This window comes from Mesorhizobium sp. M0052, from assembly GCF_040323255.1.
In the GTDB taxonomy this organism is placed as follows: domain Bacteria; phylum Pseudomonadota; class Alphaproteobacteria; order Rhizobiales; family Rhizobiaceae; genus Mesorhizobium.
The window spans coordinates 177501-235171 of sequence record NZ_JAMYUS010000001.1 but is presented as its reverse complement, the minus strand read 5'-3'; the positions used below and the strand labels follow the sequence as shown (position 1 = coordinate 235171).

48 protein-coding genes, 1 tRNA gene and 2 rRNA genes (2 of these 51 cut by a window edge) are annotated in these 57671 nt (G+C 63.4%); 29 read left to right on the top strand and 22 right to left on the bottom strand.

Translation table 11 applies throughout. The annotated features are described in order from the left end of the window. The 3 genes from NKJ77_RS01115 to NKJ77_RS01105 all read right to left on the bottom strand — a co-directional run. Window positions 1-1242, bottom strand: partial view of an ABC transporter substrate-binding protein gene (locus tag NKJ77_RS01115; RefSeq protein ID WP_023728574.1) — the 5' portion only. 192 nt of this gene lie to the left of the window's left edge; the window shows 1242 of its 1434 coding nt (coding positions 1-1242); it begins with the start codon at window positions 1240-1242; its stop codon lies beyond the left edge, outside the window. A gap of 46 nt (window positions 1243-1288) precedes the next feature. Beyond that, entirely contained in the window at window positions 1289-2401 is a 1113-nt protein-coding gene (locus NKJ77_RS01110; protein ID WP_031195479.1) for an ABC transporter ATP-binding protein, read from the bottom strand. A gap of 302 nt (window positions 2402-2703) precedes the next feature. Beyond that, window positions 2704-3387 (bottom strand): TetR/AcrR family transcriptional regulator, encoded by a 684-nt coding sequence (locus NKJ77_RS01105; RefSeq protein WP_023828301.1) that lies wholly within the window; start codon window positions 3385-3387, stop codon window positions 2704-2706. 111 nt (window positions 3388-3498) lie between these two features. On the opposite strand from NKJ77_RS01105, the gene NKJ77_RS01100 reads away from it, so the two are divergent. Genes NKJ77_RS01100 through NKJ77_RS01090 form a run of 3 tightly spaced genes read left to right on the top strand, consistent with a single transcriptional unit; the run spans window position 3499 to window position 5981 of the window. After that, on the top strand, window positions 3499-4692 hold the full coding sequence (locus NKJ77_RS01100) for a Tm-1-like ATP-binding domain-containing protein (RefSeq protein ID WP_023831609.1): 1194 nt from the start codon (window positions 3499-3501) through the stop codon (window positions 4690-4692). 13 nt (window positions 4693-4705) lie between these two features. Continuing rightward, window positions 4706-5560, top strand: a complete 855-nt coding sequence (locus NKJ77_RS01095; RefSeq protein WP_023698984.1) for a phosphoenolpyruvate hydrolase family protein — start codon at window positions 4706-4708, stop codon at window positions 5558-5560. A gap of 4 nt (window positions 5561-5564) precedes the next feature. Further along, a complete protein-coding gene (locus NKJ77_RS01090; protein WP_023753232.1) occupies window positions 5565-5981 on the top strand; it encodes a cupin domain-containing protein in 417 nt (138 codons plus the stop codon). Window positions 5982-6151: 170 nt separating this feature from the next. Here NKJ77_RS01090 and NKJ77_RS01085 read toward each other — a convergent pair whose 3' ends face one another. Beyond that, window positions 6152-7342 carry a M24 family metallopeptidase gene (locus NKJ77_RS01085; RefSeq protein ID WP_023831608.1) on the bottom strand — a complete coding sequence of 397 codons (1191 nt, stop codon included), beginning with the start codon at window positions 7340-7342 and terminating at the stop codon, window positions 6152-6154. 363 nt (window positions 7343-7705) lie between these two features. Between NKJ77_RS01085 and NKJ77_RS01080 the strand changes: the two genes are divergently transcribed. The 6 genes from NKJ77_RS01080 (at window position 7706) to NKJ77_RS01055 (ending at window position 13674) form a co-directional block, all read left to right on the top strand. After that, window positions 7706-9310, top strand: a complete 1605-nt coding sequence (locus NKJ77_RS01080) for an ABC transporter substrate-binding protein (RefSeq protein ID WP_081732412.1) — start codon at window positions 7706-7708, stop codon at window positions 9308-9310. Window positions 9311-9580: 270 nt separating this feature from the next. Beyond that, window positions 9581-10567 (top strand): ABC transporter permease, encoded by a 987-nt coding sequence (locus NKJ77_RS01075; RefSeq protein ID WP_023726422.1) that lies wholly within the window; start codon window positions 9581-9583, stop codon window positions 10565-10567. Beyond that, window positions 10564-11394, top strand: coding sequence for an ABC transporter permease (locus tag NKJ77_RS01070; RefSeq protein WP_023832982.1), 831 nt, complete (start codon window positions 10564-10566; stop codon window positions 11392-11394). Before NKJ77_RS01075 ends, NKJ77_RS01070 begins: the two co-directional genes overlap by 4 nt. Then, complete coding sequence (locus NKJ77_RS01065; RefSeq protein ID WP_031196036.1) at window positions 11391-12386, top strand: ABC transporter ATP-binding protein; 996 nt, start codon at window positions 11391-11393, stop codon at window positions 12384-12386. The genes NKJ77_RS01070 and NKJ77_RS01065 overlap by 4 nt, the downstream gene beginning before the upstream one ends. Continuing rightward, complete coding sequence (locus NKJ77_RS01060) at window positions 12383-13168, top strand: ATP-binding cassette domain-containing protein (RefSeq protein WP_023832985.1); 786 nt, start codon at window positions 12383-12385, stop codon at window positions 13166-13168. Before NKJ77_RS01065 ends, NKJ77_RS01060 begins: the two co-directional genes overlap by 4 nt. Beyond that, complete coding sequence (locus NKJ77_RS01055; protein WP_023832986.1) at window positions 13165-13674, top strand: L-2-amino-thiazoline-4-carboxylic acid hydrolase; 510 nt, start codon at window positions 13165-13167, stop codon at window positions 13672-13674. The genes NKJ77_RS01060 and NKJ77_RS01055 overlap by 4 nt, the downstream gene beginning before the upstream one ends. Window positions 13675-13684: 10 nt before the next feature. On the opposite strand, the gene NKJ77_RS01050 is transcribed toward NKJ77_RS01055, so the two are convergent. Genes NKJ77_RS01050 through NKJ77_RS01025 form a run of 6 tightly spaced genes read right to left on the bottom strand, consistent with a single transcriptional unit; the run spans window position 13685 to window position 18721 of the window. After that, entirely contained in the window at window positions 13685-14467 is a 783-nt protein-coding gene (locus NKJ77_RS01050; protein WP_023832987.1) for a DeoR/GlpR family DNA-binding transcription regulator, read from the bottom strand. A gap of 2 nt (window positions 14468-14469) precedes the next feature. Further along, window positions 14470-14625, bottom strand: a complete 156-nt coding sequence (locus tag NKJ77_RS01045) for a hypothetical protein (protein ID WP_352533960.1) — start codon at window positions 14623-14625, stop codon at window positions 14470-14472. A gap of 59 nt (window positions 14626-14684) precedes the next feature. Further along, window positions 14685-15275 (bottom strand): HAD family hydrolase, encoded by a 591-nt coding sequence (locus NKJ77_RS01040; RefSeq protein ID WP_352533958.1) that lies wholly within the window; start codon window positions 15273-15275, stop codon window positions 14685-14687. A gap of 4 nt (window positions 15276-15279) precedes the next feature. Then, complete coding sequence (locus NKJ77_RS01035) at window positions 15280-16572, bottom strand: iron-containing alcohol dehydrogenase (protein WP_081732506.1); 1293 nt, start codon at window positions 16570-16572, stop codon at window positions 15280-15282. 14 nt (window positions 16573-16586) lie between these two features. Continuing rightward, a complete protein-coding gene (locus tag NKJ77_RS01030) occupies window positions 16587-18044 on the bottom strand; it encodes a xylulokinase (protein WP_023832990.1) in 1458 nt (485 codons plus the stop codon). Further along, complete coding sequence (locus NKJ77_RS01025) at window positions 18044-18721, bottom strand: beta/alpha barrel domain-containing protein (protein ID WP_023832991.1); 678 nt, start codon at window positions 18719-18721, stop codon at window positions 18044-18046. The genes NKJ77_RS01030 and NKJ77_RS01025 overlap by 1 nt, the downstream gene beginning before the upstream one ends. Before the next feature lie 237 nt (window positions 18722-18958). On the opposite strand from NKJ77_RS01025, the gene NKJ77_RS01020 reads away from it, so the two are divergent. From NKJ77_RS01020 to NKJ77_RS01000, 5 genes are all read left to right on the top strand, one after another. Further along, window positions 18959-20272 carry an ABC transporter substrate-binding protein gene (locus NKJ77_RS01020; protein ID WP_023672935.1) on the top strand — a complete coding sequence of 438 codons (1314 nt, stop codon included), beginning with the start codon at window positions 18959-18961 and terminating at the stop codon, window positions 20270-20272. A gap of 67 nt (window positions 20273-20339) precedes the next feature. After that, on the top strand, window positions 20340-21269 hold the full coding sequence (locus NKJ77_RS01015; protein WP_155923309.1) for a carbohydrate ABC transporter permease: 930 nt from the start codon (window positions 20340-20342) through the stop codon (window positions 21267-21269). A 10-nt stretch (window positions 21270-21279) separates the two neighbouring features. Beyond that, window positions 21280-22113 carry a carbohydrate ABC transporter permease gene (locus NKJ77_RS01010; protein WP_023686650.1) on the top strand — a complete coding sequence of 278 codons (834 nt, stop codon included), beginning with the start codon at window positions 21280-21282 and terminating at the stop codon, window positions 22111-22113. Window positions 22114-22124: 11 nt separating this feature from the next. Then, complete coding sequence (locus NKJ77_RS01005; protein ID WP_023685718.1) at window positions 22125-23180, top strand: ABC transporter ATP-binding protein; 1056 nt, start codon at window positions 22125-22127, stop codon at window positions 23178-23180. Then, complete coding sequence (locus NKJ77_RS01000; protein ID WP_023701459.1) at window positions 23177-23341, top strand: hypothetical protein; 165 nt, start codon at window positions 23177-23179, stop codon at window positions 23339-23341. The genes NKJ77_RS01005 and NKJ77_RS01000 overlap by 4 nt, the downstream gene beginning before the upstream one ends. Window positions 23342-23363: 22 nt before the next feature. Here NKJ77_RS01000 and ggt read toward each other — a convergent pair whose 3' ends face one another. The 5 genes from ggt to NKJ77_RS00975 are packed head-to-tail and all read right to left on the bottom strand — an operon-like array spanning window position 23364 to window position 29913. Next, the gene (ggt, locus tag NKJ77_RS00995; protein ID WP_023819654.1) at window positions 23364-24950 is read right to left on the bottom strand and encodes a gamma-glutamyltransferase; all 1587 of its coding nucleotides are present in this window, start codon (window positions 24948-24950) and stop codon (window positions 23364-23366) included. A 35-nt stretch (window positions 24951-24985) separates the two neighbouring features. After that, complete coding sequence (locus NKJ77_RS00990; RefSeq protein WP_031196044.1) at window positions 24986-26287, bottom strand: NAD(P)/FAD-dependent oxidoreductase; 1302 nt, start codon at window positions 26285-26287, stop codon at window positions 24986-24988. Between the two features lie 2 nt (window positions 26288-26289). Next, a complete protein-coding gene (locus NKJ77_RS00985) occupies window positions 26290-27672 on the bottom strand; it encodes a glutamine synthetase family protein (protein WP_023832994.1) in 1383 nt (460 codons plus the stop codon). 14 nt (window positions 27673-27686) lie between these two features. After that, window positions 27687-28964 (bottom strand): glycosyltransferase, encoded by a 1278-nt coding sequence (locus NKJ77_RS00980; protein ID WP_023826301.1) that lies wholly within the window; start codon window positions 28962-28964, stop codon window positions 27687-27689. A 10-nt stretch (window positions 28965-28974) separates the two neighbouring features. Further along, window positions 28975-29913, bottom strand: a complete 939-nt coding sequence (locus NKJ77_RS00975) for a GntR family transcriptional regulator (RefSeq protein WP_023832995.1) — start codon at window positions 29911-29913, stop codon at window positions 28975-28977. Window positions 29914-30147: 234 nt separating this feature from the next. Between NKJ77_RS00975 and NKJ77_RS00970 the strand changes: the two genes are divergently transcribed. The 9 genes from NKJ77_RS00970 to NKJ77_RS00930 all read left to right on the top strand — a co-directional run bounded on the left by NKJ77_RS00970 (window position 30148) and on the right by NKJ77_RS00930 (window position 38088). Beyond that, window positions 30148-31212, top strand: coding sequence for a polyamine ABC transporter substrate-binding protein (locus NKJ77_RS00970; RefSeq protein ID WP_023685711.1), 1065 nt, complete (start codon window positions 30148-30150; stop codon window positions 31210-31212). Window positions 31213-31306: 94 nt separating this feature from the next. After that, window positions 31307-32149: an ABC transporter permease gene (locus tag NKJ77_RS00965; RefSeq protein WP_023672945.1), complete on the top strand. Its 843-nt coding sequence runs from the start codon at window positions 31307-31309 to the stop codon at window positions 32147-32149. 186 nt (window positions 32150-32335) lie between these two features. Beyond that, window positions 32336-33127, top strand: a complete 792-nt coding sequence (locus NKJ77_RS00960; protein ID WP_023672946.1) for an ABC transporter permease — start codon at window positions 32336-32338, stop codon at window positions 33125-33127. Continuing rightward, window positions 33124-34197 carry an ABC transporter ATP-binding protein gene (locus NKJ77_RS00955; protein WP_023692047.1) on the top strand — a complete coding sequence of 358 codons (1074 nt, stop codon included), beginning with the start codon at window positions 33124-33126 and terminating at the stop codon, window positions 34195-34197. Before NKJ77_RS00960 ends, NKJ77_RS00955 begins: the two co-directional genes overlap by 4 nt. Window positions 34198-34206: 9 nt before the next feature. After that, window positions 34207-35481, top strand: coding sequence for a glycosyltransferase (locus NKJ77_RS00950; RefSeq protein WP_023672948.1), 1275 nt, complete (start codon window positions 34207-34209; stop codon window positions 35479-35481). Next, window positions 35478-35828, top strand: coding sequence for a cupin domain-containing protein (locus tag NKJ77_RS00945; protein ID WP_023672949.1), 351 nt, complete (start codon window positions 35478-35480; stop codon window positions 35826-35828). The genes NKJ77_RS00950 and NKJ77_RS00945 overlap by 4 nt, the downstream gene beginning before the upstream one ends. 21 nt (window positions 35829-35849) lie before the next feature. Next, window positions 35850-36191: a cupin domain-containing protein gene (locus tag NKJ77_RS00940; protein ID WP_023672950.1), complete on the top strand. Its 342-nt coding sequence runs from the start codon at window positions 35850-35852 to the stop codon at window positions 36189-36191. Window positions 36192-36214: 23 nt separating this feature from the next. Continuing rightward, a complete protein-coding gene (locus NKJ77_RS00935; RefSeq protein ID WP_023672951.1) occupies window positions 36215-36559 on the top strand; it encodes a cupin domain-containing protein in 345 nt (114 codons plus the stop codon). Between the two features lie 20 nt (window positions 36560-36579). Beyond that, window positions 36580-38088 (top strand): aldehyde dehydrogenase family protein, encoded by a 1509-nt coding sequence (locus tag NKJ77_RS00930; protein ID WP_023733647.1) that lies wholly within the window; start codon window positions 36580-36582, stop codon window positions 38086-38088. Between the two features lie 55 nt (window positions 38089-38143). Here the strand turns inward: NKJ77_RS00930 and NKJ77_RS00925 are convergent, their stop codons facing one another. After that, entirely contained in the window at window positions 38144-38683 is a 540-nt protein-coding gene (locus tag NKJ77_RS00925) for an invasion associated locus B family protein (protein WP_023832996.1), read from the bottom strand. A 270-nt stretch (window positions 38684-38953) separates the two neighbouring features. Here NKJ77_RS00925 and NKJ77_RS00920 point away from each other — a divergent pair, with 270 nt between their 5' ends. From NKJ77_RS00920 to NKJ77_RS00900, 5 genes are all read left to right on the top strand, one after another. Beyond that, the gene (locus NKJ77_RS00920) at window positions 38954-51175 is read left to right on the top strand and encodes a beta strand repeat-containing protein (RefSeq protein WP_352533952.1); all 12222 of its coding nucleotides are present in this window, start codon (window positions 38954-38956) and stop codon (window positions 51173-51175) included. 118 nt (window positions 51176-51293) lie between these two features. Beyond that, entirely contained in the window at window positions 51294-51800 is a 507-nt protein-coding gene (locus NKJ77_RS00915) for a phage tail protein (RefSeq protein ID WP_031196049.1), read from the top strand. Window positions 51801-51812: 12 nt separating this feature from the next. Further along, the gene (locus NKJ77_RS00910) at window positions 51813-52334 is read left to right on the top strand and encodes a phage tail protein (RefSeq protein ID WP_023832999.1); all 522 of its coding nucleotides are present in this window, start codon (window positions 51813-51815) and stop codon (window positions 52332-52334) included. 9 nt (window positions 52335-52343) lie between these two features. Then, entirely contained in the window at window positions 52344-52871 is a 528-nt protein-coding gene (locus NKJ77_RS00905; protein WP_023686661.1) for a phage tail protein, read from the top strand. A gap of 10 nt (window positions 52872-52881) precedes the next feature. Then, complete coding sequence (locus NKJ77_RS00900; protein ID WP_023833000.1) at window positions 52882-53409, top strand: GNAT family N-acetyltransferase; 528 nt, start codon at window positions 52882-52884, stop codon at window positions 53407-53409. 15 nt (window positions 53410-53424) lie between these two features. Here the strand turns inward: NKJ77_RS00900 and NKJ77_RS00895 are convergent, their stop codons facing one another. Next, window positions 53425-54003, bottom strand: a complete 579-nt coding sequence (locus NKJ77_RS00895; protein WP_023733650.1) for a 2OG-Fe(II) oxygenase — start codon at window positions 54001-54003, stop codon at window positions 53425-53427. 72 nt (window positions 54004-54075) lie between these two features. Further along, complete coding sequence (locus tag NKJ77_RS00890) at window positions 54076-54345, bottom strand: DUF6916 family protein (RefSeq protein WP_023833001.1); 270 nt, start codon at window positions 54343-54345, stop codon at window positions 54076-54078. A gap of 238 nt (window positions 54346-54583) precedes the next feature. Between NKJ77_RS00890 and NKJ77_RS00885 the strand changes: the two genes are divergently transcribed. Continuing rightward, window positions 54584-55372, top strand: a complete 789-nt coding sequence (locus tag NKJ77_RS00885; protein ID WP_023833002.1) for a SapC family protein — start codon at window positions 54584-54586, stop codon at window positions 55370-55372. Window positions 55373-55417: 45 nt separating this feature from the next. Here NKJ77_RS00885 and NKJ77_RS00880 read toward each other — a convergent pair whose 3' ends face one another. The 4 genes from NKJ77_RS00880 to NKJ77_RS00865 form a co-directional block, all read right to left on the bottom strand. Beyond that, window positions 55418-55642: a hypothetical protein gene (locus NKJ77_RS00880; RefSeq protein ID WP_023833003.1), complete on the bottom strand. Its 225-nt coding sequence runs from the start codon at window positions 55640-55642 to the stop codon at window positions 55418-55420. 49 nt (window positions 55643-55691) lie between these two features. Further along, window positions 55692-55768 (bottom strand) — tRNA-Met (locus NKJ77_RS00875). A 289-nt stretch (window positions 55769-56057) separates the two neighbouring features. Further along, window positions 56058-56172: ribosomal RNA gene (gene rrf, locus NKJ77_RS00870) — 5S ribosomal RNA — on the bottom strand. Between the two features lie 201 nt (window positions 56173-56373). After that, a 23S ribosomal RNA gene (locus NKJ77_RS00865) occupies window positions 56374-57671 on the bottom strand; it runs 1504 nt beyond the window's last position.

The following is a 57671-nucleotide window of genomic DNA, read 5'->3' as shown; positions in this document are numbered from 1 at the left end:
CCACGGACGATAGGTCACATACTTCGGATCGCTGTAGACCGACTTGATCGCGGACTGGCCGCCGCCGGCGGCGAACTGGTGCTGGATATCAGGCGAGAGCCACCACTTCACGAAGCCAACCGCTTCCTTGATTTGCTCAGGCGTCGTCCAGGTGGTGAGAACGAAAGGCTGTCCGCCGATCTGTGACGTACGATTCACCTTGCCGTCGGCACCGCGCAGGCCTGGCGCCAATCCGAACACCAGCTTGTCGGCAACCTTCGACGTCTTGGGATCGAGCGAGGCTTCGGCGAGACCGATCCAGTCGATGTTCATGGCCACCTTGCCTTCACGGAACAACTGGTCCGAGACGAAGATGTCCATGGTGCCGGTCTTGACCACCGGCGGCATGAACTTCAGCAATTTGAGGAAATGCTCCATGCCCTCAATGGACTTCGGGGAGTTTACGACGCCTTCGGCATGTCCGGTCGGGGCCTTGGTTTCATCCCAGATGCCGCCGCCATGCTCCCAGACGAACGTGTGGACCGAGCTCGTCGAGAAGTCGTAGCCTTTGCCTGCCTGATAGGCGATGCCATAGAAATCGTCATCCAGCACCTGGCCGGCGAGCTTGTCGCCCTTCTTGCGCTGGAAGAATTCGCCAACATGCTCGAACGTGTTCCAGTCCATGGCGTCGATTTCTTCGCCGGTGCAGGGCAGCTTCTCATTGTACTTCGCCTTGTAGGCGGCCTGCTCGTCGTTGTTGCAGAGCACGTCCTTGCGGCCGTAGGTGACCAGCACGTCCGGGAACTGCGGGAAGCCGTAGTAGTTCGGCGTGCTGTTGGGATAGGTCGAGTAGGCGTTGAGCACGGCGGGATGCATCGACTCCATCGTCGCCTTGAGTTCCGGGTCGGCATCGATGAGATCGTTGATCTTGCGGAAGTAGCCGCCTTCGACGAAGGCGCCCAGCCACTGCGAGTCCGACACGATGAAGTTGTACTTCTTTTCGCCCGAGGTCAACGAGGCGTTGACCCGGGTGTAGAAATCCGGCCACGGAATGAAGTCCACATCGAGCTTCACAGTATTGCCAGACTTCGGCTTGTACTGCTCGTCGAAGAACTTCTTCATAATGCGGGTCGGGGGCCAATCCGGCACCGCCATCGTCAACGTCACTTCTTCGGCAGAGGCATAGGTCACGCCTCCCACCAGTAGTGTGGCAGCGAAGCTTGCGGCTGTCGCTAGCCCTTTCAGTTTGGTCATCGCCGTCATTCGCGTTTCCTCCCTTGGTTAACCGGATTGCTTCTCGCCGTTCGAGTCAGGTCATTGCCTGGCCGCTCGCGGCGCGGAAGACGTGGATTTTCCTGTTATCGATGGCGATCGATGCCGAATCGCCGGTCCTGATGCTGGCGGCGATCGCTTCCGGCAGCACCATGCGCAACATCTCGCCGCCGGCCTCGACCGAGACGATCGTTATGTCGCCGAGCGGTTCGACCAGATGCACCTTCGAGGCAACCCCGGCTTCGCCCTTGGCGGCGAGCCGAATGTCGCTCGGGCGAATGCCGATCAGCGCGGCCTCGTTGGCATCGGCAGTCTTTGGCGCCGTCGCCGGAACCAGAGTCCCGAGCGGCGTGTCGAAAGATCTGGTGTCGGCGCGCACCGAGGCCGTGAACAGATTCATGTGCGGCGAGCCGATCTTGCTGGCGACGTAGGTATTGATCGGCTGCTCGTAAAGCTCATCTGGCGTGCCGATCTGGACGATGCCCCCATCGCGCATGACGGCGATCGTCTCGCCCATCGAGAGAGCCTCGAGCTCGTCGGGCGTGGCATAGATCACGGTCATGCCGAACTGGCGGTGCAGCCGCTTCAGCTCGGCGCGCGTCTCGTGCCGAAGCTTGGCGTCGAGATTGGTGAGCGGCTCATCGAGCAGAAGAATCTTTGGCCGGCGGATCAGGGAGCGGCCGAGCGCGACGCGCTGCTGCTCTCCGCCGGACAGGGTTGCCGGCTTGGCCTTCAGGCGGTGTGTCAGCTTCAGGATCTCGGCGGTCTCTTTCACCCGCTTGTCAATCTCGGCGCGCGCGGCTTTCTCCTCGCGCAGCGGATAGGCGAGATTGTCATAGACCGTGAGGTGGGGGTAAAGCGCGAAAGACTGGAAGACCATCGAGATGCCTCGGCCGGCGATCGGCGCATGGGTCATGTCGCGGCCGCCGATCTCAAGCGTGCCGGAGTCGGCCTGGACGAGGCCGGCGATAGTGCGCAGCGTCGTCGTCTTGCCAACGGAGCTCGGCCCGAAGAGTACGAAGAAGCGGCCTTCGTCGACGGCGAAGCTCAGGTCGGTGATGGCGCGCACGGATCCATAGGCCTTGCTGAGCCCATCGAGGCGCAGCGCAATCCCCTTGCCGGCACTGGCGCGAGGCGACGTCTGCGTCACGATGCGCCACCTCGTGCGGACGGAACACGCGCCATCCGTATGATTCTCCTCGCCCTGCCGAAATGGACTGCGGCTGTCATTCTCGATCCGCCTTTTCTTTCCTAATCTGGTATTACCAATTTTAGATAGCCGTCAAGCTCTTTCTTGGACCACCACCGGACCTTGCATAACCGGATTCTTCATGTATCCGACTGTTTTCCCTGAATTTTCCTACTCGTTGATATAGGAGAGCCTTGTTTCGGCACTGCCATCCCGGTTAACATCAATAGTGGGCATCCAAATCTGGTCGAACCAGATTGGCGCTATTTCGCCAATGCCGCTGTCGGGGCCGCATCGATTTCAGCCGTTGATTCCGCCACCGCGGCGCGCACAAGGGCGCCCGCCGCCCATTGCGCGACCGACCGCATGCCGCGGCTATCGAGCCCCCATATATCCTTCAGCACGATCAGCACTTCGACGCCGAACATCATCGACAGCGCCTGGGCCAGGCGCTTGAACTCGCGCGGCGGCAGCCGGCCCTTGAGCGGTGCGATGGCATCCTTCAGCAGCTGGACGCGATGTCCGCGCGTGAATTGCGGCTCGCCGCCCAGCGTGCCCGCCTGCCGCTGCGCCCATTGGTCGAGCGACAGTTTCAGCGCTGCCTTGAAAGTTGCCTCGAAAGCTTCGATGCGCGGCATGGCGGTATCGAACAATTCGGCAACGCGCCGCCCGGCATCGGTGGACGTCGATTGCCAGGTCAGGATCGGCCCAAGCCCCTCGTCAACCACCGCCTGCACCAGGGCTGCCTGGCTGGGGAAATAGCGATAGGCGGTGGCGCGCGACACTTGCGCCGCCTCCGCGACTTCGCTGACCGACGGGGTGACGCCCGCCTGCATCAGCCGCGTCGCCGTCTTCAGCATCAGCCGTTTTGTGCGGGCCCGTGGGCCGCGTTCGGCAGCCTCGTTGGCGTCGTCGCTCCCAGCGGCTTGTTGACGTGAGACATCCATGTCAATACGATACGCGCGTCTCAAAAAATTGCAATGACCTTTGCCCACCGAAAGGCCGGCAAAGGGCGACAGGCGGTCCGGCGCCGGTCGGCCGGTGACGGGAGAAACGCGATGGAGCGCATCTACGTGGTGGGCACAGCCGACACCAAGGGCGAGGAACTTGCCTTCCTGGCCGATGCTATTGCCGCCACCGGCAGTTCGGTTGCCCGCGTCGACATCGGAACGCGCGGTGCCACGGTGCCGGTCGATATCCCGGCCAGCGAGGTCGCGGCGCATCATCCGGGTGGAGCCAGTGGCGTGCTCGGCATCGATGATCGCGGCACGGCAGTGGCCGGCATGGGCGCCGCCTTCACCGGTTTCATTCAGTCGCGCGACGACATATCAGGCGTGATCGGCATTGGGGGCGGCGGCGGCACGTCGATCATCACTGCTGGCATGCGCGCCCTGCCGCTTGGGCTGCCCAAGATCATGGTCTCGACGCTCGCCTCCGGCGACACCGCGCCCTATGTCGACGTCTCCGACATCATCATGATGCCATCGGTAACCGATATGGCGGGACTGAACCGGCTCTCCCGCACGGTGCTGCACAACGCGGCGCAAGCGATCGCCGGCATGGCCACAAAGCCGGCGCCGACTGCCACCGGCAAGCCGGCACTCGGGCTCACCATGTTCGGCGTCACCACGCCTTGCGTGACCGCCATCGCGGATCAGTTGCGCGCCAACTATGACTGCATGGTTTTCCACGCCACCGGCACCGGCGGCCGCTCGATGGAGAAGCTCGCGGACTCGGGCCTGCTCGCCGGCGTCATCGACATCACCACGACGGAAGTCTGCGACCTGCTGTTCGGCGGCGTGCTGCCTGCGACGGAGGACCGCTTCGGCGCCATCGCCCGCACCAAGCTGCCCTATGTAGGCTCGGTCGGCGCGCTGGACATGGTCAATTTCTGGGCGCCGCCGACCATTCCCGAGAAGTTTAGGGGCCGGCTGTTCTACGAACACAATCCCAACGTCACACTGATGCGCACCACGGTGGACGAATGCCGCGGTATAGGCGAGTGGATCGGCACCAGGCTCGCTCGCTGCGAGGGCCCTGTGCATTTCCTGATCCCCGAAAAAGGCGTCTCGGCACTCGACATCGAGGGCGGCGCCTTCTTCGACCCCGAAGCCGACGCCGTGCTGTTCGATGCCGTCGAGCGCACCATCAAGCCGAACGCCGCGCGCCGCGTCACACGCCTGCCGTTGCACATCAACGATCCGGAATTTGCCAAAGCCGCAACCGCGGCCTTCCTCGACATCGCCAGATAGTGAGAGCCAACAAATGCCCGCAATACCGCGCAAAGACATATTGAAGAAGTTCAAGGCGATGATCGCCGACGGCGTGCCCATCGTCGGGGGCGGCGCCGGCACCGGCCTGTCGGCCAAGGCCGAGGAAGCCGGCGGCATCGACCTCATCATCATCTACAATTCCGGCCGCTACCGCATGGCCGGGCGCGGCTCGGCTGCCGGCCTGCTCGCCTATGGCAACGCCAACGAGATCGTCAAGGAAATGGCCTATGAGGTGCTGCCGGTGGTCAAAAAGACGCCGGTGCTGGCCGGCGTCAACGGCACCGATCCCTTCGTCATCATGCCGCTGCTGCTTGCCGAGCTGAAGACGATGGGCTTTTCCGGCGTGCAGAATTTCCCGACCATCGGTCTGTTCGATGGCAGCATGCGCCAGAGTTTTGAGGAAACCGGCATGGACTTCGGGCTGGAGGTCGACATGATCGCCGAGGCGCACAAGCTCGATCTTCTGACCACGCCCTATGTCTTCAACCCCGACGAGGCGCGCGCCATGACAAAAGCCGGCGCCGACATCGTCGTTGCCCATATGGGGGTGACGACCGGCGGCTCGATCGGAGCCACGTCGGCCAAGTCGCTCGACGACTGCGTGGTCGAGATCGACGCCATCGCCAACGCGGCGCGATCGGTGCGCAAGGATGTCATCCTGCTTTGCCATGGCGGACCGATCTCCATGCCGGACGACGCGAGATACATCCTCGACCGCTGCAAGGGCCTGCATGGCTTTTATGGCGCGAGTTCGATGGAACGGCTGCCGGCTGAAGCCGCGATCGCCAGGCAGACGGCGGATTTCAAGGCCGTCACGCTGCACGACCAGAAGAAAAAGAAGGGATGAGATCATGACCGACAAGAGCAAGGTGTTCGTATACCCGAAGGACGTGAGCGCCTTCGGCTTTGACTGGGGCAAGCTGTCGCTGACGGTCGCGCCTGAAGTGAATGGCGCTGAGCGCTTTTCCGGCGGCGTCGTCGACCTGCCCTCAGGCAAGGGCCACACCCGCCACAACCACCCCGGCGCGGAAGAAATCATCTTCGTCATCTCAGGCAATGGCGAACAAATGGTCGAGGACGAGAACGGCAATCCGGTCGTCGCCAAGGTCGGCCCCGGCTGCACCATCTATGTGCCGGAAAGCCGTTTCCATTCGACACTGAACACGGGCGATGGGCCGATGCAGCTCTTCGTGGTCTATTCGCCGGCCGGACCCGAACTGGTGCTGCGGGAGCTGCCGGATTTCAGGCTGATCCCGGCGGGGAAGTAATCGCGAAAGGCCCCCTTCATCCGGCCGCTTCGCGGCCACCTTCTCCCCGAGGGGAGAAGAGGCAGAAGCCAGCGCCGGCGCAAACTCCTCTCCCCTCGGGGAGAGGTCGGATAGCCCCGAATTGCCCTTCGCAATTCGGATGGCAATCCGGGTGAGGGGGTAGCGCCGAGCTAGGCTATCCCACCTCTATTCCACCCCCGCGCCCGATCCCCAAACATCACATATCCCGTATCCGTCACCGCCAACGTGTCCTCCAACTTGATGAACCCCCGCGTGGGGTGAAGCATGGTCGTCTCCACCGACAGCACCATGTTTGTCTCCAGCGGCTTGGCGGCATAGGTGCCTTCATAGGTCACCGGATGGTTGGTCATCAGGAACGGAGCCTCATGCGTGATCAGCCCCATGCCGTGGGCGAAGAAATCCGTGTAGGGCGCGACCTCGGAGGCCTTCAGCACGCCCTCGGCATGCGAAATCATATCGCCGCCGACGGTGCCTGCCCTCACCTTCGAGAACGCCGCCTGCTGCACCGTCTCGACCTCGGCCAACAGATCTTCCAGTTCGGCATCCGGTTCGCCCAGAATGCCCATGCGGCAGAGGTCGCCAATATAGCCGTGATAATTGCCGCCGGAATCGATCGACAGCACGTCGCCCTTTTTCCAAGCCTGCGGTGACGCCGCGCGGTTGTGGCTGGCGCCCAACGTCAGCAGGCAATATTCGAAATGCGCGCCGCGATTGGTCTCCTCGCGCCGCAGATGCTCGATGATCTCGGCCTTGGTCTTGCCTTCGTGCGCCCACTGGATGGTCGCCAACATGGAATCGGTGATCAGCTCGGAGGCGATGCGCAGCTTTTCCAGCTCGGCGTCCGTCTTGATGGCGCGCATGCGCTCCAGCATATCGGTCGCGTCGATCAGCTTCGCGTCCGGCAGCGCCTTGCGGATCAGTGCATAAGCATCGGACGGCAGGAAGGCCGGCTCGATGCCGAGGCGGGCGCCGGCCTTGCCGATCTTGCTGATGTGCTCGACCGCAAGATTGGCAGCATCGAGCGTGCCCCAGCAGGCGGGATGCAGCGTCGGCGTCCAGAACGGGTTGTTCTGGTGCTCGGCGCCTTCCATGCGGTTGCCGATATAGGCGGCATGATCGGGCCCACCCTTTTCATAGACGACGACAGGCAGGTAACGGCTATGGCCGATCGCATCCATGGCGGCAAAGAAGATGAACTTGTAGCCGCCGAGCAGATACTGCGTGTTGTGCTTGGACGTCGCGAGCAGAACATCGATGCCGGCCTCTTCCATCAGCCGGTCGACCCTCGCCTGGTCGAACGGGATATTGCTGACGGCGCTCTTGCCCGGGGCAATGTTCATCTTTCTCTCCCTGATATCAGTGGGATCGCCGGCCGTACTGCGCCCAATCCCTTGGCTTCGATCAAATCTGCACCATTTCGTTAACTCTGGTCCAGCCAGAAACAGGTTAGATTGCTTCGGCAGGCTGTCACCACTCGTCATTGCTGCACACTAAGGCAATCTGGTCCTACCAGAATTCCAGAATGAAAGGGCCACCTCTAAAACTGGTCCAGAGGACGAAAATTTCAAAGCCAAGCAAAGATGCGCCAATTCCGTCTCTGGCGAAACCCTTGGCAAGGGCCATAATCGCCGCGAGGATGCTGGCGGGTGCCGCCAGCTTCGAGGGGTGCGCCCATCTGGTCGCGGAGAGGACGGAGGTTGATCATGTCGGATATTTCCAGACGCACGCTGCTTGGCGGCTCAGTTTTACTGCTGGCCTCCACCGCCATGCCCACATTCAGCTGGGCGCAGACGCCGAAGAAGGGCGGCCGCCTCGTGCTTGCCGCCGATTCCGAGCCGCGCAACCTCAATCCGGCCATCGTCGCCTCCAACGGCGTCTTCTTCATCTCCAGCAAGATCGTCGAAACGCTGGCCGAGGCCTCCTTCGACGGCAAGGACGGGCTCCAGCCGCGGCTGGCACTCAGCTGGGAGGGCGCGGCCGACGGCCTGTCGGTGACGTTCAAACTACGCGAGGGCGTCAAATGGCATGACGGCAAGCCGTTCACCTCGGCCGACGTCGCCTTCTCCGCGCTGCAGATCTGGAAGCCGCTGCAAAATCTCGGCCGCACCGTGTTCAAGGATCTGGCCAGCGTCGACACCCCTGACGATCTGACCGCCGTCTTCAAATTCGCCAAGCCAACGCCGTTCCAGCTGATCCGCAACGCGCTGCCGGCGCTGTCAAGCGTGGTGCCGAAGCACATCTACGAGGTCGGCAAGATCGAGGACAACCCGGCCAACAATGCACCCATCGGCACCGGGCCGTTCAAGTTCGGCGAATACAAGGCCGGCCAGTATTACAAGCTGACCAGGAATGCCGATTACTGGGCCAAGGACGAGCCGTATCTCGACGAGATCATCTACCAGGTGCTACCCGACCGCACGTCGGCTGCAGCGGCGCTCGAGGCCGAAGAGATCCAGCTCGCCGCCTTCTCCGCCGTGCCCCTGGCCGACCTCGACCGCATCTCCAAGGTGCCGGGCCTGAAGGTGATCTCCAAGGGCTATGAGGGGCTGACCTATCAGCTCGTCGTCGAGATCAACCATCGCCGCAAGGAACTGGCCGACGTGAAGGTCCGCCAGGCGATCGCGCATGCCATCGACAAGGACTTCGTCGTCAAGACGGTGTTCCTCGGCTATGCCGCTGCCGCCACCGGCCCGGTGCCGAAGAACGATCCGCAATTCTACACTGCCGACGTGCCGATCTATCCATTCGACGTCGCCAAGGCCAACGCCTTGCTCGACGACGCGGGGTACAAGCGCGCCGATGACGGCAAGCGTTTTGCGCTGAAACTCCTGCCGGCACCCTATTTCAACGAGACCAAGCAGTTCGGCGACTATCTGCGCCAGGCGCTGGCGGCAATCGGCATCGACGCCGTGATCGTCAACAACGACTCGGCCGCGCACATCAAGGCCGTCTACACCGACCACGCCTTCGACCTCGCCGTCGGCCCGCCGGTGTTCCGCGGCGACCCGGCGATCTCGACCACCATCCTGGTGCAGAGCGGCATTCCCGACGGCGTGCCGTTCTCCAACCAGGGCGGCTACAAGAACGCCGCGCTCGACGCGCTGATCGCCAAGGCTTCGGAGACGCTGGATACGTCAGCGCGCACCGACCTCTACAAGGAATTCCAGAAACAGGTCGCGGCGGACCTGCCGCTGATCAACGTCGCCGAATGGAGCTTCATCAGCGTCGCGCGCGAGACGGTGGGGAACATCGCCAACAACCCGCGCTGGGCGGTTTCGAACTGGGCGGACACGTATCTGGAATCGTGACACATTTGCGCGGATGAAAGTTCGCAAAGAAATTGGTGTGAAGGCATGGCGTAGGGCCGCGTTTCGTCACACCCCCCTCTGTCCTGCCGGACATCTCCCCCGCAAGGGGGGAGATCAGCAGCTTCGCTGTCGCGTACATTCGGCATCGAAGATTGGCGAAGGCAGAGGCGACATCCAATCTCCCCCCTTGCGGGGGAGATGTCCGGCAGGACAGAGGGGGGTGCCTAGACACCGCACCTCTCTCGACTGGCGCAGCGCTATGCCTTTCCCATGACCCGTGCCCTCACCCTCATTCGCCGTCGCCTCGTCGGCAGCATCTTCGTGCTGCTGATCGTCATCATCGGCACATTCCTCCTCCTGGAAGCCGCCCCCGGTGACGCGGTCGACGCCTACATCGTCTCGACCGGTGGCGATGCCGGCATGATCGAATTGCTGCGCCATCGCTGGGGCCTCGACCAGTCCGAGTTGACCCGGCTCGCCAACTACCTCTGGGCGCTGCTGCATTTCGACCTTGGCCAGTCCGTTACCTTCTCGCGGCCAATTCGCGATGTCATCCTGGAACGCCTGCCGACGACACTGCTCCTGATGGTCACCGCCACCGCGCTCTCCTTCGGGCTCGGCTCGGCGCTCGGCATCTACGCCGGCGCCAGACCCGGCAGCTTTCGCGACCGCTTCCTGTCGATCGGCTCGCTGGCGCTTTATGCCGTGCCCGGCTTCTGGCTCGGCCTGGTGCTGATCGTCGTCTTTGCCGTCGACCTGCGCTGGCTGCCGATCGGCGGCATCGAGAGCCTGGCCTCGGACAAGACCGGTTTTGACCGCGCCACCGACATCGCCGTCCACCTCGTCCTGCCGGTTTCCGCGCTCGGCTTCATCTATCTCGCGCTCTATCTGCGCATGATGCGCGCCGGCATGGCCGAGGCGTGGCGGCAGGATTTTGTGCTCGCCGCCCGCGCCAGGGGGTTGTCGCGCCGCCGCATCGTGCTCGCCCATGTCGCCCGCAATGCGCTCTTGCCGCTGGTCACCATGCTCGGCCTGCAATCGGCGCAGATGCTGGGCGGCAGCGTCGTCATCGAAAGCGTCTTTGCCGTGCCCGGCCTCGGCCGGCTGGCGCAGGAAGCGGTCGCCTCGCGCGACACGCCGCTGCTGCTCGGCATCATCCTCACCAGCGCCGTCCTCGTCATTGCCGTCAACCTTGCAGTCGACATCGCCTACGCCTTCCTCGACCCGCGCGTCGGCGCCAGCGAGGCCAGCGCGTGAGCGCGCTGCCGCGGTTCCTGCGCCGGCCGGAAGCGGTCGCCGGCGCGATCATCCTGGCGCTTCTGTTCGCCATGGCGCTGTTTGCGTCGCTGCTCTTCCCCGGCGACCCGCAGGCCATTGCCGGACCAGCACTGCTGCCGCCGTTGCAGGACTGGTCGCTGCCGCTCGGCACCGACCGGCTCGGCCGTGACGTGCTGGCCGAACTGTTCCACGGCGCCCGCACCTCGCTGGCGGTCGGCCTGGCGGCGGCAGCGGCGGCACTCTTCATCGGCGCGGTCGTCGGCACGCTGGCGGGCTTTGCCGGCGGCCTTGTGGACGAGGGGCTGATGCGCATCACCGATGCCTTCCAGACCGTGCCGAGTTTTCTCCTGGCGCTGGCCTTCGTCAGTGTCGTCGGGCCGTCGCTCGGCGTCGTCGTCACGGCAATAGCGCTTGGCGCCTGGACCGGACCGGCGCGTGTAGCCCGCGCCGAAGTGCTGTCGATCCGCGAGCGCGATTGCGTCGCCGGCGCTCGCGTCATCGGCATGCATCCGCTTGAGATCGCTTTTCGCGAAGTGCTTCCCAACGCGTTGCCGCCGGTGCTGGCCTTGTCCTCGGTGATCGTGGCGGCGGCGATCCTCACCGAGGCGGCGCTGTCCTTCCTTGGTCTCGGCGACCCCAATCGCGTCACTTGGGGCGGCATGATTGCCGAGGGCCGCACTGTGCTGCGAACCGCGCCCTTTCTGTCGATCGCTCCGGGCATTGCCCTGGTGCTGACCGTGCTCGGCGTCTATCTCGCCGGCGAAGGCGTGGTCGAAACGACGGCGGTGCGGAGGAGCCTGTCATGACCGCACTGGCTGAGATACGCGATCTGTCGGTGCGCTATCGGCGAGATGGCAGCGAGGTGACGGCGCTGAAGGGGGTCAGCCTGGATGTTATTGCCGGCGAGCGGCTGGCGATCATTGGCGGAAGCGGTTCGGGCAAGAGCACGCTGGCGCTGGCGGTGGCTGGACTGCTGCCGGGGTCAGCCAAGGTTAAGGGAAGGATCGATTGGTTCCTGAGATCTACAGGAGAGGCAGGCGTCAAGGCACCCCCCTCTGTCCTGCCGGACATCTCCCCCTCAAGGGGGGAGATTAAGGTCTCATCTGCGCTTTCGCCGATCACTGGCATTGCAGGAAGAGCGCTGGACGCAAAGCTGCCAATCTCCCCCCTTGAGGGGGAGATGTCCGGCAGGACAGAGGGGGGCGCCGTAGAGCGCAAACTATCCGTCGCAAGCCCCCTTCCCGGCCGCGACATTGGTTTCGTCTTCCAGGACCCCTCCGCCAGCCTCGACCCCGTCATGACCGTCGGCAAACAGATCGCCGAAATCGCCCGCACCCACCTCGGCCTCGACTGGCCACAAGCTTACGCCAAAGCCAAAACCCTGCTCCAACGTGTCCGGCTGCCCGACCCACAAACCGCCATGCGTGCTTTCCCGCACCAGCTCTCCGGCGGCCAGAAGCAGCGCGTTGCTGTTGCCGCGGCCATTGCAGCCGGTCCGAAACTGCTGATCGCCGATGAGGCGACCAGCGCGCTGGACACCATTGTGCAAGCCGAAATCGTCAGCCTCATTCGGCAACTGGTGGCGGAGGACGGCATGACGCTGCTGTTCATCAGCCACGACATCGCGCTGGCCGCCGAACTCGCAGAGCGTATCGCTGTATTCCGGAACGCCGAACTGATCGAACTCGGCCCGACGGAGCAAATCATAAACGCCCCGCGCCATGCCTATACGCGAACGCTGCTCGACGCCCATCTCGGCCTCGACGCCGATCCGCTGCTACGACGGGCGCCGGCATGAGCGTGCTCGCTGTCTCCGGCCTCACCAGGCATTACCACCGCGGCGGCAAGGCCATCGCGGCCGTCGACGGTGTCTCCTTCGCCATCGAACCCGGCGAGACGCTGGCGCTGGCCGGGCCCTCCGGCAGCGGCAAGTCGACGATCGCGCGGCTGGTGCTTAGGTTGATCGAGCCCGACGCCGGCACCGTCCAGTTCGAAGGCGATGACTTTCTGCTCTTGAAGGGTGCGGCCCTGCGCACCAAGCGCGCGCGCCTGCAAATGGTGTTCCAGGATCCGCTCGCCGCGTTCAACCCGCGCGCCACGGTGGCTCGCGTGCTTGACGATCCCTTGCGCATCCATGCCATCGCTTCCCGCGCCGAGAGGCCGGCCCGCATTGCTGCCTTGCTGGATCGCGTCGGGCTGGCAGCCGATCTCGCCCCGCGCGCCATTCACGAAATCTCCGGCGGCCAGCGCCAGCGCGTCGCCATCGCCCGAGCCATCGCGACCAAACCGTCGCTGATCGTGCTCGACGAAGCGGTGTCCGCGCTCGACGTTTCGGTGCGCGGACAAATCCTTGAGCTGCTGCTCGACCTGCAAGCCAGGGAACGGATCGCCTATCTCTTCATTTCGCATGATCTCGGCGTCGTACGGGCCATGGCCCACCGCGTCGTTCTTCTCGACGCCGGGCGGATCGCCGAGAGCGGCGACGCCCGCAACGTAGTCGACGCGCCGCAATCGGCAATCGGCAAGGCGCTGGTTGCGGCGGCGCCAAGATTGGACAGAAGCAGCAGGCAAGTACCATGACCGAACGAGAAGCCAGAGCCGAAAAACTCTCGCGCGAACTCGATTCCGCCTTCCGTAACCGCGCCGATCTCTACCGTCTGTTTCTCGACGAGCTGACCGGCGAACTCGGCGCGGAAAAGGCCGAGGCGATCATGATCCGCACCATCGAGCAGCGCGGCAAGGAGGTGGCGGCGGCCGCCTTCGCCCGCTTCGGACCTAACGACGCGCCGGCCATCGGCGAGGCATTTTTGGCCGTCAGCCCGGATGGCGGCCTGATGTATCCGACCGATGTCGAGCGCGGGCCGGACCACATCGCCTTCAAGGTGAAGCGTTGTCCGCTGAAGGACGCCTGGGTCGAGGCCGGTGTCGGTGATGAAAAACTCGCCACGCTCTGCCGCATCGCCGGCGCTTTCGACCGTGGTCTGTTCGAGGCAACGGGCGTGCGCTTCGACAATGTCACCTGGACGCCGGGCCACGGCCCCGGCTGCTGCCACATCGCGCTGACCAACCGGGATGCCGCCGGATAGCCAATGCTGATCAGTCGGCGGCAAACACATGCAGCTCCGTGCCCGCCTGTTCGGCAGCAGTGCGCAGGTCGGCCTTCGGTTCGCTGTCGGTGACGATATCGGCAATGTCATCGAGCCCGCAGATGCGTTCCAGACTGCTGCGGCCAAACTTGTCGTGGGTCACCACCAGCACCGTCGACAGTGAACGCGATATCATTGCGCGTTTAACGGCCGCGGCGCCCGAGATCATGTCGCTCGGACCATCGGCGCTTATCCCCGATGCGCCGATAATGGCGACGTCGGCATTGTAGCGGCGCAGGAACTCGACGGTGTCTTCGCCCAACACGCTGCCTTCCCGGCTATCATAGGTCCCGGGGCAGAGCAGCACCCGAAAGGTCGGATTGGCGCCCGCCACCGAGGCCACGCCGGTGGAATTGGTGATGATAGTCAGGTCGCGCTTCAGCTGCGAAAGGTTGCGCGCCACCTCATAGGTGGTCGAACCGCCATCGATCATCACGATCTGGCCCTTCTCGACAAAGCTTGCCGCGCCGCGGCCGATGCGGGCGCGCTCCTCGATCAGGGTCAGGCCACGCTCCGAAATCACCGGTTCTGATGTCACCAGCGAGATCGTCGCACCGCCATAGGTGCGGTTGATCAGCCCGGCATCGCCGAGTTCGATGAGATCGCGGCGGATGGTCTCGCCAGCGACGCCGATGCGCCGTGCGAGCTTGGAGATGCGTATTGACGCCGACCGGCGCACTTCCGAAAGGATAAGCGCGTGCCGCTCCTTCTTCGTCAGTCGGCCTTGGTCCATGACTATTCCATTCCCTTTGCAGCAATCAGCGCGTGGCCAAACTCGGCAAATCCCTTCGCGCCGCGCCCGCGTGTGACGAAGGCGGGAGACGCCGGAAGCTCGCCGGCGAAGTCCAGCACATTAGCGACGCCGACGCTGTTGGGGAAGAAGCCGAACATTGGTGCATCGTTTGGACTATCGCCGACGAAGACAATGCTGTCCTTGTCGTGGTCGATATCTATACCAAAACAGTCCCGCAAGAATAGCCGGCTTGTCGACAGTTTGTCGTATTTGCCGACCAGCCATTGACGTGGATGGACGAGATTTTCGCCGTCGCGCCATAGCGCTGGAAGATGCCGACGATCTTCAGAACCTCGGTTTTGGGCAGCGGCGCCACGTCCTCGCAAAAATCGATCGCCAGATCGGCCTCTCGATAGGCCTGGTCGGCCGCGACCGCCGCACCCGGAACTTCGCGCAGAACGGTTTGCTCGATCTCCTTGAGGCGCGCGGCATCGGCCTGCCGTTCGGCAGCGCTCTTGGCGTAGTGGCGAACAATCCGCTTTTTGGCGTCGTCGTAGCGGAAATAGAAGGCGCCGTTCTCGCCGATCACGCCGTCCACCGGCCATTGCCGGGCTATCAGGTCGCACCAGCCGGCAGGGCGGCCGGTAACCGGCGCGACAATGAAGCCGGCCTGCTTCAGCCGCTCGAGCGCCACATAGGCTTTTGCCGGCAACCGCCCCTTGTCGGTCAAGGTGTCGTCTATGTCGGTCAGCACGACAGCGATGTTGCGCCGGTCCGGCGCGGTGAAGTCGGTGAGCGGACGCAGCACCCGCTCAGGCTCCCGCCGCAACCGTTTCGAGCGAGGCAGCAGCGACGTCGAGCATGGTGAACCTGTCGCGGATCAGCCGCGCATTGGCGACCGCCTCGTCGTAGAAGCCAGCCGGTATGGCGACCTCTTGCGGCGTGGTTGGGGCGCCGGCGGCACGCAGTGCTGCCGCGATCTCGCGCGCCGGGCGTGCCACCCGCAGCAGCCTTTCGCGATGCGAGCGCCACTGCCTGGCCAGCATGGTGTTGACAGCGTCCGCCCGTTCGCGGTCCAGCAGCTTGGGCTTGAATGCCGCCCAGCAGGAACGTCCGAGCGTTTCGCCGAAGATTTCGATGAAGCGATCTGGCGTATCGGCGGAGGGCGCGAGCTGCAGCTCCCGCAGCGCCAGCACGCGTTCCTGCAGCCGCGCCATCGTCAACGTCGTCACCGCTATGTGCTCGCCGTGATGCGCTTCGGGCAATCCCTGGCCCCGCATGTCGATATAGTGGGCGATGAGATGTTCGCCCTGACTGGCCGGATAGGAGCCGCCGCACAAAGTCATGCCAAGGCCCGACATGACCAGCGTGCGCACCAGCACTTCCATCGCCTCAATGTCGCCGGTCCCGAGTTCGCCGGCTTTGGCGATAAGCGCCTCCTCGTCCTCGGCCAGAAGCATGAATGGCGCCTCCCGGTAGGGCGTGCCGAGCAAAAGATGCGCCATCAGCCAATCGGTCTGCGCGGTCGGCCGCGCCATCGAATCGCCGAAGCCGGCAGCGATCAGCCGGTGCGGCGCTCGCGCCATGACATCGAGATCGAGGAAGACACCGACCGGCAGGCTCGCCGTCAGCGATTTCTTCAGGCCGTCCTCTGTGATTGCCGCAGACACCGAGGTGTAGCCGTTCATCGACGGCGCGGTGCCGAACACCGCATAGGGCTTTTGGGTCAGATGGGCGGCATATTTGGTGATGTCATTGATCGAGCCGGATCCGACCGCGACCAGACCGCTGGCGTCTTTCGTGCGGGCGATCACCGATCGCACGGCGTCCATGTCGGGATGCGGATGGCGCGGCAGGATGATCTTGTCGACATCGCTGGAGCCGCGCAGCGCAATCGACACTCTCTCGCCGAGAGCCAGCCTTGTGTCGGCATCCATGACAACGGCGAGCCTGCGGCCGAGCGGCAGTGGCTTGACCAGCGCATCGGCTTCGTCGCCGAGACCGCGCCCTATGACGATGGTCTTCAGCGGCACCGACAGCATTCCCTGGCTATCCGGGTCAGGCAGCGTGCCGGCAATAAGGCGATCGAGCATTTGTCTGGACATAGGATGCAGTCCGGTCAGTCAGCATGAAGCGGGGTCAGGGCATCGAACAAGGTGCGATACCGGCGGTAACTTCTGTCGTAGGTGGCCTTGGCGGAAGGATCAGGGTCGATCGTCTCGATGTGGCCGGCCAGCCTTTCAGCCGCCTGCTGCACTGAGGAGGTAAGGCCGATGGCTGCGGCGGCAAGGATTGCCGCACCGATCGGCGAGGCATCGGCCGCACCCGCGATCTCGACCGGCCTGCCGCTGACATCGGCACGGATTTGCGCCCATACCCGGCTGCGCGCGCCACCGCCTGAGAGCCGGATGCGATCCGTCGCGATATCGAGATCGTCCAGCCGGTCGACCACGTCGCGCATGGCAAAGGCACAGCCCTCCAGCACGGCACGGGCACAAGCGGCTTTGCCGTGGAAGGATGTCAGGCCGTAGAAAGCGGCACGCGCTTCGGCGATCCAGCGCGGCGCCATGGCACCGGACAACGCGGGCAAGAACAGCAAATCGTCGCTGCCGGCAACCACCGTCGCCGCCAGTTCCGACATCGCCGCCGGCGAATCGACGCCGAAGGTTGTTAGAAACCACGTCACCGCGCCGCCCGAGAGCCATCCGGGATTGGAGATGAAATAGCCGTCGCCGAGAAAGCCATGGGTCTCGACCAGGCCGCCGGGGTCGAGGCGAAGCGTGCCGGACACCGCGCCGACCACTTCGGCCGTGCCGAGATTGCAGGCGACGACACCGGGCACGACAACCCCGGCGCCTATGGCGGCCGAAAAATCATCGCCGGTGCCGACCGCCAGCGGCGTGCCCACAGGAAGACCGGTGAGCTCGGCGCCGGCGTGGGTCAAGGCGCCGGCGATCTCAGATGCATCGTCGATGCCGGGCAATTTATGTGCATCGATGTCGAAGGCCGCCAGCAGATCGCCGGCATAATTGTGCTCCTTCAGCCCATAGAGCATGGTCGTCGAGGCCAGCGCGTGATCGATGACGGCACGACCGCACAACGCTGCGACCACGAATGATACCGGTTGATGCCAGAGCGCCACTCGGCGCGCTTCGGGCAGGTTGCGCGCGGCCCAGCGGATTTTCGCCGCCATATGGGTGGCGTCCAGAACGAGACCGGTGCGCTCACGGATGAAGTCCGGGTCGATGCCGGCGATCTCTCCTGCCGCCCGCCGGTCCATCCAGATGATGCACGGAGCCAGCGCCTCACCATTGCGATCGACCGCGACGCAGCCGTCGAGCTGGCCGGCAATGGCAATACCCTTGATGTCGGACGGCGCAAGCCCAGCCTTGTCGAGCGCGCCGGCAATGGCCGGCTTGAGCGCCGCCAGCCACAGCGCCGGGTTCTGTTCGGCCCAGCCGGGCGCCGGGAAGGCCGGCTGGTACAACACAGCGGCCTCGCCACGCAGCCGCAATTCGTCATCGACAACGATCGCCTTTAGGCTTTGTGTGCCGAGATCGATGCCGATGACTGGCATTAGACACGCTCGCAATCCGCGAGGACATCCCGCAGTTGCGAGAGGATAGAACCTTTCGTCGGCGAATAGGAGCCATCGAAAACCGCTGTGCCAATGGTAAAAGCGTTGGCGCCGGCCAGCTTGATTGCCTTGATCCGATCGGCTGATGCCACAGCGCCGGCGACGATCAGATGCCGCGACGGACCAAGCCCGCGCCGGGCTGCGCGCACCAGTTCGGCCGGGTCGGCCTCGGTGGCGCGATAGGCGAGGATGTCGCATCCCGCACAACCCTTCTCGGCGAAGGCCCGGCAGTCGGCCTCGACATCCTCGGCCGAACCGCCGAGCTTGGTCGGATGGCCGACCGGCCGCCCGGGAAAAGGGTAGTATTCGGTGCCGCTCCCCTCCAGCAACGCCATGATCTCGTCGACCTGGGTACCACCGAGCAGGCGCTGGATGCCGAGATCCCTGGCGATGCGCGCGGAATTAAGGCAGGCCTCAGCCGTCGTCGAGACAACTTCCATGTAAGTGGTGGCGCCTGTCCGGCCAATGGCGACAGCGAGCTTGCGCAGCACATCCGGCGCGACGCCAATATCCTTGAAGCCGACATGCTTCAGGCCGACCGGCTCAATCAAATCGACCAGGTCGAGAGAGTCCTCGACCGTGCGATCGTTGCGCGTCAGCATGAAGATGAAGTCCATCCGAAAGGTCCCTCGCCTGGTCGGGAAAGCCGGTTTGCTGCCGGTCTGTTAACACCTCCCAACCATTTGTTGCAAGGTGCCACATTTTGATTTGCAGTACCACACATTTTATGACAAAACGGGCGCCGGCCCGCCAGGCACGACTTCTAGGGAGAGGGAAGAATGCTCAAGCCGCTGAGACGTACCGCGTCCAGACTGCTCGTCGCAGTCGTATTTGTGTGGCCCCTGACGTGGCAAGTGACACAAGCGGACGCGTGGGATCTGAAAGAGGCGTCGAAACCCTATAGCGGCCAGACCATCCGCATGGTCGGCGAGGCGCTGCCGCCGCTCGAAGCGCTGAAGAAGATGGCGCCGGAGTTTGAAAAACAGACCGGCATCCATGTCGAAGTCGAGATGTACGAGCACTCGGAAGCCGTCAACAAGGTGCAGCTCGATCTCAACTCGCACCGCGGCCGCTACGACGTCATCATCCAGCCGCATCGCGAACTCGGCAAGTTCGCCACCAACAACCATCTGGTCGAAATCGCCAAGATGATGGCCGACCCGGCTTTGCGCGATCCGAGCTTCGAGCCGGAGAAGCAGCTCTACCAGACCGCCTGGCACGAAATCTCCTGGTATGACGGCAAGGAGTACGGCTTCCCCTTCACAGTGCTCAACATGTTCATGTGGTATCGCTCGGACCTGCTCGCCGATCCCAAGGAGCAGGCAGGCTTCAAGGCCAAGTATGGCTACGGCCTCGCTCCCGCCAAGGACTGGAAGCAATACCGCGATATCGCCGAATGGTTCTATCGCCCCGACCAGGGTTTTTACGGCACCGCCCTGCAGGGCAAGCGCCATGAGGCACTGTGGTATGAGTGGCTCAATTTCCTTTATTCCTTCGGCGGCGACGTGCTCGACGTGAAGAGCGGCTCGGCCTGCGGCCCGGTCATCGTCAACAGCCCCAAGGCCGTCGCCTCGCTCGAATATTACAAGAGCCTGCTGCAATTCTCGCCGCCGGACAGCCTCAACTATTTCTGGGATGATGTCATGGCGCTGATGCAGCAAGCCAAGGTCGCCGAGCTGATCATGTGGAACGACGCAACCTATGCCGTGTCGGTCGACACCACGGCCTCCACCGTGGTCGGCAAGGTTGGCTTCGATCTCGTGCCGCAAGGCGACGGCGGGAAGATCGGCCAGGTCGAGGGCTGGACCTATCTCATCCCGGTCTATTCGAAGAACCAGCAGGCCGCCTTCCTCTTCGTCCAGTGGATGATGGGCTATGACCGCCAGCTCGAACAGCATCTCAATGGCGGCGCTTCAGGTCGGCCGGATGTCTATGCCTCCGCCGAGGTGCAGAAGCTGCCCTATGCCAAGGCTTCGATGGAGGCCAACGAGCATGCGGTGCCGAAGGCGACGCTGCCGCAATCGGCCGAGATGACCGACATACTAGTGCGCGAACTGTCATCCTACCTCGCCGGCGAAAAGGAGGCGCAGGCCGCCCTCGACACCGCCGCCACCGACATCTCGACACTGCTCGGTTCTTGCGCACCCATGACCTATCCGGCACGATAGGCCTTGAGATGTCGCGCAGAGGCTACCCGCACAAGCGGGTAGCCGTTCTTGTCCGCAGGAAACGCCCGTGACGAACCGCACTCCATCGCCGCGCGGAATGCCGCTTCTCGACCGTGGGGTGGGGCCGCTCTTGATGCTGCCGGCGACGCTGCTCGTCGTCGTCTTCCTGGTCGGCCCGTTCTACTACATGGTCTACACCGCGCTGACCGACCTCAGCTTCGCCGACGCCAGCCATGCCGGCGCCTTCGTCGGTTTCGACAATTTCCGCAAGCTGATGCGCAACGACCCATTCTTCTGGGCATCGTTCCTGCTGACGCTGAAATTCGTCATCATCGCCGTCGGCCTGGAATTCCTGCTCGGCTTTGCGCTGGCCTTCCTGATCTTCCGCTTCGTCGCCAGCCAGCGGCTACTCACCACACTGCTGCTCATCCCGATGATGATCGCGCCGGTCGCCGTCGGGCTGATCTGGCGGCTGCTGTTGCAGGGCGATTTCGGCATGCTCACCTTCTACATGCGCAAGGTCGGCCTGCTGGCGCAGAATTCGGCGGTGCTTTCGGCACCCGACCTGGTGTTTCCGACCATCGTCGCCATCGATGTCTGGCAGTGGACGCCTTTCGTCACCCTGATCATGCTCGCCGGGATGATGAGCCTGCCGCGCGCGCCGTTCGAGGCGGCGATGATGGATGGCGCCAAACCGTTCCAGATTTTCCGAAACGTCATGCTGCCGCTGCTGCGGCCGGTCATCGCGCTCGTGCTGCTGCTGCGCGGCATCGACGCCTTCAAGGAGTTCGACAAGGTTTTCCTGATGACCGGCGGCGGACCGGGAACGCTGACCGAGCTGGTCTCGATCTACGCCTACCGCGTCAATTTCCGTAACTGGGACCTCGGCTACGGCGCCGCGGTCGCCTTCATGATCTATCTCGTCGTGCTGATCCTGTGCTCGGTCTTCTACAAGGCCGTCTACTGGTCGAGCCGCAAGCAGGTGGGGGCGTTTTGAGGGCGCTGCGATGATCGATCAGTCCACCAACCGCGCCTGGAAAAGCTTTGCCTGGGCGGTGTTGCTCGTCGCCGTCGTGGTGGCGCTGACGCCTTATGTCTGGATGGTGCTGGCGTCGTTCAAGAACCGCGTCGATCTTCTGTCTTCTGTGCCGAAATGGATTTTTTCGCCGACGCTTGCCAACTATCCCGCCGTCTTCATCGACAAGGGATACTGGCCGCTGGCGATCAATTCGGTGCTGATCTCGGTGTCGTCGACCATACTCTGCATCGTCATCGGCGCGCCAGCGGCCTATGGCTTTGCCCGCTCGGATTTTCCCGGCAAGGAAGACCTGTTCTTCTTCTTCCTGACCACGCGCATGGCGCCGCCGATCTCAATCGCCGTGCCGCTGTTCCTGTTCTTCACCTCGCTGGGCCTGATCGACACCATCTACGCCGTTGTGATCGCCCACACCTCCTTCAACCTGTCGCTCGTCGTCTGGATGATGCGCGGCTTCTTCGCCGAAATCCCCAGGGAGATCGACGAGGCCGCGATGATGGACGGCCGCTCGCGGCTCGGCGCATTCTTCTTCGTCGTCGCGCCGCTGGCCGCACCCGGCATCGGCGCCACAGCGGTGCTCTGCTTCATCCTGTCGTGGAACGAGTTCCTCTATGCCTTCATCCTCGTCGCTTTCGACGGGCGGCCGCTGACCGTCGGCATACCGGGGCTGGTGACGCCGCATGGCACGCTCTGGGGACAGGTCGCGGCAGTCGCGATCGTGGCAACGCTGCCGATCGTGCTTTTCACGTTCCTTGTCCAGAAACAGCTCGTCCGCGGCCTCACCTTCGGCGCGGTCAAGGGTTGAAGGGATCTTGTATGGCAATTGTTTTCGACGGCGTCACCAAGGCCTTCCCGGACGGGACGGTGGCGCTGCAGGCGCTCGATCTTGCTTTCGAGCCCGGCGAATTCCTGGTTCTGCTCGGCCCGTCCGGTTCCGGCAAGACGACAGCCTGCCGGCTGCTCGCCGGGCTGGAGCGGCCGACCGCCGGGCGCATCATGGTCGAGGGCCTCGATGTCACCGACCTGCCGCCGCGCCTGCGCGGCATGGGCATGGTGTTCCAGAACTATGCGCTCTACAGCCATAAGAGCGTCTACGAGAACATCGCCTATCCCTTGCGCATCCGAAAGATGCCGGCCGCCGAGCTTGACCGCTGCGTCCGCGCCATGGCCGAGCTGCTCGAAATCACCCGTTACCTCGACCGCCGCCCTTCGCAATTGTCGGGCGGCCAGGCGCAGCGCGTGGCTGTGGCCCGCGCACTCGTCTGGCAGCCGAGCCTCTGTCTGATGGACGAGCCGCTGTCCAATCTCGACGCCTTGTTGCGGCTCCACATGCGCACCGAGCTGAAGCGTCTGCATCGCGAGCTGAAAAAGACCTTCGTCTTCGTCACCCACGACCAGGAAGAGGCGATGACGCTGGCGACCAGGGTCGCGGTGTTGCGCGAAGGCGCACTGATCCAGTACGACGACCCGCGCGAGATCTATCGGCGGCCTGCCAATCGCTTCATCGCCGAATTCATCGGCCGTCCAGCGATGAACACGTTCGATGGCGATGTCCGCGCCGGCGTCTTCCACGCCAGCGGTTTCACTTGCCCGCTTCCGGGAAAGCCTGATGGTCCCATCGTGCTCGGCATTCGCCCGGAGCAGATCCAGCTTGTCGACGCGACTGCCGGCGACGCCATCCTGTTTGCCGTCGACGTCGTCGAACCGGTCGAGCCGGACGTGCTGATCTTCGCCAATAGCGAGGCCAACGCGCTGATCGTCAGGACTGTGAATGACGATCGCGCTTTCGATCCCGGCCAGCCGCTTTATCTACGCTTTCCGCCGGCAGCGCTGCACACATTCGATGCTGTGTCGGGAGCGCGGCTGCCGTGAGCACGCTGCTCGCTTTGGTGCCGCTGGCCGCCGCAGCCTTGGTCTGGTGGCTGTTCTACAGCTTCAACCGGTCGCGGCGCTGGTTCTCGACAGGCGAACTCATCTTCTGGGACGCCATTGCACTGGTAACCCTGCAGCTTGTCTGGCTGATCTGGTTCTGAATGCGCATTCCAGCAACGCAGATCAGTAGCCCAGCGCACAACCGTCCTTGCGAGGATCGGAGGCACCGGTGAGCGTGCCCTTTTCCCAATCGATCAGCACCAGCTGGCCGCCGCCATGCGGCTCCTCGGCGATCGAAACCTGATGGCCGCGCTGACGGAGGCCGGCGATCGCCTCAGCCGGAATCCCGCGCTCGGCCAGCACGGCATTGTCCTTGTAGAACACCCGTGGCGCATCCAGTGCCTGCTGCGGGTCCATCCCGAAATCGATCATGTTGGTCAACAGATGGACATGGCCGAACGGCTGGTAGCCGCCGCCCATCACCCCGAACGGCATCACCACCTTACCCCCTCGCGTCGCCATGCCAGGCATGATGGTGTGCATCGGTCGCTTTCGCGGCGCGATACGATTTGGATGGCCTTCCGTGAGGCGAAAACTGCTGCCGCGATTCTGCAGCACGACGCCTGTCTTGGGACCGACGACGCCGCTGCCGAAGGAACCGAAGGTCGAGTTGATGAAGCTGACTGCATTGCGGTCGCGGTCGACCACGGAGATATAGACGGTGTCGCTGCGCGGCAGCTCAAGCCGCGGCAGATGCGTCATGGCGAGAGCCGGATCGATGGCGGCGCGCAGCCGCTCCGCATAAGCTGCCGACAGCAGTTGTTCGACGGGGACCTGGACGAAATCCTGGTCGCCGATGAAAGTATCGCGGTCCTGGTAGGCAAGCCGGCCGGCTTCGATCTCGAGATGCAGCCGCTGGGCACTGTTCGGCTCCAACGAACCAAGGCTGAAGCCCGAAAGCACATTCAGCATGATCAGCGCCGTCATGCCCTGATTGTTCGGTGGCATCTGATGGATATCGTAGCCGCGATAGGACGTATTCACCGACGTGACGTAGTCGCCTTGGGTCTCGGCGAAATCCTCCAATGCATGCAGCCCGCCCAGCGCGCGAAGACGTTCCACCAGATCGTCCGCGACTTCACCTTCATAAAACCCTGCACGGCCTCGGTTGGCGATGATGCGCAAGGTGTCCGCCAAGTGCGGCTGCCGATGCACATCGCCGGCTTGCGGCGCCCTTCCCTCGGGCAGGAATATGCGCGCGGCATGTTCATCGGCTGAGAGCAGGGCGACCTCGTCGGCCCAGTCGAAGGCGACGCGATCATGAACGACATAGCCTTGTTCGGCATAGCGAATGGCTGGCGCCAGCGCGGCGTCGATGCCCTTTTTTCCGTGGTCCTTGAGTAGCCGGCACCATGCATCGATGGCGCCTGGTATGGTGACGGCATGCGGTCCGGCCGCAGGCAGTTCGCTATGGCCCCGCTCCAGATACCAATCGGCATTTGCAGCAGCAGGCGACCGCCCCGAGCCGTTGAAGGCCAGCACCTCGCCCTCGCCTTTGGGACTGTAGAGCACAAAACAGTCGCCGCCGATGCCGGTCGATTGCGGCTCGACCACCCCTTGCACTGCCGCCGCACAGACGGCGGCATCCATGGCGTTGCCGCCAGAGCGCAGCGTGTCGATAGCCGCCAGCGTCGCCAACGGATGCGATGTCGCCGCCATCGCTTCTGTCGCGCGAACCGGCGAGCGTCCGGTGAGTTGAAAATCACGCATGCAATCCTCTGATGATCCACCCGCCGGTAGTAACCTCAATGCTTGATGCGGTCGCGCATGGCGTACCACAACATCCCCAGCACATAGAGCAAGCCCCGCAGCGCCGTACCGCCCGGGAACGGCATCGGCGTCAGCGTCGAGAACAGGTCCAGCCGCGAGGCGTCGCCCATAATCGCTTCGGCCAAGAGCTTGCCCGACAGCGTTGACAGGATGACGCCCTTGCCGGAATAGCCATGCGCGAAATAGACCTCGCCATAGTGCCCGACATGCGGCAGCCGCGACGTGGTCACCGACACCAGACCGCCCCAGGCATGATCGATGCGGCAGCCCTTCAGTTGCGGGAAGGTGGCCTCCATGTGCGGCCGCACGAAACCGGCGATGTCGGCCGGCGGCGATGGCGTGTAGCGCTCGCCGCCGCCGAATAGCAGCCGACCGTCCGCCGACATGCGGTAGTAGTTGACGACGAAGCGTGTATCGGACACCGCCACATTGGCCGGGATCACATTGCGCTTGCCCTCCAGCGGCTCGGTGGCGACGATATAGTTGCCTACCGGCATGATGCGGCTGTTGACGCGCGGCTCCAGCCCATGCAGCAGCGCGTCGCCGGCCAGCACGACATGTTTGGCCCTTACCGACCCCTGCGCCGTCGAGACCCGGATCGAAGGCTCGCGCTCCAGCTTTACCGCGACGGAATTTTCATGGATGACGACACCGGCCGCCACGGCGGCACGGGCAAGGCCGAGCGTGTAGTTCAGCGGATGCATATGGCCGCCGAGCGACTCATACATCGCGCCATGATAGGGCGTGTCCACCTTGCCGCGTGCCTGCGCCGCCGACAGGATCTCGACGTCGCGGAACTTCATCACGCTCTCGAGGCATTTGGCCTCGTCTTCGAGATCCCTGAGGTCGGAGCCATTAACGGCACCGACGAGATGGCCGGTCAGCCGCAGATCGCAGTCGATGGCGTGGCGCTCGATGATGTCGAGCACCAGGCCCCGCGCCTCGAAGGCGAGGTCGAACAGCGCCTTCGCCCGCTCGGGGCCGTAGAGCTTGACCAGCCCCTTGGCGCCTTTGCGCAGGCCGGGGATCATCTGGCCGCCATTGCGGCCCGACGCGCCCCAGCCGATCTTGCCGCCTTCGAGCAGCACCACCTTCAGGCCGCGCTCGGCGGCATGAAGGGCGGCCGACAGGCCGGTGCAGCCGCCACCGACCACCACCAGATCGGCGCCGACATCTCCCACCAGCGCCGGATGGTTCGGCGCCGGATTGGCGGTGGCGACATAATAGGAATTGCCGATATCGAGGCTCGAATTGAAACCCGTTGAGCCGGAGGCCATGATCACACCTTCAGCAGCAAATGGTCGCGTTCCCAGCTCGTCACCACGCTCTGGAACAGGTCGAGTTCGACGCTCTTGACGCGCAGATAGGTCTGGAAAAAATCGTCGCCGAGCAATGCCCGCACCGGCTCGCAAGCAATGAAACGATCAAGCGCCTCCTCCATCGTTTTCGGCAGCGTGCTTTTGATCTTGTAGGCATTGCCCGAGGCCTCAGCCGAGCGCGCCAGCTTCTGCTCGACGCCGAGATAGCCGGCAAGCAGCGAACCGGCGATCGCCAGATAGGGATTGCAATCCGCTCCCGGCAAGCGGTTCTCTACCCGCCGGGCGGCGCGGCCACCTGCCGGCACGCGCAGGCCGCAAGAGCGGTTGTCATGCGACCATTCGATGTTGGCCGGTGCGCTGTGGTTCGGCCGGATGCGGCGGAACGAGTTCACGTTGGGTGCGAACAGCGGCATGATCTCGGGCACATATCTCTGCAGGCCGCCGATGAAATGGCCGAACATTTCGGTGTCTGCATCATCTCTGTCGGCAAACAGCGCGGCGCCTGTCGTTTCATCGACGACAGACATGTGCAGATGCATCGAACTGCCGGCCTGCGCGGCGATCGGCTTGGCCATGAAGGTGGCGTGCATGCCGCTCTGCTGCGCCGCTTGGCGAGTCAGCCGCTTGAACAGCAGCACCTGATCGGCGAGTGGCACCGCGTCGCCGTGCAGCAGATTGATCTCCAGCTGCGCGGTGCCCGATTCATGGATCAGCGTGTCGAGCGGCAGGCCGGCGGCTGCGGCATAATCATAGACGCGCCTTATCACCGGCTCGAATTCTTCCAGCGCCACCATGTCGTAGGGATGCTGCGAGCCCTCGGCGCGGCCATTGGCGCCAACCGGTGCCGTCAGCGGCTGGTCGGGATTCGGATTGGGCGCGGTCAGATAGAATTCGATTTCCGGCGCCACCACCGCGCGCCAACCGCGCTTCCGGTAGAGATCGAGCACGGCGCGCAGCACATGTCGTGGCGAGGCCATCCAGGGCTTGCCTTGCATGTGGAAGGCGTCGGCGAAGACATAGGCTTTGCCGACGCCACCGCCCGGCGCCAGGCACAGCGTCGACATATCAGGCACCATGCGCATATCCGGGTCTTGATAGGCAAAGCCTTCGTCGATGGAACCGGAGTAGCGGCCATCGATGCTGACCAGGAAAGCGCTGCTCGGCAGGTAGAGTGCGCGGTCTTCCAGCGCCTTGAGGAATTTCACCGTCGGCAGCGCCTTGCCGCGCAGCACGCCATTCATGTCGGGCACCAGGCACTCGACCTCCGTGATGCCGTGCTGGGCGAGCCAGGCCTTGGGATCGTTGCCGGTGAAGAGAGCGGTGTTGGTATTTTTGTCCTGCATTTTGGTTCACGTACCTATGAGAGAGAGAGTATGGCTTGCGCGGCCACATCCGTTCCAGGGGTCAGCGCCATCTTGGCAGCATTGTCCCTGAGGCGGGCGCGCATCGCATCGTCGGCCAGCAGGCCGAGAATGGCTCTCTCCAATCCCCCTTCGGTCCAGGCGTCGCGGCCGATATGGTCGCCCACGCCCGTCTCTCCCGCGCGTTGCGCATTGTCATGTCCGTCCCAGCAATAGGGCATGATCAGCGACGGCACGCCGAAGCGCAGCGCCTCGCAAAAACTGTTGTTTCCTCCGTGATGAATAAACAGGTCCGACTTCGCCACCACCGAAGGCTGCGGAAACCAAGCGTCGAGATAGACATTGTCCGGCACCGCGCGATAGGCGTCGCGCAGGCCGCCGGCATTGACGATGAAGCGCGCCGGCAGCCTGTCGAAGACGGCGAGCATGCGCTCGATCAGCCCGACATCCATCGCGCCGAGGCTGCCGAAGCTGACATAGACCAGCGGCCCGCAATTGCGCGGAAACACCGGCACCTCGAATGGCCCTTCCGAACGCACGCAGCCTTCGAGATAGACAAAGCGTTTGGGGTCGAGCGGCTCGGCCCGCTCACGCCGTACGATCGCTGGCGTCAGCAGCAGATTGAGGTCGGGTGATGTCTCGAGGAACAGGCCCTTGGGCAACGGCGCCAGGCCGGCATCCGCGCGAAAACGGTTGAAGCACTCATGCGCGGGTGCGGAGGCCGCGAGATAGCGCGCTTCGAACGCCGCACGTTGCGGGTCGTCGGCACCCATCCCCGAGAGATAGGGCGGCACCTCGGCATCCGGCAGTTCCGTCTCGGCACAGGAGACGACGCGCACCCACGGGCAGCCGGCGGCGGCGATCGCCGGGAACATGATGACGTTGTCGAGCACCACCGCGTCCGGCTTCAGCCGCGCCAGCAATTGGCGCAGCGGCGCCTCGGCGTTGACGGCGGTGTCGACGATCGCTTGCCAGGTCGGCGCGACATAGGTCTCGAGCTGGTCGATCGGGCTCAGCCGGAAATGCGGCAGGTGCCGGCGCACGAAGGCCTGCCAATAGCTCTGGCGGTCGCTGTCGCTCAGCGGCTCATCCGTCGGCAGATGGTATTCCTGGAAGCCATAGTCGGTAAAGACGCCGGAGAAGCCGGCATGGCAGATGAAGACGGGGCGAGCGCCCCGTGCGCGCAATGCCTGTGCGATACCGACGCAATTCAACGCGGCGCCGAAACTGGCTTCGGGAAACAGCGCGATGGTCGGGCTGGCTTTACGCGTCAATTATTCCTCTTCAATCCGGCCGGCTGATCATGCCGAACAGTGCGGGAGCTCCGCGGCTGGCTGCTTGCGGTCGCTGGCTGCGGGAGAGCCGCAGGTGGATGCGAAGCAGATCGGCAGCCACCTCATACTGCCGGCTTTCAAGATAGTCGAGTATGCCCGAGTGTTCGCGCAACGATTGCCGCAGCCGAAACACGTTGACGCCGGAATAGATGCCCGGCAGCCGGCGCAGGCGGAGATGATCGGCCAATGCATCCGACACAAAACGGTTGGCGCAGCCCTCGGCGATCATGCCATGAAAATCCATGTCCAGCCGCTGGAACTCGCGCGTGTCGAATGTCTCGTCCGGCAGCGCTGCAAGCGCTTCCATGCCTTGCCGCAACATTGCTGCCCGCGCCCCGTCCAGCCGAAAGCCTGGCGTCAGGATGGCCGCCGGCTCCAGCAGCAGGCGGAACTCGTAGCTTTCGCCTTGCGCCTCCGGATCGTCCGGCGCGCGGCGAAACAACCAGGATTGCCCAGGCGCACGATCCAGAAGATTCTCGTCGGTCAGTTTGTTAAGTGCTTTTAGTACCGTCTTGCGATCAGCGTCGTAGCGTCGCATCAGCCCCGCGATGGTCACCGTCTGGTCCAACCGTCGCGCCGAGCGGTCGCGCAGGATGGCTTCGGCGAGCTCGTCTTCCTCCGCACTGGGTAGTTCGGCGGCAATGGCGGGCTGGGCGGCGAGGTCGACCGTCAGATGATAACCGCTGTCGGCCTCCCAGCGCACCACGCCCCGTTCCGCGAGCAGGCCGAGTGCGGCGCGTACGGGCGTGCGCGAGACATTGCACAGCGAGGCGATCTGCTGTTCGGGCAGGCGGGCGCCAGGCTCGAAGCCACGCTGCCGCGCCACATCCAGGATGCGCTGCGCCAGATCGAGATGGTTGGTGCGAGGTCGTCTGGCTACGGCTTGCATGACTTTTCTCGAATGCGAATGTGGCGCATTGGTCTGGCTGATCGCCGGAACAGGGACAATCGGCCAAATTCCTCCGTCGTTGACAGATTATGGATTGACGTACTTTTTTCTGCAATAGTACTGTCGGCACAATCGGCGAGAAAAGACCGAGGGAACAGGATCAAGGCAGGCGCGCGCGTCGCCGGCCTTGGTCCGGCAAATGATTTCGACGATCAAACCGAATGGGAGACTGCCATGACCGCTACCAGCCTGCGGCGCCGTGCGCTCAATACATCCTCAATCGCTCTCGGTCTCGCCCTGACGCTCTCGGTGCCGGCCGCCGCAGCCGACCTCGTTATTTCGAACTGGGATGGGTACATGGCACCCGACGCCATGGCCGCTTTCAAGACCGCCACCGGCGTTGCCGGCGAAGTGGTGGTGCACGCCACCAATGAAGAGATCATGGGCAAGCTGATTGCCGCCGGCGGCAAGGGCTATGACGTGGTCTTCGTCTCCTCGCCCTTCGCCGAAGTATTAAACAAGCTTGGCCTGACCGAGCCGATCGACCATGCCAAGATCCCCAACCTCGCCAACCTCTATCCCGAAGCGACCAAGCTGCCGCACGATGTCGGCAACGCTTTCTCCGTGCCTTACACCTGGGGCACGACGGGCCTCTGCTACCGCTCTGACCTTGTCAAGACGGCGCCCACGAGCTGGAGCGACCTGCTCGCCCCTTCCGACGAGATGAAGGGCAAGACCACCATGCTGGCGACCGATCGCTGGCTGCTGGCCGCCGGGCAGCTCGACAAGGGCTATTCGGTCAACGAGACCGACCCGGCCAAGATGGCCGAGGTCAAGGACCTCTTGATCTCCGCCAAGAAGACCCTGCTCGCCTATGACGACACCACCTTCTATTCCAAGCTGGTTTCCGGCGAGGCGCTGATGGTGCAGGCCTGGGACGGCTGGTGCAATTACGGCATCGCCGACAAGCCGGAGATCAAATACGTCATCCCTAAAGAAGGTTCGGACCTGTGGGTCGACACGATGGTGGTGATGAAGGCGTCCGAGCACAAGGACGACGCCTTCAAGTTCATCAACTTCATGCTCGACGCCAAGAACCACGCCTGGGCGGCGCAGAACATCGACTACAAGGTGCCGAACAAGCCGGCGATGGAAAGCCTGCCGGCCGACTTCCTGGCCAAATTCCCCAACATGGCGATGCCGGTGGCCGATCTCGTCAAGTTCGAGCAGTTGCGTGACGTCGGCGAAGCCCAGCGCGACTATTCCAAGATCGTCAGCGAGATCAAGGCCGCGCAGTAAGCGGCGCAGACTTCACGGCCGGCAGCACTTCTGCCGCCGGCCCTGAGCGGTACCCGAGAAATTGTCCCAGACCCGACTTCGTTCCTCTCTGCTGATGGCCCCGGCGCTGGTCTGGCTGACCGCGCTGATGGTGGTGCCATGCGCCCTGGTGCTGGCGCTCGCCTTCTTCCGGCGCGGCGTCTATGGCGGCATCGACTACACTTTGACGCTGGAAAATTTCGGGTTGGTCTTCGACCCGCTCTATGCCGGCATCTTCCTCAACTCAGCACGTATCGCCGGCACCGCGACCTTGATTGCGGTGGTGATTGGCTATGCCGCAGCCTATGCGATCGCGGCCGCACCGCGCCGGTGGCAGCCAATTTTCCTGTTCTTCGCCGTGCTGCCGTTCTGGTCCAACTATCTGATCCGCACCTATGCCTGGATCGTGCTGCTGAACCGCGAAGGGCTGATCACCCAGTTGCTGCGCTGGTTCGGCTACACCGGCGAACCGCCCTCGATGCTCTATACCGAAGGCTCGGTCATCGCGGGCCTCGTCTACAACTATCTGCCCTTCGTCATCCTCGCCTGCTACGCGCCGCTGTCGCGCCTCAACCCGGAACTGGCCGAGGCATCGCGCGATCTCGGCGCCTCCGCTGCCACCACTTTCCGACGTGTCATCCTGCCGCTGACCGTGCCCGGCATCGCTGCGGGTGCTGTCTTCGTCTTCGTGCTGTCGATCGGCAATTTCGTCACCCCGGCGCTGCTCGGTGGCGGCCGCTTCCAGATGATCGGCAACCTCGTTTACGACCAGTTCCTGACTGCCAATGACTGGCCGTTCGGCGCAGCGCTCGCCATGGCGCTGATCGCCATCATGCTTCTGGTGCTGATGGCGCAGGCGCTCGCCGCCGACCGCGCCGCGGGGCGTGCGGCTGAGGCAAAGGGTGACGCCGATGGCTGAGCGCTGCGCAATTCTTGCCTTCTCCCCGTTCACCGGGAGAAGGTGCCCCGAAGGGGCGGATGAGGGGCGGCGTCAACCTTTGCGACGCTCAGCGCTGCCCCTCATCTGCCTGCCGGTATCTTCTACCCGTGAACAGGGAGAAGGACTCTGGTCGTTCGCTTGCCTTCCAATTGTCGGAGGCCGGCGATGACCCATTCCTTCACCCGTACGCTCGGCATGCGGACGATCCTCACCCTCGTCTTCGCCTTCCTCTACATCCCCATCGCCGTGCTGGTGGCGCTGTCCTTCAACGAAGGCGGATTGCCGACGGCATGGTCGGGCTTTTCGCTGAAATGGTATGCCTCGCTGGCCGGCAATTCCGCCATCCTTTCCGCTGCGCTCAACACGCTGATCGTGGCGTTGGTCTCCACGGCCATCGCCACGCTGCTCGGCACGCTGCTGGCCATCGGCATCGAGATGCGCCGGCAATACGGCAGGGGTCTCGAGGCGCTGATCTTCGCACCGATGATCATCCCCGACATCGTCCTGGCGATCGCTCTGCTGTCGTTCTTCTCCATGCTAAACCTGACCATGGGCCTGCACACCATCATCCTCGCCCATGTCGTCTTCAACCTCGCCTTCGTCTGCTCGGTGGTGCGCGCAAGGCTAAAGAGTTTCGACTGGTCGATCGTCGAGGCCTCCGCCGACCTCGGCGCCTCGGCTCTGACCACCTTCCGGCGTGTGACATTGCCGGTCATCGCGCCGGCAGTGATTGCCGGCGCTCTGCTTGCCTTCACGCTCTCGGTCGACGAGTTCATCATCGCCTTCTTCACCGCCGGTGCCGGCCGCGCCTCGACGACGCTGCCTATGCAGATCTACGCCATGATCCGCTTCGGCATCACGCCGGAGATCAACGCGCTGGCGACCATCGTCATGGCGGTATCCATCACCGCGCTGACCCTGTCGCAGCGGCTCAACCGTGGGATCATCGGCCAATGAGCGAACCGCGCACGCTGCTGGCCATTGATAACGTTTCGAAGAAGTTCGGCCGGGTCACCGCCGTCGACGGCATCTCGCTCGACATCCGCGAAAACGAGTTCTTCGCGCTGCTTGGACCCTCCGGCTGCGGCAAGACCACGCTGCTGCGCATGCTGGCCGGCTTCGAGACGCCAACCGACGGCCGCATACTGCTCGATGGCAAAGACATCGCCCGGACCCCGCCCAACAAGCGGCCGGTCAATCTGATGTTCCAGTCCTACGCGCTGTTCCCGCATATGAGCGTGCGCGCCAATGTCTCCTACGGGCTGGAGATGGAGCGCTTGCCGAAAGCTGAAATCCGTTCCCGCGTCGAGGCCATTCTGGCCACCACCGAGCTTGTCCCCTTCGCCGACCGTAAGCCTGAGCAATTGTCGGGTGGCCAGAAGCAGCGCGTCGCGCTCGCCCGCGCGCTGGTCAAACGGCCTCGGTTGCTGCTGCTCGACGAACCGCTGGGCGCGCTGGACAAGAAACTGCGCGGCGCCATGCAGATGGAGCTGAAGCGCCTGCAGCACGAAGTCGGCATCACCTTCGTCATCGTCACCCACGACCAGGAAGAGTCACTCGTCATGGCCGACCGCATGGCGGTGCTCAAGGACGGCCAGCTGCTGCAATGCGACACGCCGCACGTGATCTACGAGCATCCCACCGACCGTTTCGTCGCCGACTTCATCGGCGTGATGAATTTCGTACCGGGCAAGATGTCTGCGGATGGCGTGATCGCCGCGAACGGCGCGCGCATCACCGGCAAGGTTCCCGCCAAGCTCACACCCGGCGCTTCCGCTGTCGCTTCGGTGCGACCCGAGCGCATCCGGCTGTTCCCGTCAGCCGAGACCGCCAACCGCATCGCCGGCACGGTTGAGGCGCTGGCCTATCACGGGCTCGACCTGCAGCTGCATGTCCGCACGCCTCTGTCGCCAAAACCATTTCTGGTGCGCGTCACCGCCGATGCCGCCGACCGCCGGCCGGTCTCGTCGGGCGATCAGGTCGAACTCGGCTGGGACGCCGCCGATGTCAGAATTTTTCAGGAATAGGAGAGCTTGATGGCGCAGAAGACGATCGCGTTTTTTCCCGAAGCGGCCTACGGCCCGGCGCTCAATTCGGTCGGCATCGCGCAAGCCGTCGAGGCGCGCGGCCATAAGGCAGTGTTCCTGTCCGACCCCGGCTTTGTCGATGTCTACAAGGGTTACGGCTTCGAAGCGCATCCGGTGAACCTGTCGGAGCCGATGCCGCCCGAGCAGATGGCGAAATTCTGGGAAGACTTCATCAACGGCCACATCCCGAACTTCCGCAAATCGCCCTACGATCAGGTCGACAATTACGTGAAGGATTGCTGGACCGCGATTGTCGACAGCGCCAAATGGGCGCAGAAGGATTTGCCGCGAGTCCTGGCCGCCATCAAGCCTGATGTCATTTGCGTCGACAATGTCATCCTGTTTCCGGCCATCAAACAGTTCGGCAAGCCTTGGGTGCGCGTCATCTCCTGCTCGGAAAACGAGATCGAGGATGAGGACATCCCGCCGCATCTCTCCGGTTGCGGCGAGAACGACCATGTCGGCCACCAGCGCTATCGCGATCATTTCAATGCGGTGATCAAGCCCATCCACGACGACTTCAACGCCTTCCTCACCGCAAACAATGAAGCGCCATACCCGGTCGGTCAGTTCTTCGAGGCCTCGCCCTATCTCAATCTGCTGCTCTATCCCGAAGCGGCAAAGTTCAAACGCCGCCATCCGCTTGATACGACGAAATTCCAGTATCTCGAAGGCTGCGTGCGGCAGGAAAAGCCATACGCCGTGCCGACCTTCGCCGAGAACAATGACGGGCCGCTGCTCTATGTCTCCTTCGGCAGCCTCGGCGCTGGCGATGTCGATTTGTTGAAGCGCATCATCACAACACTGGGCAAGACCCGTTACCGCGCGCTGGTCAATGTCGGCGGCTACAAGGACCTGTACACGGATGTGCCGGACAACGTCATCGTCGAGAGCTGGTTTCCGCAGCCTTCAGTCATCCCGCAGGTCGATGCCGTCATCCACCATGGCGGCAACAACTCGTTCACGGAGTGCCTCTATTTCGGCAAGCCGGCCATCATCATGCCCTATGTCTGGGACGGCCACGACAACGCCACCCGCGTCCAGGAAACCGGCCACGGCTTCGGCATGCCGCGCTACGACTGGAGCGACGCCCAGTTGGTCAGCAGGATCGAGGCTTGCCTGACCGACCCCAAGATGAAGGCCAAGCTGGCGAAGACCTCGTCGCAGATGCGGGCACAGAACGGACCGGAAAAGGCCGCAGGGTTGCTGGAGAAGTTGCTGTGACCTCCTCCGCCCCGCACCTTTACCAAGCCTCCACCCGCACCGACCTCGTCGACTGGGGCGCCCAGTCCGACGCGCTCGACGGCGCGTCGCACTCGACCGGCAGGCTTGTCCACAAAGGACCCAACAACCAGCCGGAATCCGGCATCTGGGTCTGCACGCCCGGCCGCTGGCGGCTCTCGATTCCGCGCGACGAATTGTGCCATTTCGTCGCCGGCCGCGCGACGTACCGGTCGGATGCCGGGGAGGTGGTAGAAGTCGCAGCCGGGACCGTGGTCATGTTCCCTGCCGGCTGGACAGGCGAATGCACCGTGCATGAGACCATGCGCAACGTCTACATGCTGGCTTGAACAGCAACGGAGCTTCCCAATATGCCGACACCGCACTGGCCAAAGGCCTCGACCGTGAAACTGGAGGACTGGGGCGGGGGCAGCAACACGCTTGCCGGCTCGCCGCGCGCCTCGGGCAGGATCCTCTCGCAGAACCCGGACGGCTCAAGCGAATGCGGCCTGTGGTCGTGCACGCCAGGCAGCCGCAAGGTTACCTTTGCCGCCGACGAGTTCTGCCATTTCCTGTCGGGCCGCGGGACCTATGTCCGCGAGAATGGCGAAGAGATCCCGGTCGAGGCCGGCATGCTGGTGTTCTTCCCCGCCGGCTGGGCCGGCACCTCCACCATCACGCAAACACTGACCAAGGCCTTCATGTGCCGCTGAGCACTTTTTTAAAGGAAATCGCCATGACCACGCCCATCATGCAATCCCCGCTTGCCATCACCGACCTCGTCGACTGGGGCGTCATCCCGACCATGATCGAGGGCGTGTCCCACACCTCGGGCAAGCTGCTCTACAAGGGGCCGGAGGGCCGTTCGGAATGCGGCCTGTGGGTCTGCACCCCCGGCAAATGGCACTGCCATGTCACCCGCGACGAGTTCTGCCACTTCCTCGAGGGCCGCTGCACCTATGTGCACGAATCGGGCGAGGTCATCCAGATCGAGCCGGACACGGCGGCGTTCTTTCCTCAGAATTGGAAAGGCGTCTGCACCGTCCATGAGACCATCAAGAAGGTCTACATGATCCGCTGAGCGGACCTGAAAGGACGACCATGCAATTCTCCGCTGAACGGCCGGCTTTCTTCGTCAATCCGGACTACCGGCCGATGACCGGCACGGCAAAACCGGTGATCGATCCGGCGACGCTGGAGACCGTCGGCTCGATCTCCGCCGCAACGGACGGTGAGGTCGATGCGGTGCTGTGTGCCGCAACCACGGCACAAGCCGCCTGGAAGAAGCTCGATGCCAAGAGCCGGGCAAAGCATCTGCATGCGGTCGCCAACGCCATCGAGGCGGCGGACTTCACCCGCTGCGCAGAGCTGATGGTGCGCGAGATGGGCAAGCCTTATCCCGAAGCAATCGGCGAGATCGCCAATTGCGCGCCGATCTTCCGCTACTATGCCGAGATGGCGCGCGACGACGCCGGCAAGATCGCCGGTACGACGCAGGCCGGGTCGTTCCAGTATGCGCGCTACGAGCCGTATGGCGTCTCCGTGCACATCATGCCTTACAACTTCCCGATCCTGCTGATGTGCTGGACCGTTGCGGCCTCGCTTGCCGCCGGCAATGGCTGCGTCATCAAGCCGGCCGAAGCGACGACGCTGTCGACGCTGGACTACATGACGGTGTTCCGTTCACTGCCGGAAGGGCTGGTCGCCTGCCTGCCTGGCACGGCCGCCACCGCGCAGGCGCTGATCGCCTCCGAGCGCACCCACGCTGTCGCCTTCACCGGCTCGGTCGCCGCCGGCAAAGCCGTGGCAGTCGCCTGCGCCGAGCGCATGAAGCCTTGCGTCATCGAAGCCGGCGGCAGCGATCCGCTGATCATCAGCGAGCACGCGCCGCTCGACGTGGCGGCAGCCGGCAGCGTCACCGCCGCCTTCCACCTGACCGGCCAGGTCTGCACCTCGGCCGAACGCTTCTTTGTCGTCGACTCGGTTCACGATCGCTTCGTCGAGCTGTTCGCCGAGAAGACGCGGGCGCTGCGCATCGGCAATGGCATGGACAAGACCGAGATCGGCCCGCTGGTCAGCGAAGCCGCCCGGGCGAAAGTGATGCGGCTGGTCGATGATGCTATCAGCAACGGCGCTATAGCCGTTGCCGGCGGGCGCATTCCGCCGGCGCACAACAATGGCTGGTTCTACGAGCCAACGATCCTGACCGGGGTTACACCCGATATGGCGATCGTGCGCGAAGAGTGTTTCGGGCCGGTCGCAGCGATCTGCCGCGTAAAGGATTTCGACGAAGCGATCCGGCTTGCCAATGACAGCCCGTTCGGGCTCGGCGCCTCGGTCTTCACCACCGACCTCGCCGAGGCGCATGAAGCGGCCGAGCGGCTCGAGGCCGGCATGGTCTGGGTCAACAACCCGCTGATCGACAATGACGCCCTGCCCTTCGGCGGCTGGAAGGCATCAGGCCTTGGCCGCGAGCTGGGACGCCAGGGACTCGACGCCTTCCGACGCTCCAAGATGGTCATCATCGACCACAGACCGGCGATCAAGGACTGGTGGTACCCCTACCCCGACAGCTGGTTCCGCGAGACAGGCGGCCGCAAGCACGTGTGAGCCCGGCTAGTCCATAACGTAAGCTGATGCTTACGCATCTGCCGAGATAGGCCGGCTATTTCAACGCTTGAAGCTTGTCGATCGCGGCAGTGAATCCGGCAAGCGAGACCGGAATGGTCACCGGCTTGCGCGTCACCGACTCGATGCCGATGTTCAGGTTGGTTCCCGATTTCATCGCCTTGAGGAGGTCCGCCGACAAAGGGGTCGCCGCATAGGCGCCGTTCTGGTCACTGGTCTGGATGGCGATGGTCGTCTTCTGCCCCTGGTCGATCTGGTACGAGGAGCCGGAAGGCAGGAACAGCCCGTGCGGCAAGGCCAGCAGCATCGCGAGGTTGCCATTGCCGTTGTCGCGGCGAACCGTAACGGTAAGAACGCGCTGCCCCGTCTTGGCCTCGGTAAGGTTTTGGGAGACCTGGCATTGAAGCTCGGTGCCGGCCGATCCGCTAGCGCAGTTTAGCGACCATGGATTGCCTTCTGCAGGCTTTGTCTCGGCAGATTTGGTTGACTTCGGCTCTTCGGCAAGCGCCGACCCTGCCGACACGACCAGCCATAGCGCGCCGACCCAGGCGGCCCGCCCACAAACGGTTCTCAGCAATGAAGCCACCCGATCCTCGTCGTGTCAGGGTTTCGCCCAGCGCGTTGATACAACAGCCGAGCCTGGCGGGGAAGCCAATACGGTACATGAGCGCCGGCTAAATTACTGTTGCTGGATTACCACAATAAACAACTTTGAAATCTTGTACGTGTAAAGCAAACAATCATGCTCGCTATACACTGGGATTCGGATAGTATTAGCGACGGATCGTGTACTCGTCGGGGTTCGCAAGGGATGGAGACGACCGAGAAAACTCGGCAGATCAATGACATGGCGACGCACGGAAGAAGCTTCCGGGCGAATAGCAAGTATCGCCGGTCAGGTTTTTCCAGGCATCTCTGGAAGACGACTGCGCTGTCCACTCTGGCACTTGCCCTTACCGGCATAGCCGCCCATGCCGGCGACACCGGACTGTGGCAGCCGCAGGTCCGCGCCATCATCGGCGCCAACAACAATGGCGGCAACACGGCGATCGAGGGTTTCCTGCCGCTGAAGCAGAACCTCGAATCCGTTCTCTTTCTCGATGTGCGCTCGAAATACGATTTCGACGACGGCTTCGGCCAGGACGTCGGCCTCGGCGTTCGCCGCATCGTGAATCCGGATCTGATGATCGGCGGCTACGCCTATCTCAACATCCAGAACCACGACAGTCACCAGTTCGTCGCCTCGACGCTCGGCCTCGAGGCCATCACCTCAAAATACGATGCGCACGTAAACGTCTATCTGCCGATCAGCGGCGACCGCAGCACGGCCGGGCAAGAGTCGAGCCTGTCGCTGGTCGGTCATCAGCTGATCGAGCAGATATCGGCCATCGCCCACCGCGATTACGCGGCCTGGGGCATCGAGGGCGAGGTCGGCGTTCAGGTGCCGCTCAACCTGCCCGAGAACCATTCACTGCGTTTCGATGTCGGCGCCTACCATTTCGGCGATCCCGACGGCGACGACGGCAGCATCACCGGCGCCAAGGCCGGCCTGGAATATTCGATCGGCGACGTCATCGGCAAAGGCACGTCGCTGACCTTCACCGGCGAGGTGCGCAACGACAACCGCGATGACACCCAGTTCGCCGGCAGCATCCGGCTGACGGTGCCGCTCAACGCTTTCGACAAGGGCTCGTCTTCGGCCGATGACGGCGCCGAGCCGGTCTATCCGGTCAGCCCCGGCCTGCGCAAACGCGTCAACGAGCGCGTGCGTGGCGACATCGGCGTTCGCATCGAGAGCCAGGACAAAGTTACCGGCACGTCGACGCGGGTGGCGATCAATGCCGCCACCAACACGGCATTCGGCCAGTTCTTCTTTGCCGATGGTGACAACGACGCGCTCGGCCTCGGCACGATCGGCGACCCGACCACGCTCGACAATGCGGTCGCCGGCGCCGGCGCGAACGGCGTCGTCGTCGCGCTCGGCGGCAAGGGCAACATTACGACAGCCGGTGTGACGCTCGCCAACGGCCAGACCGTCATCGGCGGTGGCGGAGGCGTCCAGGCGCGGCTCGTCGACGGCAGCATCGGCACCTACAATTTCGGCGGATCCAACGGCACCCTCCAGGGCACCAACCCCGCCAACAACGTCCTGACGCTCGCCAACGGCAACACGCTGAGCGGCATCATCATCACAGGCGGCAAGGACGGCATCCTCGGCAACAACATCACCGGCGCCACGTTGACCAACGTCACGGTCACCGGCGCCGGCGGCCACGGCGCCGACTTCACCGGTACATCGACCGGCGTCAATGGCTCGAACTTCACCGCGACCGGCAACGGCCTCGACGGACTGCACATCGAAGGCGACGGCACCTATAACTTCACCGGCACGACGCTGCTGCAGGGCAATGGCGACGACGGCCTGGATATAACCGGCCACGGCACCTACACTTTCGCCACCCTCAACGCGCTCGACAACAACGATGCCGGCATTACCGTGAAGGGCACCGGGATCGCCGGCTCGATCACCATCACCGGCGGCCAGGTGTCGGGCAACAAGGCGCTCGGCGACGACGGGGTCGGTGTCTTCATCGATCCGATCACCGCCCATATCGTGCTGGATTCGATCACCCAGACCGGCGGCGCATCGGGCGTCGTGCTCGAGAATCTTTCGGGCAGCTTCACCGTCAACGGCGCGACGACGATCTCGAACACGACCGGACCGGCCATCGCGATCACGGATTCGCCGGCCGCGATCCGCTTCGGCGACATCGACATCATCAATCCCGGCTCGGACGGCATGGTGTTTGCGGGCGCCAACACATCGATAATTGCCGGCAACATCGTCATTGCTGGCCTCGGCTCCGGCGTCGGCCTCGATTTCTCCGGCAGCCAGACCAATTTCAGGGCGCAGTCGCTCAACATCACTGGCACAGGCGCCGCCGGCTCGATCGGCATCGATCTGTCTTCGCCGAGCGCGGGCGGGGCGACGATCGTCATCACCGATGGCGGCGCGATCGCCAATGTCGATACCGGCGTGCGCTTCGGCATTTCCGGCTCGCTGGCCAATTCGGCCAATGCCCAATTCAGTTTCGGCGGCGGCTCGATTGCCGGCATCACCGCCTCGCTCGACGCGCGGGGGCTCAACCAGACGCTCGGGCTCTATGCTTTCGGCTCGACGACCTTCAGCGGCCCGCAGCTGTTCGACCAGCAGAATGTGATTTTCGTCGGCGCGACCGCGACCGGTTCGGGCACCGGATCCTCGCTGCTCGACCTGGCGACGGTCGCGACGGCCGATGCCAATACCGACGGCACCGCGATCTTCGTGCTGGTCAATCGCGGCACGGACATAGACGATGCGGACGGCTTCTCGCTGAGCGCCGGCCAGACGCTGGCTTCGTTCGGCAATGGCCGCACGTTCTCGCTCGGCGGCATCCCGATCAATGTGACGGGCGACAATGTCGTGCACAGCAGCACCGTCTCCGACGCCGGCGGCGCAGCCACGCTGACCAATAGCGGTGCCGGCGACACGGTGACGCTCGCCAACAATACCTCGCTGCTCGACTTCAACCTGTCCAATACCGGTGGCGGCAACGCGGTTCACGGCAGCGCCGTCAGCAATGTCACAATGACGGGCCTAGCCGTCAGCGGCGCCGACCTGAACGGCTTGCTGTTCGACGGCACCAATACCGTTGCCGCCACCAACCTCAGCTCGACCAACAATGGCGGCGCCGGCTTGTCGATCCAGGGCGACGGAACCTATTCGTTCAACGGCACGACGACGCTGTCGAACAACGGCACCGACGGCCTGTTGATCAACGGCAACGGTACCTACGGCTTGGAGACGCTTGACGCCAAGGTCAATGGCGGCAGTGGCGTCGACGCCACATCGACGGGCGCCGGCAAGCTGACGACCACTGGCGGAACGATCTCCGGCAATGGCGGCAACGGATTCAGCGCATCCCAGATTGGGCTCGATGTCACGCTGACCAGCCTCAACCAGATTAGTGGCGGGACCGGTGTCGGCCTCACGAACGTCACCGGCAGCTTCGATATCTCCGGCTCGACGGCGATTTCGAACGTCGCAAACGGCATTGTCATCCAGAATAGCTCGGCAACGGTAGGCTTTGGCGGCAATGTCACGGTCACCGCTCCTTCTGGCTCTGGTATCATACTGGCTGCCAATTCCGGTGCCATCACTTTCGGCGATGTCGCGATCGACCAGCCGGGCCAAAACGCGATCGACATTTCCGGTACGAACGGCACGATCAGCTTCGCCAACATCGACATCACCGGCCTGCCGACCGGCAAGACCGGGCTCGACCCGTCGGGCAGCCAGTCGACCTTCACCGCCACCTCGCTCGACATCACCGGCGCCGGCACTTCGACCGGCATCGACCTTTCCGGCACCACCGGCGGCTCGGTGACGATCGGCACCGGCGTCATTTCCGCCGGCACCGGCGTCCAGATGGGCACGCACGGCGCGCCCGGGACCAGCGCCAACACCACCTTCTCGTTCGGTGCCGCCGGCGGCGCATCGATCACGGGGACCACCGCCTCGCTCGACATGCGCGGCCTGCTGGCCGGCAACGGCACCTATGCTTTCAACGCCACCCATCTGGTCGGCCCGCAGCTGTTCGACACCGCCAACGTCATCTTCGTCGGCGCAGCAAACACCGGAACCGGCTCCGGCGCGAGCGTTGGCGACCTTATCAACGCCGACGCCGCCGACGGTCTGACGACCGACGCCAACACCATCTTCGTCCTTGTCAACAGCGGCGCTGGAACCATCAACACCGATGCCGACGGCTTCACGCTTGCCGACGGCCAGCAGATCGTCTCCTTCGCCAACGGCAACACCGTCGCTCTCGGCGGGCCGCCGGCCAACGTCACCGGCGCCGAGGTGGTTACTTCGGGCACCCAGGTCGATCCGTTCGGCAATGGCGCCGCCACCCTCAACAACTCGGCCGGCAGCACCATCGATCTCGCCAACGGCAACCGCGTCGCCGACCTCAGCGTCAGCAATGCGGGTTCGGGCTCGGCGATCAACGGATCGAATGTAAACGCGGCCACCATCACCGGGGTGACGATCAGCAGCGCCGTAACCGGCATCGACCTGACCGGCGCAACGGGTGCGATCAACATCACCAACACGACGATGGGCGGCGTCAGCGGCACTGGCCTGCTGGCCAGCAACTTCGGCGGCACCGGCACCTTCAACAATTTGGACATCACCGGCGCCGGTATCGGCGTCAGCGTCACGGGCGGTTCCACGGGCACGCTGACCTTCGACAATGCGAGTTCGATCGCCGGCACGACGGGCACGGCGCTCAGCATTCTTGGAGCAACGCCTAACCTCACCTACAACGGCACCATCAATCAGACGAGTGCCGCGAGCGCGGTCATGATCAGCGGCATGACCGGCGGCTCGGCCACCTTCGACGGCCAAATCACCGCCAGCACCGGCGCGGCCAACGCCATCGACCTGACCGGCAATGCCGGCGGCACGATCAATTTCACCGGCGGGCTCGACCTCACCACCGATGGCGGCCTTGCCTTCAGCGCCATCAATGGCGGCACGCTCACCGTCACCGGCACTAACACGACCGCATCTGGGCTCGGCCCTGTCGAAAACGGCATCCATCTCGGTGGCGCCGGCGGTTTGACCATCGGCGCAGGCGGCGTCATTTTCGACAGCGTCACCGTCGACGGCTCAGGCGGCGCCGTGCAGACCGGCATCCTCATCGAAAACACCAGCGGCGGCAGCGTCACCTTCGGCGCTGTCGACATCAATCGCGTCAATGGCGACGCCATCCGCCTCACCAACGTGGCCAACGCCGTTACCTTCAATGGCACGACGACGATCGACACGGTTGTTGGCGGTGGCCCGGGCTTCGTGGTGCAAGGGAGCGCCGCGACGCTCAATGTCAACAATCTGGTGACGACGCTGGTTTCGGGCGACGACGTCAGCCTGACCAACAACACCGGCACGATCAACATCGGCGGCACCATCACCAATTCCGGCACCGGCAACGGCGTCGTGGTTTTTGGCGGCAGCGCCGCGATCACGGTCTCGGCCAACATCTCCAGCTCGGCAACAGCACCAGGCACGGCGGTCAAGATCGACGGCACCATCGGCGGCTCGGCCCAGTTCAGCGGCAGCGTCACGTCGACCGGCACCGGAAATCTGTTCGCCATCGGCTCGACATTGCCCCCGGCAGGCGGTGCGTTCAGCTTCACCGGCCCGACCCTGTCGGCGAACGGTGGCGGCGGCGCGGTGGTCGGTGGCCTGATCGGCACCGCAACGTTGAATGTTACCACCCCGCTATCGATCACCGATGCCTTGGGCACCGGCCTGTCCGTCTCCGGTGTCGCGAGCACCGCATCGGCAACCTTCGGGGCGGTGACCGTGACGGGCGCCGGCGGCATCGGCATCAACATTGTCGGCAATGCCGGCACGGTGACCTTCGGCACGACCCAGGTCAAGCTGGGCACCACGAGCGGCACTGCCGGCATCAACTTCGCCGGCACCAACAACGATGTCAGCTTCGGCACGACCACCATCGACGATGTCGGCGCCAACCAGACCGGCATCGACTTCAGCGGCTCCTCGACGACGGCCGATTTCGGCCTGACGACGATCACCGGCCTGGGCGACCTGACCTCGCGCGGCATCGACCTGTCGTCGACCACCGGCAACAAGGGCATCACCTTCCTGCAGGGCTCGAAGATCGACAATGTCGGCATCGGCGTCGAATTGTCGTCCGGCCAGACCACGGCGACCTCCGCCAATGCCAACTTCACCTTCGGCGACGGCGATTCGACCGACGGGCTGGAATCCTTCATCATCGCCGCCGCCGGCGGCTTCACCGTCAACACGGTCGGTCTCGATCCGACGCTCGGCAACTACGATTTCGACGACGTGTTCTTCACCGGCAGCGCCAACCTCGCCACCGCGCCCGGTTCGGTCACGCTGGTCTCGCAGTCGGGCGGCTTCATCGCCGCCGGCACGACCGGCAATCTCAGCATGGGCGTCAACACCATTTCGCTCGCCGCCGCCGATGCGCTGACCGGCACGCAGAACTTCGCCTTCGTCGGCACGATCAATCTAGGTGCCACCGCCTTCACGCTCGATTCCGGCCAGACGATCACCGGCTTCGGCAACAGCAATGTGGTTTCGACCGGCACGATCCAGCCGGCCAACGTCCAGGGCAATCTCGGCGCCACCGGCGGCAACATCACCGGCGACGAGGCCGTGGTCAGCGGGACGGCCAACCTGATGCAATTGCTCGGCGACAACGCCGTGCGCCACACCGCTTTCGACTTCAGCAGCGCGACCGGTGCCGCATTCCTCGTCGATCAGAGCGCGGTCGGCTTCAGCAATGCCAGCGGCATCACCATCGAAGGCGTGACGATCAGCAACGTCGCCGCTGGTCAGACGGCCATCCAGGTCGCCGGCCTCAACGGCAATCTGTCTATCATCAACAACAACATCAACGTTGCCGGCACGCTGCTCGACGTCAACGGCGGCAGCGGCACCATTTCGGTGTCACGCGGCATCCTGCCCAACAGCGCCACTCCGGGAACGCTGACCGGTGGCGGCATCAATATCGCCAACCGCACCAGCGGCGCGGTGACCTTCACCGACCAGGTGACGATCACCGGCGGCAACGGCGTCTCGATTTCGGGCGGCAGCGCGGCAGCTGCGGTCAACTTCAATGGCGGCCTCGACATCACGACATCGCTCGCCACCGGCCTCAGCCTTTCGGGACTGAATGTCCTGACCGTCGCGAATGCCGGTTCGACGACGATCAACGCGACGGGCCAGACAGCGCTGTCGCTGCAAGGCACACTCGGCGCCGGCGGCGTCAATGTCGACAGCATCACCTCGAGCGGCGGCACCAGCGGCATCATCCTCAACGGCGTCACCGGGGCGGTGAATGTCTCCGGCGCGACCAGCATCACCGGCACCAGCAGCTTCGGCATAGACGTCACCGGCGCCAACACCGGTACGTTCACCTTCGGCGCGGTGACGGTCAACAACACCGCCACGGCCGGCGGCGGCATCCATGTGGTATCAGGCACGGTCAACGTCACCGGCCTCGCCAACATCGATACGACGAGCGGCGTCGGCCTGTCGCAGAGCGGCGGCACGACAAGCTTCACCGGCGGTGTGACCATCGACACCACCTCCGGCACGGCCATCGTGGGCACCGGCGGCACGATGGGCATCACCGCCACCGGCGGTGCCGAGACGGTAAACTCGACCCTCGGCCAGGCGATCAGCCTCTCCGGCGTCGCCGACAGCATTGCGCTCGACTCGACCTCGTCGGGCGGCGGCACCAACAATGTCAGCCTGGCCAATGTCACCGGAACAGTCAGCCTCGGATCCGGCGCATTGAGCGGCGCTTCGGGCGTCGCATTCCTGGTCACCGGCGGTGCTGCGACCGTCAGCTATGGCGGCACGGTCACCAAGACCACCGCCGGCAAGATCGTCGACATCTCCGGCGTCACCGGCGGCACGGTCACGCTGTCCGGCGCGCTCAGCGCCACCGGCGGTTTCGACAATGGTGTTTATGTCCACGGCAACTCCGGCGGGACCATCACTCTCGGCGGTGGCACGAAGACGCTGACCACTGGCGCCAATACGGCGGTCGACTTGACGACCAACACCGGCGCGACGATCAACTTCGATACGGGTGGCCTGGTGATTACCACCACCTCCGGCACGGGCTTCAACGCCAGCAGCGGTGGCACGGTCAGCATCGGTGCGCTCCTCAGCGACAACAGCATCACCACGACGGCCGGCGGCACCGCGTTGAACCTCAATGGCGTTACGATTGGCGCTGCGGGCATGAATTTCGACAGTGTTTCGGCCACTGCCGCCGCAACCGGCATCTCGCTGAACAATATCGCCTCGTCCGGCGGCGGCGCCATCATTCTCGGCACGGTCAACCTGCAAGGCATCACCACGCGTGGTGTCGATGTTTCCGGCACGCTTGGCGCGGCGCTGTCCTTCAACGATCTCGACATCGGCCTGAACAGCACCACGGGCGTGGCCTTCGACCTCAACGGTGCCACCATCAATGCGGCGGTGACGGCCAATGACTTCGATGTCACCAATGCCGCCGCCGCCGGCACCTCGATAGGCGTCGACCTGCGCGGCGCCATCGGCGGCCAGACGGTGCGCCTCGGTGATGCCGTGGTCGGCGGCGCCAGTTCCAGCATTGCCGGCGTCAACACCGGCGTGTTCCTCAACAGCGCCACCAACCTCGCTTTCACCTATGGCGACGGCGAATCGGCGACCGACCAGCTCTCGACCATCGGCGCCAATGTAGGCATCGATGCCTCCAGTGCGCCGGTTGCCGGCACCTACAATTTCCAGGATGTGAACTTCCAGTCGGCTCCCGGCCTGGGCTTCGGAGTCGGCAAGGTCTATTTCGTCGGCGCGTCCGCGACCGGTGACGGTAGCGGTCGCGACCAGAACAATCTCGCGACGCTGGCCACCGCCGAAGCAGCAGCCGTGGCGACGGACATCCTGGTTCTCGTCAACGATGGCGGCACCATCACCGCGGCAGGCAGCAATGGCAACGACACGCTGGCGCTCGCCACCGTCGAGCAGGTGCGCGGCTTCGGCAACGGCAACATCAATCTGGCGCTGACGGTGCCCTCCACCATCCAGCTCGCCAGCAACAGCATCTCGATCATCGACCAGACGCCCAATGGCGCCGCGACGCTGACGACGAGCGCCGGCAACAATGTCATCACGCTCGGCGCCAGCGGCAACATCATCGACGGCTTCATCCTGAATGGCAGCCCGGCGGGTGCCGCGCGTGGCGTCAAGGACAATGGCGCGGGTGCTGCGAATACCGTCATCAGCAACATGACCATCAGCAATTTCGCCACGCAGGGTATCGAGATTACCCCGTCGAACAGCACGACGATCAACAACGTTACTTTCTCCGGCAACGCCAGCGATGTGTGGCTGAACGCGTCCAACACCACCATCACCAACGTCACCAGCACCGGCGCCACCGGCATTGCCTTCAGGCTCGACAACACCGTCGGCACGACGACGCTGACCAACGTCAACATCACCACCGCAGCGACCGGCACCGGCATCGCCTTCGGCGGCGCGTCGGGCGCTGGCGGCACGATTGCCGGTATCAATGTCGATATATCGGGCGGCAGCGGCCTTTCGGTGACCGGCGGCAACGCGGTGATCAGCTTCGACGGCGCCAGCTCCATCATCAGCACGTCGGGCGCGGCGACCACGATCTCGACCCGCGCTGGCGGCAGCTTCACCTTCGCCGGCTCGGTGATCGCCAACGGCGCTGCGAGCGGCATCAGCATTTCCGGCGCGACGGCGGCCAATACGGTGAGCTTCACCGGTACGGTCGATCTCGGCACCACGACGCCGATGACCGGCACCGCAGTCGCAATCAACAACGGCGCCACGGCCTCGACCGTCAGCTTCGCAAACCTCGACATCGTCACCAACGGCACCACCGGATTCAGCGCCATCAATGGCGGCACGGTCAATGTCACGACCGGCACGGTGAGCTCCACTTTCGCGCAGGCGGTCAACCTCAACGGCATCGCCATCACCACCGGCATCAATTTCACCTCGACCAATTCGACCGGCGGCACCAACAACGTGTCGCTGACCAATGTCACCGGCGCCGGCACTGTCAGCCTCGGCTCCGGTGCGCTCGGCGGCGCGACCGGCGCGGCCTTCCTGGTCACCGGCGGCTCGGCCAATGTCAGCTATGCCGGCTCGGTCACCAAGACCACGGCCGGAAACGTCGTCAGCATCTCCACCCGCACCGCCGGCACCACGACATTGTCGGGCACTCTCAGCGCCACCGGCGGCGTGGCCAACGGCATCCTCGTCAACGCCAACACCGGCGGCACGATCAACTTCTCCGGCGCCAGCAAGATACTGACCACCGGAGCCAACAATGCCGTCGACCTGACGGCGAACACCAACACCGCGGTCAACTTCACCGGCGGCGGCCTAGCCATCACCACCACCTCCGGCACCGGCTTCAACGCCACGAGCAACGGTACTGGCACCGTGACCGTTATCGGCTCGGGCAACACGATTTCGACCGGCAGCGGCGTCGCGGTCAACCTTGACAGCGTTGCCATCGCGGCGGGCGGCGTGACCTTCGCTTCCACGAACAAAGGCGCCGGCGGCACCAGCGCCGTCATCCTCGATACCGTCACCGGTTCGGGAGCGATCGACCTCGGCACCGGCGCGCTGGTGGGCGGAACAAGCGCCGTGATCCGTATCGGCGATGGCCTAGGCACCGCCAACAGCGGCGGCACGGCGGCCTTCACCTATGCCGGCGCGATCACCAGCGGCAGCACCGGCCCGGCGGTCAACATCCAGGATCGCGCCCTGACCGCCGGCAACATCACCCTGTCGGGCAACATCACGCATAATGCGGCGGGCCAGATCGGCATCCTGCTGGACGACAATGTCGCCGGCATCATCACCTTCTCCGGCGCGTCGAAGTCGATCACCTCGACCACGGCGGCTGGCGTCAGCCTGAGCAACAATACCGGTGCGACGATCAACTTCACCAATGGCGGGCTGGTCATCGCCACCACCAGCGGCGCCGGTTTCAATGCCACCGGCGGCGGCACGGTGACGGTGCAGGGCACCGGCAACACCATCGCGTCCGGCACGGGCACGGCGCTTAATGTCGCCAACACGACGATCGGCGCCGGCGACGTGACGTTCAGGAGCATTGCGTCAAATGGTGCAGCCAACGGCATCGTGCTCAACAACACCGGCACCAGCGGCAATCTGGTGGTGACCGGCACCGGCGCGACGGGGGGCAGCGGCGGCACGATCCAGAACTCGACCGGCGATGGCGTCAGCCTGACCGACACTCAGGATGTCAGCTTGAGCAACATGATCATCAGCGACAATGCGGGCAACGGCATAAAGGGCCTGCGCGTCAACGGTGTGGTGCTCAACGGTCTGACCCTGAACAGCAATGCCGATGCCAACACCGAGTCCGGAATCCTGGTCAACGAACTTACCGGCAACGCCTCGCACGTCACCACGTTCACCAACCTTACTGTCTCGAACTCTTTCACCCACAATGTGCAAGTCATCAATTCCGGCGGCACGTTGACGAACCTTGTGGTGAGCGGCGGTACGTTCTCGAACAACGGCGCCTCAAACAATGCCGGCAGCGACTTCATCTTCGAGGCGGACGGCGCCGGTGTCGCCGGCGCGCCGACGATGACGCTGACCGTCGACGGCGCAACCTTCACCGGCAACAACGCCTATCCCGGGCCGGGAGTCATCCCTGGAACCGGTCTGTTCGTCATTGCCAATGACGGTACCGTCAACGCTCACATCGGCGAGACCACGGGAAATCTGTTCAACAATCTGAACAACGGCATCAACCTCACCCAGAGCAGCAATTCCGGCGCCGGCACGGGCGGCAATCTGAATTTCACCGTCCGGAACAACACCGTCACCAACAGCGACTCGACGGCCATCAATGTGTTCAGCAGCGGCGACCTCGCACGGACGCTTGACGGCACAATCGCCAACAACGTCATCGGTACGCAAGGCGTAGCAATCTCGGGATCGCGAACCGGCTCAGGCATCCGGGTCGGCCATGAAAGCCTCGGCGTCGCCAAGGTGCTGATCGACAACAACATCATCCAGAGCATCGGCGTTAACGCCATAAGCGCCGGAGAGAGCATCGACGTCACGCAGGTCGTGCAACCGGGCACAGTGCACGCGACAGTTACCAACAATACCATTCGCGACAATGCCGAGAGCCGCGGCATCAGGGTCTACGCCGTGTTTGCCGGGGCCATCATTAATGCCGACGTTCATGGCAACGTCATCACCAACGTCAACAACCCCAATGCCATCGCCTTCCTCGCCGACGGTATCGGCGTTAACGACGGCACGATCAACCTACCGCAGGCCAACGATGCCGGTATCGAAGCCGCCAATGGCGGGGCAACGGCATCGGAGGACGCCCGAACGTTCTTCAGCCAGCCGCTGCCACCGCTGCCTGCCGCGACACCGTAGTCAGCAACCTTGGATTTCGTCCTAGGAAATATATTTTATGAATCTGATATCGACTTGTTGTCTTACTTAGGCATAATACAAGAATTCAGACAGTAAGCGGCCAACGGAGGGGACGGGGATGAGTGAGCCTTATTTAGGTGAAGTCAAGATCATTTCCTGGAACTATGCACCGCGCGGCTGGGCATTTTGTAACGGCCAGTTGTTGCCGCTTAACCAGAACCAGCCATTGTTCTCACTTCTTGGCACCAGGTACGGCGGCAACGGCCAGACAAATTTTGCCCTTCCGGATATGAGGGGACGTGCGCCGGTTCATACGGGCGGCCCTATCGGTACAATTGTCGGCGGCCAGGGCGGCGAAGAGTTTCACACGCTCACGCTCGGCGAAATGCCGACACACAACCATTTCGTCAATGCATCGAACACTGCCGGCAACGTCAACAATCCATCCGGCGCCCTGTTGGGGGCGAACGCCAGCCCGATCTATCAGCCGCCTGGCAGCGCGGTGGCTATGGCGAAGGAAAACATCACTTTCGTCGGTGGCGGCCAGCCGCATGAGAACAGATCGCCCTATCTCGTCTTGAATTTCATCATTGCCCTGCAAGGCATATTCCCGTCGCGAAATTAAGAGGACGCTTCGATGAGCCAACCTTTTGTCGGCGAGATCAGGATGTTCGGTGGCAATTTCCCTCCGAATGGCTGGGCGTTCTGCCAAGGCCAGTTGATGCCGATCTCCGAGAACGAAACCTTGTTCAATCTGATCGGTACGACCTATGGCGGCGACGGGGAGGAAACATTCGCCCTGCCCAACCTCGCATCCCGCACCCCCGTCCATGCTGGTAAGGGCCCGCTGGTCAGCCAGACCTATATCATCGGAGAACTGGGCGGGGTCGAATCCGTCACTGTTTCAACCCAACAAATACCGAACCATTCCCATACCTGGACCGGTTCGTCGAATATCGCCAAGAATCCGGGTCCGTCCGGCGGTGTCCTGGCGACATCGAGCCTGCTGACGCCCTATGTGGGTATCGCACCTGATGGCAACATGGCCGCCGGAGCCATTTCGCCGGCCGGCGGCAGCCAGCCTCACGACAATATGGTGCCGTTCCTCGCCGTCAGTTTCATCATCTCGCTATTTGGCATCTTCCCCCAGCAAAGCTAGAGACTTGCCATGACCAATCCGTTCGTTGCCGAAATTCGAATTTTTGCCGGAGATTTCGCCCCGACGGGGTGGGCGACCTGCGATGGCCAGCTCCTGCCAATCTCGCAGAATACGGCGCTGTTTTCGCTGCTGGGCACAGTTTACGGCGGCGACGGCAAGTCGACCTTCGCGTTGCCGAATATGGCTGGTTCCGCGCCCATGGGGCAAGGACAGGGCAATGGCTTGTCGGAGCGGTTTCTCGGCGAGACGGGTGGCGAAACGTCCGTCACCCTTCTGCAAACGGAAATGCCGCAACATAATCATTTTGTCGCGATATCCACCGAGAGTGGCGCCCAGGGAACTCTTACCGATGCGGTTGTTCTGGGGAAGTCGGGGGGCGGAACGCTGTATCAGAACAACACTTCGCAAAATCTGGTCCAGATGGACCCCCAGGCACTGAGCATAACGGGCAGTACGTTGCCTCACAACAACCTGCCTCCCTATCTGGCGATGACGTTCATCATTGCCATGCAAGGCGTTTATCCGGCGCGTCCGTAAGCGCCACTCCATGATCCAGCTTCCGATTGTGGACAACGGGCCTGTTATATTTTGCTGGGTGCGCGCGGCGCGGATTGATCTGACGTTCCGCCCGATGGCGGACGCCGATCTGCCGTTCCTGTCGGCGCTCTACGCCTCGACCCGCGCCGAAGAACTTGCCGTCACGCCGTGGAGCGACGCGCAGAAAACGGCGTTCCTCGACATGCAGTTTCAAGCGCAGCACGCGCATTACCAGAAATACTATCCCAACGCCGACTGGCTGGTGATCGAGCAGGCAAGGCAAGATATCGGTCGCCTGTATATCGAGCGCTCGGCGAGCGAGCATTGCATCATAGATATCGCCTTCCTGCCGGCGCATCGCGGCAAGGGGTCTGGCGGTGCGTTGCTCGCCGATCTCATCGATGAGGCCGCCGCCGTCGGCAAGTCGGTCTCGATCCATGTCGAGAAGAACAATCCAGCGCGGCGGCTCTACAAACGTCTCGGCTTCACCGTTGCCGAGGACAAGGGCGTCTACGACCTGATGATCCGTTCGCCGTAAGGGCCGTGCCGGTCGTCACGTGCCGCGATACCAGGAGACGATGGTGAAACGTTCGTTGCGCGTGACCGGGGTGACTTCATGCGTCGTTTCCGAACGAAAGGCGACGAGAGAGCCCGGCAACGCGGGCATGGCAACGCGCAGGCCCGGGCCGCTGTAAGGCCCATGCAGGACCAGCGAGCCGCCTGCATAGCTTTTTGGCGAAGGGTTGTCCGATTGACGGTTGAGAAAGATCACCGCCGAGATCTTTCGGAACCGCGACTCGTCGTGAATGAGCGGCGTGTTGCCATCCTGGTGCGGCACAAAGAAATCGCCTTGCCGATAGTGAAGGAACTGAGGTTTCTCGACCTGGCCGAGCAGCAGCCCGAAATGCCGCTCCAGAGCCGCCTTCTGCTGCGCCAACAGGGCACTCACTCGCTCTTCAGTGGCCTGCGAAACATCGGCGCGCACGGTCTTTCGGATCTCCGGCCATGCCATCTTCTGGTCGGCACGCCCCAGCAGGCCGGCCGGACGGCCCACGGCCGCCCGAATTTCCGCGCACAGTGCGCTACACGCCGCTCCGTCAAATACGTCCGCAATCTCGATATAGTCGATCATATGTCGAGCCGCCGCGCTGCCAAATCGCCCTGATGGCCGGAGCGTCCCAGTGGCCGATCCGGTCGAAAAAAATCAGTTGAATACCGCCTCGTAAAGCCGCCCTGCCTCATCGGCAGCGATCGGCACGATGAAGATCTCATGGGCGCCGCTTTTGCCGTTGAACCGATAGATAGCCTGCGGCAGCGCCGCGTCGCGCGGCCCCCTGAACAGCAGCGTGAAGCCACCGCCGTCGCGCGGGCTGTTGGCAATGGGCTGCACCGCGCTCAGTTCCAGCGTGAGCGTCTGACCGCCGGCTTCGACGGAAAAGCTCTGCCCCTGCTCGAAATCCGAAAGCGATGCCATGCGCCTGCCCTGGTTCGTCTGTCTTTCAGACGGCTGTCTTGAGATGTCTATCCCGTCAGCCAATGTCGCTGCTTGATGGCATGCTGTCTATAGAGCTTGATCTCCGGAAGTAGAAAAGAGCACGATCGAACAACGAGGTAGATTTATCCCGCTAATGTCGGGGTAGATCAGTCGTCAGCGCGTTGCGCCCTCGCCGCCGCTGGCCTAAACCGGAGTGCATAAGAGGAGAATGCCAGGGATGACCGATGCGAAAACGGACCGGGCGGAAAGCATGGCGGCCAATGCGCTGCCGCTGTTCTACAAAAAGCCCGAGGCGCTCAATCCGCTGCGGCACGGCTCACTCGGCCTTACGGCGCGTGCCGATTTCTCCTTTGCCCGCACCGCGCACGCAATCCCCGTCGTCGCCTCGGAAATGCCCGCGGCGATGCGCTCTTACCCCATTGTTTTCATCGGCGACGCCAAGGCGCCGGTCATCATCACCGGCCTGCGCCAGGACCAGAACCTGTTCGTCGGCGCCGACGGCAAATGGGCGGAGCCGCATTACATTCCCGCCTATGTCCGCCGTTACCCCTTTATCCTTGCCGATGAATCGAAAACGACCGGCCGCCTGACGTTGTGCATCGACCGCGCCAGCGAACGCGTCGTCGAGCAGACGCCTTCGTCCAAGGGCGGCGACGAGATCGCGCCCTTCTTCGACGGCAACGAGCCGGCCGAGCCCTCGAAGCAGGCGCTCGCCTTCTGCAGCCAGTTCCAGACCGACTTCAATGCGACTCGCGCCATGATCGACAAGATCGACGCGCACGGCCTGTTCGCGCCGCGGCAGAGCAAGGTGACGCTGGAGGGCGGCGAGACCCTCAACCTCACCGACTTTCAGGTGATCGACGAGCCGGCCTTCAACAAATTGAGCGACGAGGCGTTTCTCGATCTCAGGAAATCCGGCGCGCTTGCGCTGCTCTATTGCCATCTCGCCTCGGGCAACAGCTGGACCTCGCTGGTCTTCCAGGCGTCATTGCGGCGAGCTGGCTGACGCGGCCCGCGACGAAAAGCTTCGGCAAGGCGCGGGTTGTTTAAATCAACGGTTCGCGCCTTCGTACGACGATCTCTCCGCCGCTCGAATCATGCTGTTGTCGTGCAGATCGCTTGCCATGACGGGCTGGCGAACTCCCAATGCTCGACGTGTAGCTCTCGCCGAAATGCGCCGAGGCGGCATCACCCCCCGGTTCGCGGACCTATCAATAAAGTCGAGCACGCCAGCCTTGCTGCCCTCCTCAATCGTTGAATAGTCGGTCGCGGCCATCGATCACGGTCCGAACGCAAAAAGCCCGCGTGAAGCGGGCTTTTTTTGTTGGTTGCGGGGACAGGATTTGAACCTGTGACCTTCAGGTTATGAGCCTGACGAGCTACCGGGCTGCTCCACCCCGCGTCACCTCCAGGGCAAGCTCTTGCTTGCTCCGGACTCTCCAGGGCAAGCTCTTGCTTGCTCCGGACTCTCCAGGGCAAGCTCTTGCCTGCTCCGGATCTGAAGCAAGCGTTTGCTTGCTTATCTGGACGTAAGCCTGGGCCTATGAACAGGATGGCTTACAGATAGGTATATGGCTGACCAAATGAAAGGGCCGCTTGCGCGGCCCGTGATCCCTTGGCGGGCCTTTTCGTAGAGAGAAGATTTCAGTTTCATCCGGTTTGCGGATGAGAGTTCAACGTGCGTTTTGCAGACCTGGCAGCGACCTACTCTCCCGCGTCTTGAGACGAAGTACCATCAGCGCTGGAGCGTTTCACGGCCGAGTTCGGAATGGGATCGGGTGCAGCCGCTCCGCCATAACCACCAGGTCGGCAAAACGCACGTTATATCGAGAAGCTGTTTTTTCGTGCCAAGGCGACGTTTGTGTTTTGCTTTCGGGCGCAAGCCCGCAAGCGCGACTGCGCGTCGCCGGTTTTCCGGCGCCCTCGCGGAGCATAGGCCCTGTAAGGGCCGCTCATGCGTGAGCGCTGGTCAGATCATCGTGTTCACGATGAGCATAAGGAATGAGAACGATCAAGCCGATCGAACTATTAGTACCGGTAAGCTTCAAGCGTTGCCGCTCTTCCACACCCGGCCTATCAACGTGGTCGTCTTCCACGGTTCTCAGGGAATACTCGTTTTAAGGTGGGTTTCCCGCTTAGATGCCTTCAGCGGTTATCCCGTCCGGATATAGCTACCCTGCTATGCGGCTGGCGCCACAACAGGTCCACCAGAGATCCGTCCATCCCGGTCCTCTCGTACTAGGGACAGATCCTTTCAATATTCCTACACCCACGGCAGATAGGGACCGAACTGTCTCACGACGTTCTGAACCCAACTCACGTACCGCTTTAAATGGCGAACAGCCATACCCTTGGGACCTGCTCCAGCCCCAGGATGCGATGAGTCGACATCGAGGTGCCAAACAACCCCGTCGATATGGACTCTTGGGGGTCATCAGCCTGTTATCCCCGGCGTACCTTTTATCCGTTGAGCGATGGCCCTTCCACGCGGGACCACCGGATCACTATGACCGACTTTCGTCTCTGCTCGACTTGTCAGTCTCGCAGTCAGGCAGGCTTATGCCATTGCACTCAGCGAACGATTTCCGACCGTTCTGAGCCCACCATCGCGCGCCTCCGTTACTCTTTAGGAGGCGACCGCCCCAGTCAAACTACCCACCATACATTGTCCCGGACCCGGATAACGGGCCGCGGTTAGACATCCATAGTAATAAGGGTGGTATTTCAAGGGTGGCTCCACCTGAGCTGGCGCCCAGGTTTCAAAGCCTACCACCTATCCTACACATGCCACTACGAATGCCAATGTAAAGCTATAGTAAAGGTGCACGGGGTCTTTCCGTCTAACCGCAGGAACCCCGCATCTTCACGGGGAATTCAATTTCACTGAGTCTATGCTGGAGACAGCGGGGAAGTCGTTACGCCATTCGTGCAGGTCGGAACTTACCCGACAAGGAATTTCGCTACCTTAGGACCGTTATAGTTACGGCCGCCGTTTACTGGGGCTTCGATTCAGAGCTTGCACCCCTCCTCTTAACCTTCCAGCACCGGGCAGGCGTCAGACCCTATACGTCGTCTTGCGACTTCGCAGAGCCCTGTGTTTTTGATAAACAGTCGCTACCCCCTGGTCTGTGCCACCCTCCTCTACTTGCGTAGAAAAGGGTCACGCTTCTTCCGAAGTTACGCGTGCAATTTGCCGAGTTCCTTCAGCATAGTTCTCTCAAGCGCCTTGGTATACTCTACCTGACCACCAGTGTCGGTTTCGGGTACGGTTTATAAGGAGGAGCTATTTCCTGGAACCGCTCCGC

What these genes read in the sequence shown, in the direction of transcription:
- NKJ77_RS01105 (WP_023828301.1), bottom strand. Translation starts at nt 3,387, where the DNA reads ATGGATGTCTCACGTCAACAAGCCGCTGGGAGCGACGACGCCAACGAG.
- NKJ77_RS01100 (WP_023831609.1), top strand. Translation starts at nt 3,499, where the DNA reads ATGGAGCGCATCTACGTGGTGGGCACAGCCGACACCAAGGGCGAGGAA.
- NKJ77_RS01095 (WP_023698984.1), top strand. Translation starts at nt 4,706, where the DNA reads ATGCCCGCAATACCGCGCAAAGACATATTGAAGAAGTTCAAGGCGATG.
- NKJ77_RS01090 (WP_023753232.1), top strand. Translation starts at nt 5,565, where the DNA reads ATGACCGACAAGAGCAAGGTGTTCGTATACCCGAAGGACGTGAGCGCC.
- NKJ77_RS01085 (WP_023831608.1), bottom strand. Translation starts at nt 7,342, where the DNA reads ATGAACATTGCCCCGGGCAAGAGCGCCGTCAGCAATATCCCGTTCGAC.
- NKJ77_RS01080 (WP_081732412.1), top strand. Translation starts at nt 7,706, where the DNA reads ATGTCGGATATTTCCAGACGCACGCTGCTTGGCGGCTCAGTTTTACTG.
- NKJ77_RS01075 (WP_023726422.1), top strand. Translation starts at nt 9,581, where the DNA reads ATGACCCGTGCCCTCACCCTCATTCGCCGTCGCCTCGTCGGCAGCATC.
- NKJ77_RS01065 (WP_031196036.1), top strand. Translation starts at nt 11,391, where the DNA reads ATGACCGCACTGGCTGAGATACGCGATCTGTCGGTGCGCTATCGGCGA.
- NKJ77_RS01060 (WP_023832985.1), top strand. Translation starts at nt 12,383, where the DNA reads ATGAGCGTGCTCGCTGTCTCCGGCCTCACCAGGCATTACCACCGCGGC.
- NKJ77_RS01055 (WP_023832986.1), top strand. Translation starts at nt 13,165, where the DNA reads ATGACCGAACGAGAAGCCAGAGCCGAAAAACTCTCGCGCGAACTCGAT.
- NKJ77_RS01050 (WP_023832987.1), bottom strand. Translation starts at nt 14,467, where the DNA reads ATGGACCAAGGCCGACTGACGAAGAAGGAGCGGCACGCGCTTATCCTT.
- NKJ77_RS01045 (WP_352533960.1), bottom strand. Translation starts at nt 14,625, where the DNA reads ATGTTCGGCTTCTTCCCCAACAGCGTCGGCGTCGCTAATGTGCTGGAC.
- NKJ77_RS01035 (WP_081732506.1), bottom strand. Translation starts at nt 16,572, where the DNA reads ATGTCCAGACAAATGCTCGATCGCCTTATTGCCGGCACGCTGCCTGAC.
- NKJ77_RS01030 (WP_023832990.1), bottom strand. Translation starts at nt 18,044, where the DNA reads ATGCCAGTCATCGGCATCGATCTCGGCACACAAAGCCTAAAGGCGATC.
- NKJ77_RS01025 (WP_023832991.1), bottom strand. Translation starts at nt 18,721, where the DNA reads ATGGACTTCATCTTCATGCTGACGCGCAACGATCGCACGGTCGAGGAC.
- NKJ77_RS01010 (WP_023686650.1), top strand. Translation starts at nt 21,280, where the DNA reads ATGATCGATCAGTCCACCAACCGCGCCTGGAAAAGCTTTGCCTGGGCG.
- NKJ77_RS01005 (WP_023685718.1), top strand. Translation starts at nt 22,125, where the DNA reads ATGGCAATTGTTTTCGACGGCGTCACCAAGGCCTTCCCGGACGGGACG.
- ggt (WP_023819654.1), bottom strand. Translation starts at nt 24,950, where the DNA reads ATGCGTGATTTTCAACTCACCGGACGCTCGCCGGTTCGCGCGACAGAA.
- NKJ77_RS00990 (WP_031196044.1), bottom strand. Translation starts at nt 26,287, where the DNA reads ATGGCCTCCGGCTCAACGGGTTTCAATTCGAGCCTCGATATCGGCAAT.
- NKJ77_RS00985 (WP_023832994.1), bottom strand. Translation starts at nt 27,672, where the DNA reads ATGCAGGACAAAAATACCAACACCGCTCTCTTCACCGGCAACGATCCC.
- NKJ77_RS00975 (WP_023832995.1), bottom strand. Translation starts at nt 29,913, where the DNA reads ATGCAAGCCGTAGCCAGACGACCTCGCACCAACCATCTCGATCTGGCG.
- NKJ77_RS00970 (WP_023685711.1), top strand. Translation starts at nt 30,148, where the DNA reads ATGACCGCTACCAGCCTGCGGCGCCGTGCGCTCAATACATCCTCAATC.
- NKJ77_RS00965 (WP_023672945.1), top strand. Translation starts at nt 31,307, where the DNA reads ATGGCCCCGGCGCTGGTCTGGCTGACCGCGCTGATGGTGGTGCCATGC.
- NKJ77_RS00960 (WP_023672946.1), top strand. Translation starts at nt 32,336, where the DNA reads ATGACCCATTCCTTCACCCGTACGCTCGGCATGCGGACGATCCTCACC.
- NKJ77_RS00955 (WP_023692047.1), top strand. Translation starts at nt 33,124, where the DNA reads ATGAGCGAACCGCGCACGCTGCTGGCCATTGATAACGTTTCGAAGAAG.
- NKJ77_RS00950 (WP_023672948.1), top strand. Translation starts at nt 34,207, where the DNA reads ATGGCGCAGAAGACGATCGCGTTTTTTCCCGAAGCGGCCTACGGCCCG.
- NKJ77_RS00940 (WP_023672950.1), top strand. Translation starts at nt 35,850, where the DNA reads ATGCCGACACCGCACTGGCCAAAGGCCTCGACCGTGAAACTGGAGGAC.
- NKJ77_RS00935 (WP_023672951.1), top strand. Translation starts at nt 36,215, where the DNA reads ATGACCACGCCCATCATGCAATCCCCGCTTGCCATCACCGACCTCGTC.
- NKJ77_RS00930 (WP_023733647.1), top strand. Translation starts at nt 36,580, where the DNA reads ATGCAATTCTCCGCTGAACGGCCGGCTTTCTTCGTCAATCCGGACTAC.
- NKJ77_RS00920 (WP_352533952.1), top strand. Translation starts at nt 38,954, where the DNA reads ATGGCGACGCACGGAAGAAGCTTCCGGGCGAATAGCAAGTATCGCCGG.
- NKJ77_RS00915 (WP_031196049.1), top strand. Translation starts at nt 51,294, where the DNA reads ATGAGTGAGCCTTATTTAGGTGAAGTCAAGATCATTTCCTGGAACTAT.
- NKJ77_RS00910 (WP_023832999.1), top strand. Translation starts at nt 51,813, where the DNA reads ATGAGCCAACCTTTTGTCGGCGAGATCAGGATGTTCGGTGGCAATTTC.
- NKJ77_RS00905 (WP_023686661.1), top strand. Translation starts at nt 52,344, where the DNA reads ATGACCAATCCGTTCGTTGCCGAAATTCGAATTTTTGCCGGAGATTTC.
- NKJ77_RS00900 (WP_023833000.1), top strand. Translation starts at nt 52,882, where the DNA reads ATGATCCAGCTTCCGATTGTGGACAACGGGCCTGTTATATTTTGCTGG.
- NKJ77_RS00895 (WP_023733650.1), bottom strand. Translation starts at nt 54,003, where the DNA reads ATGATCGACTATATCGAGATTGCGGACGTATTTGACGGAGCGGCGTGT.
- NKJ77_RS00890 (WP_023833001.1), bottom strand. Translation starts at nt 54,345, where the DNA reads ATGGCATCGCTTTCGGATTTCGAGCAGGGGCAGAGCTTTTCCGTCGAA.
- NKJ77_RS00885 (WP_023833002.1), top strand. Translation starts at nt 54,584, where the DNA reads ATGACCGATGCGAAAACGGACCGGGCGGAAAGCATGGCGGCCAATGCG.
- NKJ77_RS00880 (WP_023833003.1), bottom strand. Translation starts at nt 55,642, where the DNA reads ATGGCCGCGACCGACTATTCAACGATTGAGGAGGGCAGCAAGGCTGGC.